The organism is Paenibacillus oryzisoli, assembly GCF_050467285.1.
Lineage (GTDB): Bacteria > Bacillota > Bacilli > Paenibacillales > NBRC-103111 > Paenibacillus_E > Paenibacillus_E oryzisoli_A.
In genome coordinates this window covers 1-57,671 of record NZ_JBCMUN010000021.1, presented here as the reverse complement: position 1 = coordinate 57,671, position 57,671 = coordinate 1, and the positions used below count along the sequence as shown (strand labels likewise).

Annotated in this window: 48 protein-coding genes (1 of these 48 running past the window's edge); 31 read left to right on the top strand and 17 right to left on the bottom strand. The window is 54.3% G+C overall.

Going from position 1 to position 57,671, the window contains the following annotated elements:
* The 4 genes from ABE504_RS28930 to ABE504_RS28915 all read left to right on the top strand — a co-directional run.
* A protein-coding gene (locus tag ABE504_RS28930) for an AraC family transcriptional regulator (RefSeq protein ID WP_430095543.1) crosses the window boundary here: on the top strand, positions 1 to 441 show its 3' portion. 360 nt of this gene lie to the left of the window's left edge; the window shows 441 of its 801 coding nt (coding positions 361–801); the start codon falls outside the window, past its left edge; its stop codon occupies positions 439 to 441.
* Positions 442 to 527: 86 nt separating this feature from the next.
* Complete coding sequence (locus ABE504_RS28925) at positions 528 to 1,424, top strand: GNAT family N-acetyltransferase (RefSeq protein ID WP_430095541.1); 897 nt, start codon at positions 528 to 530, stop codon at positions 1,422 to 1,424.
* Between the two features lie 174 nt (positions 1,425 to 1,598).
* Positions 1,599 to 1,970, top strand: coding sequence for a hypothetical protein (locus ABE504_RS28920; protein WP_430095540.1), 372 nt, complete (start codon positions 1,599 to 1,601; stop codon positions 1,968 to 1,970).
* The gene (locus ABE504_RS28915; protein WP_430095538.1) at positions 1,954 to 2,337 is read left to right on the top strand and encodes a hypothetical protein; all 384 of its coding nucleotides are present in this window, start codon (positions 1,954 to 1,956) and stop codon (positions 2,335 to 2,337) included. Before ABE504_RS28920 ends, ABE504_RS28915 begins: the two co-directional genes overlap by 17 nt.
* Positions 2,338 to 2,429: 92 nt before the next feature.
* Here ABE504_RS28915 and pyrH read toward each other — a convergent pair whose 3' ends face one another.
* The 4 genes from pyrH to ABE504_RS28895 all read right to left on the bottom strand — a co-directional run bounded on the left by pyrH (position 2,430) and on the right by ABE504_RS28895 (position 9,160).
* Entirely contained in the window at positions 2,430 to 3,170 is a 741-nt protein-coding gene (pyrH, locus tag ABE504_RS28910; RefSeq protein ID WP_430095536.1) for a UMP kinase, read from the bottom strand.
* Positions 3,171 to 3,516: 346 nt separating this feature from the next.
* Complete coding sequence (locus ABE504_RS28905; RefSeq protein WP_430095740.1) at positions 3,517 to 4,755, bottom strand: MFS transporter; 1,239 nt, start codon at positions 4,753 to 4,755, stop codon at positions 3,517 to 3,519.
* 294 nt (positions 4,756 to 5,049) lie between these two features.
* The gene (locus ABE504_RS28900) at positions 5,050 to 6,153 is read right to left on the bottom strand and encodes a RelA/SpoT domain-containing protein (RefSeq protein ID WP_430095535.1); all 1,104 of its coding nucleotides are present in this window, start codon (positions 6,151 to 6,153) and stop codon (positions 5,050 to 5,052) included.
* A 115-nt stretch (positions 6,154 to 6,268) separates the two neighbouring features.
* The gene (locus tag ABE504_RS28895) at positions 6,269 to 9,160 is read right to left on the bottom strand and encodes an ATP-binding protein (protein ID WP_430095533.1); all 2,892 of its coding nucleotides are present in this window, start codon (positions 9,158 to 9,160) and stop codon (positions 6,269 to 6,271) included.
* A 214-nt stretch (positions 9,161 to 9,374) separates the two neighbouring features.
* On the opposite strand from ABE504_RS28895, the gene ABE504_RS28890 reads away from it, so the two are divergent.
* On the top strand, positions 9,375 to 10,556 hold the full coding sequence (locus ABE504_RS28890) for an EAL domain-containing protein (RefSeq protein WP_430095531.1): 1,182 nt from the start codon (positions 9,375 to 9,377) through the stop codon (positions 10,554 to 10,556).
* A 484-nt stretch (positions 10,557 to 11,040) separates the two neighbouring features.
* Here ABE504_RS28890 and ABE504_RS28885 read toward each other — a convergent pair whose 3' ends face one another.
* Both ABE504_RS28885 and ABE504_RS28880 read right to left on the bottom strand, forming a co-directional pair.
* Entirely contained in the window at positions 11,041 to 13,914 is a 2,874-nt protein-coding gene (locus ABE504_RS28885) for a DEAD/DEAH box helicase (RefSeq protein WP_430095529.1), read from the bottom strand.
* Positions 13,902 to 15,494 (bottom strand): hypothetical protein, encoded by a 1,593-nt coding sequence (locus ABE504_RS28880; RefSeq protein ID WP_430095528.1) that lies wholly within the window; start codon positions 15,492 to 15,494, stop codon positions 13,902 to 13,904. Before ABE504_RS28880 ends, ABE504_RS28885 begins: the two co-directional genes overlap by 13 nt.
* Positions 15,495 to 15,726: 232 nt before the next feature.
* Between ABE504_RS28880 and ABE504_RS28875 the strand changes: the two genes are divergently transcribed.
* The 3 genes from ABE504_RS28875 (at position 15,727) to ABE504_RS28865 (ending at position 18,593) form a co-directional block, all read left to right on the top strand.
* Positions 15,727 to 16,020 (top strand): hypothetical protein, encoded by a 294-nt coding sequence (locus tag ABE504_RS28875; RefSeq protein ID WP_430095526.1) that lies wholly within the window; start codon positions 15,727 to 15,729, stop codon positions 16,018 to 16,020.
* Positions 16,021 to 16,039: 19 nt separating this feature from the next.
* Positions 16,040 to 17,881, top strand: a complete 1,842-nt coding sequence (gene recQ / locus ABE504_RS28870; protein ID WP_430095525.1) for a DNA helicase RecQ — start codon at positions 16,040 to 16,042, stop codon at positions 17,879 to 17,881.
* A gap of 376 nt (positions 17,882 to 18,257) precedes the next feature.
* On the top strand, positions 18,258 to 18,593 hold the full coding sequence (locus ABE504_RS28865; protein ID WP_430095524.1) for a 4a-hydroxytetrahydrobiopterin dehydratase: 336 nt from the start codon (positions 18,258 to 18,260) through the stop codon (positions 18,591 to 18,593).
* Positions 18,594 to 18,747: 154 nt separating this feature from the next.
* Here the strand turns inward: ABE504_RS28865 and ABE504_RS28860 are convergent, their stop codons facing one another.
* Entirely contained in the window at positions 18,748 to 19,404 is a 657-nt protein-coding gene (locus ABE504_RS28860) for a GNAT family N-acetyltransferase (protein ID WP_430095522.1), read from the bottom strand.
* Positions 19,405 to 19,460: 56 nt separating this feature from the next.
* On the opposite strand from ABE504_RS28860, the gene ABE504_RS28855 reads away from it, so the two are divergent.
* The 4 genes from ABE504_RS28855 (at position 19,461) to ABE504_RS28840 (ending at position 22,054) form a co-directional block, all read left to right on the top strand.
* Positions 19,461 to 19,931 carry an N-acetyltransferase family protein gene (locus tag ABE504_RS28855; RefSeq protein ID WP_430095520.1) on the top strand — a complete coding sequence of 157 codons (471 nt, stop codon included), beginning with the start codon at positions 19,461 to 19,463 and terminating at the stop codon, positions 19,929 to 19,931.
* Positions 19,932 to 20,088: 157 nt separating this feature from the next.
* On the top strand, positions 20,089 to 20,568 hold the full coding sequence (locus ABE504_RS28850; RefSeq protein ID WP_430095518.1) for a hypothetical protein: 480 nt from the start codon (positions 20,089 to 20,091) through the stop codon (positions 20,566 to 20,568).
* Positions 20,544 to 21,086 carry a hypothetical protein gene (locus ABE504_RS28845; protein WP_430095517.1) on the top strand — a complete coding sequence of 181 codons (543 nt, stop codon included), beginning with the start codon at positions 20,544 to 20,546 and terminating at the stop codon, positions 21,084 to 21,086. Before ABE504_RS28850 ends, ABE504_RS28845 begins: the two co-directional genes overlap by 25 nt.
* Before the next feature lie 128 nt (positions 21,087 to 21,214).
* The gene (locus ABE504_RS28840; RefSeq protein WP_430095515.1) at positions 21,215 to 22,054 is read left to right on the top strand and encodes a sulfurtransferase; all 840 of its coding nucleotides are present in this window, start codon (positions 21,215 to 21,217) and stop codon (positions 22,052 to 22,054) included.
* Between the two features lie 288 nt (positions 22,055 to 22,342).
* Here ABE504_RS28840 and ABE504_RS28835 read toward each other — a convergent pair whose 3' ends face one another.
* On the bottom strand, positions 22,343 to 23,026 hold the full coding sequence (locus ABE504_RS28835) for a hypothetical protein (protein ID WP_430095513.1): 684 nt from the start codon (positions 23,024 to 23,026) through the stop codon (positions 22,343 to 22,345).
* Between the two features lie 318 nt (positions 23,027 to 23,344).
* Between ABE504_RS28835 and ABE504_RS28830 the strand changes: the two genes are divergently transcribed.
* The 5 genes from ABE504_RS28830 to ABE504_RS28810 all read left to right on the top strand — a co-directional run bounded on the left by ABE504_RS28830 (position 23,345) and on the right by ABE504_RS28810 (position 34,680).
* Entirely contained in the window at positions 23,345 to 23,845 is a 501-nt protein-coding gene (locus tag ABE504_RS28830; protein WP_430095512.1) for a DinB family protein, read from the top strand.
* A 321-nt stretch (positions 23,846 to 24,166) separates the two neighbouring features.
* Positions 24,167 to 24,988: a formate/nitrite transporter family protein gene (locus tag ABE504_RS28825; RefSeq protein WP_430095510.1), complete on the top strand. Its 822-nt coding sequence runs from the start codon at positions 24,167 to 24,169 to the stop codon at positions 24,986 to 24,988.
* Positions 24,981 to 25,895, top strand: a complete 915-nt coding sequence (locus tag ABE504_RS28820; protein ID WP_430095508.1) for an L-lactate dehydrogenase — start codon at positions 24,981 to 24,983, stop codon at positions 25,893 to 25,895. The genes ABE504_RS28825 and ABE504_RS28820 overlap by 8 nt, the downstream gene beginning before the upstream one ends.
* A gap of 671 nt (positions 25,896 to 26,566) precedes the next feature.
* Positions 26,567 to 34,048, top strand: a complete 7,482-nt coding sequence (locus ABE504_RS28815; protein WP_430095506.1) for an Ig-like domain-containing protein — start codon at positions 26,567 to 26,569, stop codon at positions 34,046 to 34,048.
* A gap of 146 nt (positions 34,049 to 34,194) precedes the next feature.
* A complete protein-coding gene (locus ABE504_RS28810; RefSeq protein WP_430095504.1) occupies positions 34,195 to 34,680 on the top strand; it encodes a DinB family protein in 486 nt (161 codons plus the stop codon).
* Here ABE504_RS28810 and ABE504_RS28805 read toward each other — a convergent pair.
* The 3 genes from ABE504_RS28805 to ABE504_RS28795 all read right to left on the bottom strand — a co-directional run bounded on the left by ABE504_RS28805 (position 34,669) and on the right by ABE504_RS28795 (position 36,398).
* Positions 34,669 to 35,259, bottom strand: coding sequence for an NAD(P)H-dependent oxidoreductase (locus tag ABE504_RS28805; RefSeq protein WP_430095502.1), 591 nt, complete (start codon positions 35,257 to 35,259; stop codon positions 34,669 to 34,671). The two genes, ABE504_RS28810 and ABE504_RS28805, sit on opposite strands and share 12 nt — an antisense overlap.
* On the bottom strand, positions 35,256 to 35,675 hold the full coding sequence (locus ABE504_RS28800; RefSeq protein WP_430095500.1) for an SRPBCC family protein: 420 nt from the start codon (positions 35,673 to 35,675) through the stop codon (positions 35,256 to 35,258). Before ABE504_RS28800 ends, ABE504_RS28805 begins: the two co-directional genes overlap by 4 nt.
* 69 nt (positions 35,676 to 35,744) lie before the next feature.
* Positions 35,745 to 36,398 carry a TetR/AcrR family transcriptional regulator gene (locus tag ABE504_RS28795; RefSeq protein WP_430095498.1) on the bottom strand — a complete coding sequence of 218 codons (654 nt, stop codon included), beginning with the start codon at positions 36,396 to 36,398 and terminating at the stop codon, positions 35,745 to 35,747.
* A gap of 222 nt (positions 36,399 to 36,620) precedes the next feature.
* On the opposite strand from ABE504_RS28795, the gene ABE504_RS28790 reads away from it, so the two are divergent.
* The gene (locus tag ABE504_RS28790) at positions 36,621 to 37,010 is read left to right on the top strand and encodes a MerR family transcriptional regulator (protein ID WP_430095496.1); all 390 of its coding nucleotides are present in this window, start codon (positions 36,621 to 36,623) and stop codon (positions 37,008 to 37,010) included.
* Positions 37,011 to 37,069: 59 nt separating this feature from the next.
* On the opposite strand, the gene ABE504_RS28785 is transcribed toward ABE504_RS28790, so the two are convergent.
* Entirely contained in the window at positions 37,070 to 37,957 is an 888-nt protein-coding gene (locus ABE504_RS28785; protein WP_430095494.1) for a LysR family transcriptional regulator, read from the bottom strand.
* A 116-nt stretch (positions 37,958 to 38,073) separates the two neighbouring features.
* On the opposite strand from ABE504_RS28785, the gene ABE504_RS28780 reads away from it, so the two are divergent.
* The 6 genes from ABE504_RS28780 (at position 38,074) to ABE504_RS28755 (ending at position 44,836) form a co-directional block, all read left to right on the top strand.
* Entirely contained in the window at positions 38,074 to 39,468 is a 1,395-nt protein-coding gene (locus ABE504_RS28780; RefSeq protein WP_430095492.1) for an MFS transporter, read from the top strand.
* Positions 39,469 to 39,693: 225 nt separating this feature from the next.
* Positions 39,694 to 40,914, top strand: a complete 1,221-nt coding sequence (locus ABE504_RS28775; RefSeq protein ID WP_430095490.1) for an MFS transporter — start codon at positions 39,694 to 39,696, stop codon at positions 40,912 to 40,914.
* A gap of 68 nt (positions 40,915 to 40,982) precedes the next feature.
* A complete protein-coding gene (locus tag ABE504_RS28770) occupies positions 40,983 to 41,474 on the top strand; it encodes a GNAT family N-acetyltransferase (RefSeq protein WP_430095488.1) in 492 nt (163 codons plus the stop codon).
* A gap of 57 nt (positions 41,475 to 41,531) precedes the next feature.
* Positions 41,532 to 41,744 (top strand): helix-turn-helix domain-containing protein, encoded by a 213-nt coding sequence (locus ABE504_RS28765; protein WP_430095487.1) that lies wholly within the window; start codon positions 41,532 to 41,534, stop codon positions 41,742 to 41,744.
* A 694-nt stretch (positions 41,745 to 42,438) separates the two neighbouring features.
* Positions 42,439 to 43,647 (top strand): lysylphosphatidylglycerol synthase domain-containing protein, encoded by a 1,209-nt coding sequence (locus ABE504_RS28760; protein WP_430095486.1) that lies wholly within the window; start codon positions 42,439 to 42,441, stop codon positions 43,645 to 43,647.
* The gene (locus tag ABE504_RS28755) at positions 43,637 to 44,836 is read left to right on the top strand and encodes a glycosyltransferase family 4 protein (RefSeq protein WP_430095485.1); all 1,200 of its coding nucleotides are present in this window, start codon (positions 43,637 to 43,639) and stop codon (positions 44,834 to 44,836) included. The genes ABE504_RS28760 and ABE504_RS28755 overlap by 11 nt, the downstream gene beginning before the upstream one ends.
* On the opposite strand, the gene ABE504_RS28750 is transcribed toward ABE504_RS28755, so the two are convergent.
* Positions 44,837 to 46,201, bottom strand: coding sequence for a TrkH family potassium uptake protein (locus ABE504_RS28750; protein WP_430095484.1), 1,365 nt, complete (start codon positions 46,199 to 46,201; stop codon positions 44,837 to 44,839).
* A 187-nt stretch (positions 46,202 to 46,388) separates the two neighbouring features.
* On the opposite strand from ABE504_RS28750, the gene ABE504_RS28745 reads away from it, so the two are divergent.
* Together ABE504_RS28745 and ABE504_RS28740 are read left to right on the top strand one after the other, a co-directional pair.
* Positions 46,389 to 47,264 carry an AraC family transcriptional regulator gene (locus ABE504_RS28745; RefSeq protein WP_430095482.1) on the top strand — a complete coding sequence of 292 codons (876 nt, stop codon included), beginning with the start codon at positions 46,389 to 46,391 and terminating at the stop codon, positions 47,262 to 47,264.
* Between the two features lie 61 nt (positions 47,265 to 47,325).
* Positions 47,326 to 48,180 carry a CPBP family glutamic-type intramembrane protease gene (locus ABE504_RS28740; protein WP_430095480.1) on the top strand — a complete coding sequence of 285 codons (855 nt, stop codon included), beginning with the start codon at positions 47,326 to 47,328 and terminating at the stop codon, positions 48,178 to 48,180.
* A 29-nt stretch (positions 48,181 to 48,209) separates the two neighbouring features.
* Here the strand turns inward: ABE504_RS28740 and ABE504_RS28735 are convergent, their stop codons facing one another.
* A complete protein-coding gene (locus ABE504_RS28735) occupies positions 48,210 to 48,494 on the bottom strand; it encodes a transporter suffix domain-containing protein (RefSeq protein ID WP_430095478.1) in 285 nt (94 codons plus the stop codon).
* Between the two features lie 150 nt (positions 48,495 to 48,644).
* On the opposite strand from ABE504_RS28735, the gene ABE504_RS28730 reads away from it, so the two are divergent.
* A complete protein-coding gene (locus tag ABE504_RS28730) occupies positions 48,645 to 49,241 on the top strand; it encodes a TMEM175 family protein (protein ID WP_430095476.1) in 597 nt (198 codons plus the stop codon).
* 99 nt (positions 49,242 to 49,340) lie between these two features.
* Here ABE504_RS28730 and ABE504_RS28725 read toward each other — a convergent pair whose 3' ends face one another.
* Both ABE504_RS28725 and ABE504_RS28720 read right to left on the bottom strand, forming a co-directional pair.
* Positions 49,341 to 50,015: a DUF2306 domain-containing protein gene (locus ABE504_RS28725; RefSeq protein ID WP_430095474.1), complete on the bottom strand. Its 675-nt coding sequence runs from the start codon at positions 50,013 to 50,015 to the stop codon at positions 49,341 to 49,343.
* Between the two features lie 154 nt (positions 50,016 to 50,169).
* The gene (locus ABE504_RS28720; RefSeq protein ID WP_430095472.1) at positions 50,170 to 50,937 is read right to left on the bottom strand and encodes an exodeoxyribonuclease III; all 768 of its coding nucleotides are present in this window, start codon (positions 50,935 to 50,937) and stop codon (positions 50,170 to 50,172) included.
* Between the two features lie 209 nt (positions 50,938 to 51,146).
* On the opposite strand from ABE504_RS28720, the gene cysK reads away from it, so the two are divergent.
* Positions 51,147 to 52,088, top strand: a complete 942-nt coding sequence (gene cysK, locus ABE504_RS28715; RefSeq protein ID WP_430095470.1) for a cysteine synthase A — start codon at positions 51,147 to 51,149, stop codon at positions 52,086 to 52,088.
* Between the two features lie 55 nt (positions 52,089 to 52,143).
* Here the strand turns inward: cysK and ABE504_RS28710 are convergent, their stop codons facing one another.
* Positions 52,144 to 52,926: a lipase family protein gene (locus ABE504_RS28710; RefSeq protein WP_430095468.1), complete on the bottom strand. Its 783-nt coding sequence runs from the start codon at positions 52,924 to 52,926 to the stop codon at positions 52,144 to 52,146.
* A 126-nt stretch (positions 52,927 to 53,052) separates the two neighbouring features.
* On the opposite strand from ABE504_RS28710, the gene ABE504_RS28705 reads away from it, so the two are divergent.
* The 3 genes from ABE504_RS28705 to ABE504_RS28695 all read left to right on the top strand — a co-directional run bounded on the left by ABE504_RS28705 (position 53,053) and on the right by ABE504_RS28695 (position 57,441).
* The gene (locus tag ABE504_RS28705; protein ID WP_430095466.1) at positions 53,053 to 54,768 is read left to right on the top strand and encodes an ABC transporter ATP-binding protein; all 1,716 of its coding nucleotides are present in this window, start codon (positions 53,053 to 53,055) and stop codon (positions 54,766 to 54,768) included.
* A gap of 649 nt (positions 54,769 to 55,417) precedes the next feature.
* Positions 55,418 to 56,485: an ABC transporter permease subunit gene (locus tag ABE504_RS28700; protein WP_430095738.1), complete on the top strand. Its 1,068-nt coding sequence runs from the start codon at positions 55,418 to 55,420 to the stop codon at positions 56,483 to 56,485.
* Positions 56,482 to 57,441: an ABC transporter permease subunit gene (locus ABE504_RS28695; RefSeq protein ID WP_430095464.1), complete on the top strand. Its 960-nt coding sequence runs from the start codon at positions 56,482 to 56,484 to the stop codon at positions 57,439 to 57,441. The genes ABE504_RS28700 and ABE504_RS28695 overlap by 4 nt, the downstream gene beginning before the upstream one ends.
* Positions 57,442 to 57,671 lie beyond the last annotated feature (230 nt).

Here is a 57,671-nt window from a genome sequence, read left to right as displayed (position 1 = left end):
GATGAAGTGTTTCACATCGACGCCAGGGTGCTGGAGCGCGAGGTATGGGAGGCTGGAGATACGGCGGAGCAAATCGCGATTGTGGAGCGAATGATCCGTGCAAAGCTGCCGGCCGAGGATGAACAGGTTGCGCTGGTGAACGAAATGGTCGAGCGGATCGGCGAGGATCACGAGATCACGAAGGTGGAGATGCTGTGCGAGCGCTATGGGATTCATATTCGGTCGCTGCAGCGGCTTTTTGATCAGTATGTCGGAGTAAGTCCCAAGTGGGCGATTAAAATTGCCCGCATCCAACATGCCGCCGAAACGGCAGACCTGAGCCAGGCGCACGATTGGTCGAAGCTGTCGATGGATCTGGGCTACCATGACCAGGCGCATTTTATCAAAGACTTTAAGTCGATTGTCGGCCAGACGCCGGAAGCGTACGCGAAGAAAATTTAGTTAAAAAGATATAGTCCCTACTCCCGCACGCTTCCGCGCAGTATGATGAAGTCGCATGGACAAGTTCGTCATCAGGAGGTTGAACGATGAAACAAGGCATACACCCTAGAGCAGGCTTATCTTCGCAAGAGCTGGAAGGCGTCCGAACATTATGGGATACGTGCAATGAGCACGATGGGATTGATATTAAATTAAACTGGGGGACGCTCAGCAGCCGCTCTCCCGGTATTACGAACGATTTTCTCTATTACGAAAATGATGTGATCGTCGGCTTCCTCGCCATCTACAGCTTCCTCTCCACGGAGGTGGAGATCAGCGGTATGGTGCATCCGGCGGCGCGCCGGAAGGGGATTTTCAGCGCGCTGGCGCAGGCGGCTGTGGCGGAATGCCGGCGGCGGCAGGTGCCGAAGCTCATCTGGATCAATGAGCGGGGCTCCGCCGCGGGCAAAGGATTCGTCACGCAGCTGGGTGCAGCGTACGCGTACTCGGAATACGTCATGGAGCTGCGCGATGACGTACAAGCTGCTTCTGCCGCTGCTGCGCCGGCGGCCGTCGCGATTGCGCTGCGCCCGGCCGTGCAGGCCGACGCGGAGCTGCTGGTCGCGCTGAATGCGGCCGGCTTCGGCATGCCGGAAGCGGATGCGCGCGAGTATGTGCTGCAGACGCTCGAGGGCGACCGCGAGCGTACCTGGATCGCCGAGCTCGGCGAGGCGCAGACGCCGATCGGCAAAATCGGCGCCATGCTCGACCCGGCCGAGCGCAGGGGCTTCATCTACGGCTTTTGCGTAGCGCCGCCGTTCCGGGGCCAGGGCTACGGGCGCCAGATTCTCGGCGCCACGATTGCGCTGCTCCAGGGACAGGAGCAGGCGAAGCACGTGAAGCTCGAGGTGTCCGTCGAGAACGAGGGAGCGCTGGGCTTGTACGAGTCGTGCGGGTTCCGGACGACGAGCGCGAACGATTATTATGTGTGGATGATCGGGTAGGAAGAGGACTTCATGTTTCGAGGCAGGCAGTTGCTGTCTTCGGAATGTGAGGTTCTTTTTTGTATTTAAATACACAATTAAGTACATAATTGAATGCATAACTAAGTATATAATTGAATACTTATTATGCTATAATGGAGGTGTTATCAAATGAAGGCAAGGGGGAGAATCGCAATGTCAAAGGAAATGCTTGCAACAGTTGAAAAAGTGCGCGGCGGTTTTCAGTTGGGCAGTCAAATTCCGGTCACTCAGTTAGCCAGATCGACGGCGTGGAAGGATAGTTTGGCTAAATTCTCCATGCTTCAAATACTTGATCGCAATCAGACGGCAGCCGTTGTGCTTACACCGGAAGCGTTCCGGGCCGTTTTGACTTATATTGACGAAATCGAAGAAGAACTGGAATCGGCGCAAGTGGAAATGTTGCTGAAGGCACGCGAAGGGATGGAGAACTGGGAGAGCGGCGAAGAACTTGCGAGAAAGGCAAAGGAAAGCTTTCTGGAGCGCCAGGAGCTTCTGAGAGGAGTACTGGATGGCGATCAGCAATGATCTGATTTTAGAATGGATTGACCGAATCGCGAATCTTCAGGGGCTTCAGATGGATCCGACGGCGCTTGCCGACGATGTCCTGCTGATGGCTTTTGTCTATAAGAAAGAAGAGGAATTTGTGCTCGCCATGAGTCAGGTTGTAAGAGCGATTGGACAGCTTGTGGCTAATAAAGTTGAAGTCTCGCAATTAGAGCGCAACTATAGCGGGTGGGATTCTTATCATTTTCAAAGTAGACGTGTCCAGGGGCAGGGGGCGGATCTGCGCATTGTATTCCAAAGCACGTCAGCCAACACCATTAAGATTAAAGGATTTAGCAATCGCCACATCCCCTCCGACATCTACAAACGCTTGGGATCACGTCGATGAAAAATCGGTGAAGAGCCGCCTCTTGGACAACAAAGTTCCTCGGATGGCGGCTGTTGATCGTTCTCGTAGTCAGTCACATTTCTCTGGTCTAATCAATGATACACCAACTCCGACGCTCCGCTAATGATCGTCCCTGTGTTCTGCCCGGCGCAAATCTCTCTCATCGACCCCGGCTTGTCGAAATTGAACACATGAATCGGGATGTGATAATCCCGCGCGAGAATGAACGCCGACTGATCCATCACTTTGAGGTTATGGTGGATGACGTCGTTGTAGTGGAGCGACTTATACTGTTGCGCATCCGTATGCAGCTTCGGATCGCGGTCATACACGCCGTCCACACCTTGCTTCGCGACGAGAATGGCGTCGCAGTTCACCTCAATTGCCCGCTGCACGGATGGGTAATCCGTCGTGACGAACGGCTGCCCGTTGCCGCCGGCGAAGATGACGATGTAGCCTTTTTCGAGGTGGTGGATGGCCCTCAGCCGGATAAAAGGCTCCGCTACCGATGCGATCGGAATCGCGGTCATGACGCGCACCTCGGCGTCGGTTTTGGCTTTGAGCACGCCGCGCAGCATGAGGCTGTTGATGACCGTGGCCAGCGTGCCGATGTTGTCGGCTTCGGCTTTTTCAATGCCCCAGCTTTCGCCCATGTTTCCCCGGAAAATATTGCCCCCGCCGATCACCAGACACACCTCGACGCCTAGATGGACGACGGTCATAATCTCATTCGCAATATGATCGAGCTGCAGGGGATCAAAGCCGAAGGAACTGCTTCCCGCGACTGCACCCCCACTTAATTTGATGAGAACCCGTTTATACCGCAATGCCATGCTCCTCGCTCCTCTCTGATTCGTATCTGCCCTAGGGCGTGTCTGAACACCCGCTCAGGGGCATCTTTCACCGCCTTTTCGCCCCCTGCTGCGTCACTGTTGCTTGACGTACCCCCGGTACGCCTTCACAAAAGTTCCTTGCATGGAACGAAAATTCGGCCCAATCTGCGACCCTCGGCGTATTCAGACACGCCCAAAAGGCACAAAAAAACACTAAAGCCCTTAATAGGCCCTAGTGTTCCGTATAAGAAAAAGGGGAAGCCCATGTGCTGTTTATCCAGATCATGCCAAGTTTCATCGGCTTCACACCTTTCTTGTGACTGTGTTCGCCCTTATTGTACATGAATCAGGAAGCGTTTGGCAATTTTTTCGGCACGCGCACATGCACGAGGAGTCCGATCACGACGAGCACGAGCAGCGAGCCGAGCGCGAGGCGGGAGGCCAGGTTGCCGTGTGAGGCGAACGCCAAGGTGATCGTGCCGTATAGGGCTGGACCGATGATGGAGGATACCTTCCCCGAGAAGGCGAAAAGCCCGAAAAACTGCCCTCGCTTTTCCTCAGGTGTCAGTTGCACGATCAGCGTGCGGGACGTGACCCACATGGCGCCCATGGAGACGCCGTAGAGGCTGCCGGCCGCCCAGAACATGCTTTGCTGTGTCGCCAGGGAAGCCAATGCGATCGCGACGATGAGCACGCAGGCGACGATCGTGACGGCACGCTTGGCACCGAGGCTGCGCGTGACGTAGCCGAACAGGAACGAACCGATGATGCTCGAAATGGTGGAGACGAGATAGAGCAGAATGAACTGGCCGGTCGAGAAGCCCATGACCGTGTTCGCATAGACCGCCATGACGGCAATGGCCGTGGCAATCGCGTCGTTGAAGAAGAAGTAGGCGATCATGAATGTAAAAGCTGCCTGATACTGGCGCGCCTCCTTGAAGGTGGCCCAGATTTCTTTGTAGCCGCTGAGGAGCGATTTGCTGCGGTCGGCGGTTTTGGCCGGCTTTTCTTTGAACAGGAACATGATCGGCAGCGAGAATAGCAGGAACATGGCTGCGCTCGGAATGAACGTATTTTCGAAGTGGTTGCCTGTGACCAGCGGGTACACGACCAGACCGACCAGCGTTCCGATGTAGCCGACGGCCACGCCGAAGCCGGAAATCAGCGGGATTTCACGCTCGTTCCCGAGATCGGAAATCATGGAATCGTAGAAGATCAGGCTGGAATTATAGAAAAATTTCGCGATCATGAAAAAGAACAGCACGCCGAGAATCGACATGTTCAGCCCAAGCCAGGCGGAATCCGTCTGCCAAAGTGCGGACAGTCCCATGAGAAGCGTCGCAGCAATGGCCACGAGGGTGAAGGGGACGAGGTAGGCTTTCTTTTTGCCTGTCCGGTCGATCCAGACGCCGAAGAGCGGCGACAGCAGCACGAGAAACAGGCTGGAAACCGCGTTGGAATACGTGATGAACGTGCTGGCGATCTGATTCATTTCTTCGCTGCTGCCGAGCACTTCTTTTAAATAGAACGGGTAAAACACGGTCACGATGTTCGATGAGAAGATCGTATTCGCAAAGTCATACATCGCCCAGGAGAAAATCGGTATGGAAAAAAACAGGGCCCACACACTGCGCCCTTGCAGTTTCGTGGAAGCGTTTTCTAGCTTTGCCAATCGGGTCACGCCCTTTCTGAAGTGGAAGCCTCTTACCCCTAATATATTGGCGATATGGAGGGGAAATCCCTCTCGTTTACAAGAAATACATAGGGGGGAATAACATCTGCAAATGTATGTGTGAATGAATAGAAAGAGCCGCTTTTTCAGGCGGCTAAAAGTATGAACGTTTTTATGTATAAACGATTCTAACGTTGATGACCTAATTTATTTTTTTAGTGCTTGTTGAGGGAGAATACTTTTAAGAACATCGTACTTAACCGGGGATTCATTCCTTACGGTGAGGCTTGAAGGCAGTCCGGGCGTTCCTAATTGTTGAGCACCACCAATCCATTTTCCTAGTCCAGGATGAGAAACAGTTGATTGTACATCAAAGGATATTCCTTGCTGAGGGTTAATAGTAATCCCTAAGGGAGAGAAAACGGATGTTCCGGAATAAGACCAAGTAGGTGATGTATTTACTTTTTGTTTCAGTGTGTTTATTTCCGCCAAAAGTGTATTTTTCTCTTTCGCACTCAATGCGCTGATTTTTGATACAGTGCTTTCTAGACTTTCAATTAAATTGTTTTTTTCCTCAAGTTCATCTTTGTGCCGCTTATCTTTTAAGTCTAATTCATTCTTGAGAAAATTAATGTACGTTCCCATTTCATCAGCGCTGCCGGCTAATCTATTAAATATTTGCAAAAATGAATTGAAGGTTTGGTTATCGAGGTCGTAAGGATAACGGATGGTATGATCAATTTCACTCCATCCCTCTTCAAATATCGTTCTAACTTGAACTTCCATAATTAGCTGATCTTTATATGGTTTATTTTTTATAAGATAGTGAACCGATCGATATCCGAATTCATGTGGTTCCACGTTAGTATGCTGACGATAAATATCGGGGACAATGTCACCTTCTCTGATAAATGTTTTAGGAGGTTCATTCAACTCCCATGTGTTCAATATGTACTGATGGATGGGGAACCAATCATCTTTAAATAGGTGGAGCGCACGAATCCCAATTAAGTCGGTTATTTCGGAAAAATACGTCTCGCTATTTATCTCTCGTGAAGGATCTTTAATTTTTTTTCTTATGATTTTTTCAATGAGGTGCTCGGGATCTTTTACCCTATATCTTATGGAATGCACTCCAGGTGCAGTTCTGATACCTTCTGCAGCCATTCTTGCTGCCTGAGACAGTTGTTCATATTTACCTATAAAATCGTCAAATATTTTTTGTAGCTCAGCCCAATCTAAATCTGTCTTCTCGAAACTAGATGCATCAATTTTATATTTCAAGAAAAAATGTTCTCTGTCTAGAGTCATAATGAAATCCTCCAAAATGAGTTTTCTTACTTTTATTGTAGTATATCATTGCAATTGGAGTAGCACTATAACCCCCGCCTCCATCCGGAAGCGGGGGGGTTCTTACATACGCCGCCTATTCCACCTGCGGCTTCTTGATATTCACTTCGATCATGTCCTGATTCTCCTGAACGCCCAGCACTTCGATGCCGTTGCGCTGCAGCTCGTCGGTCAACGCTTCCTTGTCCTGCGCCGGGAACACGTACGCGTGGCAGCGGCCGCCCTCGATGAGACGTTTGGCGACCTGTACAAGGCGTTCCATTGTGAAAGGTTTTTTCAAATACTTCTCGATTTCCTTCTCATGGTAATCATGCGGCGGATCGAGCGCGGTGGAAACGATTACCGGTGTCTGCGCGTGCAGCGGGTGCTTGTAGAGGCCTGCGATGAAGTCCCAGCCGGATCGCTCCCCTTCCAGCAAAATATCCACGATAAACAGGATCGGCCCTTCCTCTCGGCAGCGTTCCAGCGCAATCAGGCCTTCCTCGGCGGAGCGAAGTTGGACGGAGGGCAGCGCCAATTTGTTCAGTGCAATCTGAATCAATTTGGCAAGGTTGTCGTCATCTTCGAGAATGACGATGCGGCCGTCCATATCCGCAATTTCAAACTGTGCAAGCTCGAGCAGGAACGTCGTGCCATGCCCCATTTCGGACGTGTACGTAATCAGGCCGTGATGCCCCTCGATGATCTCTTTGACGATGGCGAGGCCGAGGCCGGTGCCGCCGATCTGCCGGCGGTCCGAGTTGTCCACCCGGAAAAACTTGGAGAACATGTTCCCGCGGGCTTCCTCCGGAATGCCGAGCCCGTAGTCCTGAATGGCGACGGTTACGCGGCCTCGGTCGGCGGATAAATAAATATCGATGTGATCCCCGCCCGGCGAGTACTTGATCGCATTGCTGATCAGATTATCGAACACCTGGCGAATCCGGTCGACGTCTGCCCGCACCCACAGTTCCTTTCCGGCTTCATGGTGAATATTCACGCGATGACGTTGCTTATCCTGCCACTGCTCGGCGATGTCCCTTAGCATATCCGGCAAGTGCACCGGGGCAAAATGGTACGACTGCCGGCCCGACTCCATCCGCTGGAGGTCCAGGAAATCGTTAATCAGGTTGGACAGGCGCTGTGCTTCACTGTAAATTGTTTCCATATATTTTTTCTGTTTATCCTTCGGCAGCTCGCGATGCAGCAGGATCTCGATAAATCCGAGTACGCTTGCCAGCGGTGTCCGTAACTCGTGGGAGACAATGGAGATGAACTCATTCTTGATTTCATCAATGCGCTCCTCTTCCGTTCGGTCACGGAAAACGAACAGATATCCTTGCTGCTCGGTGCCCTCACTCACAAGGGTGGCGTACAGCTCGGCATGCTGCATATGCTCGCCCTGCATAAAGCTGAAGCGCTGCGTCAGGTGCGGCAGCGAGCGGTCGATCAGCGCCTCGATCGAGGCGGCGACGCCATAGAAGCTCGTCACCTCCGAACCGATCTCGTGCGCGCAGGCGACCAAATTCTCTCCGATGCGCTCGTGAAGTCCGAAATACATGTTCATCCGCTGATTGGAGAACAGAATCGTCCCCTGTGCATCGCACATCATCATGCCTTCGTGGGCCGATTCCAAAATATTTTGAATGAGATCCCGCTGTCCCTCCAGCAACTGCTTCTCCAGTAAAAGCTGCTCGTTCAGCTCGGCCAGGTCGACCGCCTGCTGAAGTTTCTGGTCGTTCATCACCTGTGCGTAGAATGCCAGTCCGAACTGACGTACGAGGCCTTTGGCTAGCCGTTGGTTCTCTTCCTGGAAGAACGAGCTTTGGTAGCTCGTCAACAGCAGAAAGCCGATGACCGTCTGCGTATCGTCCATAAGCGGGATATATTGCTCGACGGCGCGGGTCATCCCGCGATGGATGCCCTGCTCGCGCTCCGTCACTTCGCGCGTGTGCGTCAGCGGCACGCCCTCTTCAAAGACGCGCTTCGCCGGGCCGTACAGTTCCTGCACGGCAGGCTGCACCTGCCCTTTCGGGTAGCCGATCGCATGCACGACTTCATAGTGCGCAGTCTCGGAATCCAGGTTGCCGCGGCGTTCCAGAACCACGAGCGCGGCATCTTGAGAGAGCGAGTTGAGAAGCGCAGGCAGCGTATTTTTCAAAAACTCCGATAACTTGATATAGCCTGTCAACTTCTCTTGGTAGGAAGAGAGAAGCTCCAACTCGCGCTCGCGCTCGGACGGCTTGGCCAATGTGGCTTGCTGTTCTTCTTGTTGGGCGATGATTTCTTCATTTTGAATCTCGAGACTCTCCGCCATGTAGCGGTACGTCTCTTCGCTCTTGCGCAGCTCCAGTTCCGCCTGAAAGGCGCGATAAAAGACAACAATCGACATGCCGCCGGCCATTAACGCGATTAGACCACCGACAAGCGTGATGATGCGTGAAGTGCGTCCAGCCTTGTGAGTGGCATTGTATGCGTCGGTCGTAAGCTGATTAATCGTTTTTTCCATAGAAGCGTGAATGACACGATAGCGATCCATCATCGTTTTGCCGGTGGAGATGCGCGCATTAGCTTCGTCTAGCTTACCTGCTCGAATAAGTTCCAACTGCGAATCGTAGTAGCGCTGCAAGTTCGTAATCGCGGGCTTCGCCTGCGTATCCAGGATGATTTGCAGGGTTGGATATTTGGCATCGAAGCTCGACATCGTCTCCAGATCCAGGGCAATCTGCTCCTTGCCACTGTTGTACGGTTCGAGGAACTGTTCGTTGCCGGAGATTTCAAAGCCCCGGATGCCCGTTTCCTGATTAATCAGATTTGTGAGCAAGCGGTTTGTTGTCGTCAGCAGCGGCAGGACGTCGCCAACGATCGCATCGCTTTCGTTTTCCATATTGCGGGATGCGATAAAGCTGGAGACGCTGACTAAGGCCAGCAAGATGACGATAAGCACGACATACAGCATGGAAATGCGTGATTTTGTGAAGGATTTCATAAGAAAGCGCACCTGAATTCTTTATAGAATGGCTGGTAGTATCTTTATAGAAATTTCGACAAACGGCTACAAAATCCTGCAAAAACCGTTAATGTCATGTTTTCTTACATAATGGATTGCAAGAAGTGGAAATGTCGTTTACAATATGGTCAAATACATCGTCCGATAACCATGTTCACATGGATTTGAACGCAACAGGAGGCGCACAGTGCAGGTGAAAAACATCAGGATTCCGCCACGGCATGAGGTACAACCGTTTTTTCAGCCTATTCTTTCCTTGCAAAGTCAAGAAATCATCGGGTATGAAACGCTGGGCCGGCATGTTCAGGAGAGCGGTGTGGAGAGTTTAGGGCCTTTCTTCCATAACCCTGACATCCCGGAAGAGATGCATCTTATGATTGACCGGCATCTCAGGGAACAAGCCATCCAGCTTTTGGCGTCCACGGCGGATGACTGTAAGTTGTTCATTAATCTTAAACCTTCTTGGATTTATCGGACGTTTAAACGAACGGGCAAGCTGCCGACGATTGAACTTCTCAAAAAGCACGGCATCGCTCCCTCCCGCATTGTTATTGAGATTACGGAGGAAGAGTTCACCGGCGGCTTGCAGGAGCTGACCTGGATTGTCGAGCAATATCGCGAATTCGGATGTACGATTGCTATTGACGATGTCGGGAGCGGATTTAGCAATTTTGACCGGATTGCCAGTCTGCAGCCGAAGATTCTGAAAATGGATCTGAACATTTCGAAAAAAAGTCTTTTCCACGACGGGTACAAAGCTTTAATGCAGTCGTTTTCGATCTTGGCGGGGCAGATGGGCGCATCGCTGCTGGTCGAGGGCATCGAGACGAAGAAGGAGCTGCAAAGCGCGCTGCAAGTTGGTGCCCGGTATGTACAGGGCTATTTGTTTGCCAAGGCGGAGCCCGGGCTGCTGCCAAAGGATGCGTTCAAGCCGATGCTCAAAGAAGAAATGAAGCTGTTCGGGCGGCAGGAATTCGAGCGCTATAACAGTCTGTTGACGGTCCCGCAGAGTCTGGACGAACTGGTGCATGCCTCCTCTACGATCACTTCGGCGGGAGAAGCGGACGCGCTGATTGAGCAGGCGATCCGTAACGTGTCGGAGCAATGCATCCGCATTTATATCTGCCGGGCAGACGGCTATCAGACCTCGTCAAATTACACCCGCCGAGAGGAAGGGTGGGTTAAGGACGAAAGCTACCGCGGGGCGAACTGGACGTGGCGGCCTTATTTTATCTCGAACATTCTGATGATGGACATGCAAAAGCAAGGGATTCTATCGCAGCCGTACACCGACCTGGATACCTCGCAGCAGATTCAGACGTACTCTTGTGCGCTGAGCGAGGGCTATTATTTGTTTTTGGATTTGTTGATGTGACAGGGCGAACAAAAGAGGTTATCTCAGTGGGATAACCTCTTTTGTTTGCCTGCCGGTGGGAGCTGAGGCGCGCGAAATGTCGAAAGGGAGGGCGACCGCCTGGAGTGTGGGCGTCTGACCAATGACGTTCGGACTGCTCCAAAGATCCCGCTATAGTACCTGTGCCAGCTTCGGCTCCTCTTGGCGGCAGTTTACTGTAAAACCTACAACTTTTTCGCCTAAATCGCTTAAAGTTAGGGAAAACCTGCAAATCCTACAGCAAATTTGCTGCTGACTGGCCATTTTGCCCCCTTTGAAGGGGGACTGGGCAAATTTACATGTACAAAATGCAGGATCTCCCGTCGGATTAGGCCCAATCGCGCAAATTTGATGTACAAAATGCAGGTGGGCGGGTGTGCGATTGGTGGGATAGCGCGAGAATGAGTGATCAGTATCACGACCATGCCCAGTCACGCCGCCGCGCCCGGCACTACTTTCCTCCGCGCTAAGCCTCCACCCACTCGCGCCGCAGCGAGAACAGGTCGCGCAGCTCGTCGGTCGACAGCTCGGTGATCCAGTTCTCGCCGGAGCCGACGATCTGCTGGCTCAGGCCGAGCTTCCGCTCAATCATCTCGTCGATGCGCTCCTCGAGCGTGCCGAGCGTCACGAACTTGTGCACCTGCACGTGCCGCGTCTGCCCGATCCGGAAGGCGCGGTCCGTCGCCTGGTTCTCGACGGCGGGATTCCACCAGCGATCGTAGTGGAACACATGGTTCGCCGCCGTCAGGTTCAGCCCGATGCCCCCGGCCTTCAGCGAAAGCACAAACACATTGCGCTGCTCTCCCGGCGGGCGGTCCGCGTCCTGGAACGTCGCGATCATCTCGTCGCGCGACGCCTTGGGCGTGCCCCCGTGCAGGAATAGCACGGGCTCGCCAAGCTCCTGCTGAAGCACATGCTGCAGTAGGGTGCCCGTCTCGACAAATTGCGTGAAAATCAAGCATTTGTCGCCTTCCTGGCGCAGCTCGAGCACCATCTCGAGCAGGCGCTCGAGTTTGTTGGAGCGTCCGCTCCACGGGGCGCCAAGCCCTTCCTTCAAAAGCAGGGAAGGGTGGTTGCACACCTGCTTGAGCTTCGTTAGTGCGGCGAGGATGAGCCCGCGCCGCTCCATGGTCGAGAGCTTATCCAGCCGCTCGAACATGTCTTGAATATAGTTCTCGTACAGCGAGCCCTGCTCGGCTGTCAACGAGATAAAGGTTTTGGATTCGTTCTTTTCCGGCAAATCGAGCTGAATCGCCGGATCCTTCTTCTCCCGCCGCAGCAAGAACGGTCGGATCAGCTTTTGCACCTTGCCGATCGTCTCGCTGTCCTGTGTCCGCTCGATCGCATTCACGTAGCGATGCGTGAACTCGCGCACCGTCCCCAGATAGCCGGGATTCGCGAAGTCAAAAATCGACCACAGCTCCGTCAAGCGATTCTCGATCGGCGTCCCCGTCAGCGCAATGCGATGATACCCGTTCAGCCTGCGGATGGCGGAGGCTTGTTTGGTGTAGGCGTTTTTGATGTTTTGCGCCTCGTCGAGACAGATCGAGTTCCAGACGATATCGCTGAGCTCGCTTTCATCCAAATGAGACAACGTATAAGAAGTCAGGACGAGGTCGCAGCCGCCCACGAGCTTTTCCTTAAAGGCTGGGCCTTTCAACCGGCCGGGCCCATAGTGCAGATGCACCTTCAGAGAAGGGGCAAAACGCTTGAGCTCCATCTGCCAGTTGCCCAGTACGGAGGTTGGACAGATCAGCAGGGAAGGCGTCTCCGGTGCTTCCGATTCTTTGACCGTCAGCAGATAGGTGATCCATTGGATCGTTTTGCCGAGACCCATGTCGTCGGCCAGACAGCCGCCAAGCCCGAAACGGCGTAGGAACAGCAGCCACGAAATGCCGTCGACCTGATAATGCCGCAGCGAGCCATGGAAGCTCGGCGGCGGCTCAGCTTTCGGGATCGACGACGTCTGCGTTAGCTGCTCGATCATCTGGGTGAGCTGCTCATTCAGCTCCACCTCCATGTCGAGGTAACGCTGCGCCTCGGGATCGTCATCAACCGGCAGTAAATCGCCAGCCTCCCCTGCAAAATGCAGCTCCAACACATCGCGGAACGATAGCCCCTGCTTCTTCTGCACCTTTTTCATGATCAGCTCGACCTGCGCCATAAAGCGCGGATCGAGCTGAATCCAGTTGCCGCGAATCTGCACGAGCTTGCGCTTCTCTTCCAGCAACTGATAGAACTCTTCCTCAGTGAGTTCCAAATCACCCACCGCCAGCTTCCAGTCGAACTGCATAAGCTGGGTCAGACCGAACATCGTCTCGCGGGCGGAGCCCACGGACGACTTGATCTTTGCGCGCAGCTTGGGCCGCTGCTTGCGGATGCGCTCCCACCAGGCCGGGAGGAACACGCTCGTGCCGGCCTCAACTAATCTTACGCTTCCCTCGGCGAGGAAGCGCCAAGCCTCCTCCTCCGTCAGCGTCTGACGGAGGGCGCCGTCGCCTGCATCCAGCCAAGGCAGGATGCGCACCCATTTCGCCGCGTCCCGGGAGACGCGGCCGACTTCCTCCAGCCACGCCTCCGGCAGCGGCTGTTCGCCCGCGACCGGCTCGCCGCCGGTCGTGACGGTGCGCAGCACCTCCGGCGCCAGCCGGTCCTGCAGCAGCACGCGCAGCCGCCAGCCTGCGCCGTGCGCGAGGTCCGGCTCGGCGAGCTGCAGGCACGTGCGCATCGGCGTGCGGTCCTGGCGCCAGCCGATCGCGACGAGCCAGTCTTCCTCGTCGAGCCACAGCGAGCTGTCGAGCTCGCCGCGGCTCATGAGCGGATGCGCCGCTTCCAGCTTGCGCAGCGTATCTTTCATGACGCCGTCGCGGTCGACCCATTCGGGCACGAGCGCGTGAATCCAGCGCAGCATCGTCGGCGATTCCAGCGCTTGCAGCTCTTCCGAGAGTTGGAGCTTCCAGCCGATTTCGCCGGCTTTCCATTTTTCATAATCGGGCATGAAGCTGCCGGTCGCGAGCGCCTCGCGCAGCGCAGGGGCCAGCTTCAGCAGATCCTGACACGTCGGGTCCCAGATCAGCTTGAGATGCTGCACGGGCTCCGGCGAACTGAAATAATCAAGCGCTTCCAGAGGCAGCAGCTCGATGCCTTCCCGGTTCTGCCATTCGCTCGGCTCGTAGAAGGTGCCGAAGAACGATTCGCGATGCCAGGCGAACAGCATATTTTTCAAATCAAGAGCGTCCCATATGCCGCCGTTTGCGCGGGAGCCCCACAAGAACAGATTGCCATTCGGCAAAGAGCCGGCATGGACGGTCAGCGCGCTGGTCTCGATCATCGAATCCATTTTCCTTTCTTCAGCTCTTCTTGAAAAGCACGCAAGCGGGAGAATTTATCCGCCAAGCGGTAAATGTAGTGCTCCCAGCGGTCGTCTTGGCCAATTGATTTATAGAGGCTGTGCAGCCTTTTCAGCAGGCGGACAGCGGTTTTGTAAGAAGCGCGGTTTTTCTCCAGTACGGCACGCTCCGCGGCTTGATGGTAGAGCGGTAGGAGCAGCGCGGGGTCGTGATCCTCGATCGCTTTGAGCTCAAGTCCATACAAGTTGAGTGGCGAAATCCGGTTGGCCAGCTGCAAATCCACCCATTGCCGGTAGCGATTCGTTTGCAAGAGGTAGGCCGTATAGTAATAGTAGGAACGCGGCAAGAGGGCCTCCATCACCCCGACCCATTCGCTGTCGGAAGCGAGATGCTTCGTCGTGTCCAGCCAATATTGGCAAAAGGTGCGGAAATCGTCCTGCCCCGCCGCCGCAATCGAGTTGAACAGCCAACGCAGCCACACGAGCACTTGCTCCCACTGGCCTTCGTGATAATAAGCGTTCACGTATAAAAAGAATTCCTTCGCATGCGGGTGCGTAAGCTGTTCCAAACGCTCGAACGCCCGATCCGTTTCGCCCTGCATAATATGAAAATGCGCCCTGGCGGCCAGCAATACGTCCCTTTTCTTCGCCAGCATCTCCTTCTTGGCCAGCAGCGTCTCCAGACGCGAAACTTCCTCCTGCTGCGCCTGCACCTGCTTGGTCAGCTTCCACCAGACGAAGCGGTACACGAACAGCCAGTCAATCGGGCTGTCTTTGCCTTGCAGGGCCGATTCACCGAGCATCCGCATTGTCGCGTGCCAATGCTTCGTTTCGGCGCTGTAAGCCCGGTTCAGGTCCATACGTTCTACATATTCGACAAGCTTATCTTCACAATGTTTGGCGGTGATGCGGCATCCGTTTTCGTGATAATACGACAAATAGGAGCTTTTCGTCTCCTGATAAAACTGCTCGATCTTGCGCATCATGAACAGCACGATATGAAACTGGTAGAGCTCGCGCAGGTCCTGCTTCCAATTCGCTGCAAAAGGGGGCAGCGATTCCAAAGCCGAGTCATAAAACGTCTCGATGGAATGCTGATGCGAAATGGAGAAGCCGTGGAACTTCCCTTCAAAAAAGCGGTGCCAATCGACGGGCATCGCATTCTCCTGCGGCACATTGGCGGCCGGGGCGGGCTTGCGCTCCGGCATGGGGACTGCGCTGCGCGTCGTTTTGCGCCGAGTATGAATCTGCTGCTTGAGCTGTTGGAGCAAAAGCTCCGGCCGTCCGTACGGGGCGAACAGCGAGAAGAAAACCGCCCCAAGGTGCGGACAATTGCTGCCTAGCTCGCACGTGCACGTGCTCTCTGTATAATTTTCCAAATTCAGCTCAGCCGTCTGTATCGCCTGATCGGCGACGGTGGCGACCACGCTGAGGCCCTTGAGATCGATTTCCGTGACGCGGCCTTTATGGAAAGCCTCCCAGCCCTGCTCGAGACGGGCGGCTTCGAAATGAAGCGGGATCTGTTTGATCAGGTAGTTCATTCGATTTTTGGGAATCTGCAGTTTCAGCATGTGTGCGCTCCTACCCTCCGAACGGTTCATTCCTTCTACCATAGTAACAGTTTTTTCCGAAATTGCCCATTTCCTTAGTGTATGCCAAACGGGATTTTTTTAAAATAGCAAACAGTCATTTATTTCCTCTCGAAATTGTAGCAGGCGGCGTTAACCCTGCATTCTCCTCCATAATATGATAAAGTGAAACTATATCAACAGGCTTTGCAAAGCGAAGGGAGCTGTCAGACGCATGGGTATCAAATATGGCAGAGAATATAAGGATATTGTGACGGATTTTGTGAAGGGCATTGAGCTGGTGAACGGTTTCTACGAGCTGCTGGACATGGAGGCGAACGACTGGAGTGCGCTGGAGCCGGAGGAGCAGGAAGAGTGCTTGCGTACGTTGGCGGACGATATTTTCTACGGCTTGGGGAGTGCGCCGGTGATGCAGGTGGGAGCGGGAAGTGTGCGCCACGATGCGGCCAACCACGTGCTGAAAGTGCATGACGGCGAGAAGCTGGTTTCGATTGTGTATCTGGTATAGAAGGTAGGGGAACGAGGAGATGCTGGATCAAGCTAGAAAAGTCTTACAGCAGGTCTACGGCTACCCCGAATTCCGTGTCGGGCAGGTCGGGATCATTTCCAATCTGCTCGAGGGCCGGGATACGCTGGGGATTATGCCGACAGGCGGCGGAAAATCAATCTGCTACCAGGTGCCGGCGCTGCTGATGGACGGGGTGACGCTCGTCATTTCGCCGCTGATCTCGTTGATGAAGGATCAGGTGGATGCGCTGGGCACGCTCGGCGTGCCTGCGACGTACATCAACTCGACGCTGGAAGCGCGCGAGGTGGAGCAGCGGATGCAGGGGGCGATGCAGGGCAAGTATAAGCTGCTCTACATCGCGCCGGAACGGCTGGAGTCCGAGCGGTTTCGCGCGCGCATGGCGGCGCTGAAGCTGCCGCTCGTGGCGATCGACGAGGCGCACTGCGTGTCCCAGTGGGGTCACGACTTCCGCCCGAGCTACGTCGGGATTGCGCCGTTTATCCGGTCGCTGCCTGAGCGGCCGATTGTGGCTGCTTTTACGGCGACGGCGACGGAGGAGGTTACGGCGGATATTGCAAGGCTGCTGGAGCTGGATGGCGCCGGTATTTTCGTCAACGGCTTCTCCCGGGACAATCTGGAGCTGACGATTTTGCGGGGCGAGAATAAGCGGGATTATATAGGTAAGTATGTCGCCGGGCACACGCACCAACCGGGCATTATTTATGCAGCGACACGCAAGGACGTGGAAGAATTGTACGAGCTTCTACGCAAAAAAGGATTCGCCGCCGGCAAGTACCACGCCGGTCTGACGGACGACGAGCGCTCCTATATGCAGGAGGCGTTCCTGTACGACGACATTCGCGTCATGATCGCGACGAATGCGTTCGGCATGGGCATCGACAAGTCCAACGTGCGCTATGTCATCCACTACAATATGCCGAAAAATATGGAGGCGTATTACCAGGAGGCGGGTCGCGCCGGGCGTGACGGAGAGCCGAGCGAATGTATCCTGCTGTTCAGCGCGCAGGACATTATGACGCAGAAGTTCCTCATCGAGCAGAACCAGCTCACCCCGGAGCGCAAGGCGAACGAGTACAAAAAGCTGCAAACGATGATCGACTACTGCTATTCTCCGCGCTGCTTGCGGAATGTTATTTTGCACTACTTCGGGGAAGTGGAAGTGAAGGATACGTGCGGCAACTGCTCGTCCTGCAAGGATGATCGGGACTCTGTGGACATTACGGTCGAGGCGCAAAAGATTTTCTCCTGCATTCGCCGCATGAACGAACGCTTCGGGATCTCGATGGTCGCTTCGGTGCTGAAGGGCTCGAAGGCCAAAAAGATTCTGGATTATCGGTTCGACCGCCTGCCGACACACGGGATCATGAGCCAGCTGCCGGAGAAGGAGATTACCGAGATCATCAATGTGCTCATCTCGGATGGCTTCCTGCAGCTGTCGGAAGGGCAGTACCCGGTAGTGCGGCTGCTGCAGCCTGCGGCGGAGGTGCTGCAGGGGCGCCTGCCCGTGTTCCAGAAGGTGCGCAGACAGCCCGTCCGCACGGCGGCAGCGGTGGACAACACGCTGTTCGAGCAGCTGCGGCTGCTGCGGCGTGAGATGGCGGCGCGCGAGAAGGTGCCGCCGTACATTATTTTCGCGGACTCGACGTTGCGCGAGATGAGCGAGCAGTGCCCGACGACGGAGGACGCGATGCGGCGCATTAAGGGCGTCGGCGAGGTCAAGTTCCGCAACTACGGGCAGCCGTTCCTGGAACTGCTCCGTACGTACGCGGGTGAGAGCGACGCAGGTGCGGGCGCTGATGCGGGTGTGGACGCGGACGAATTGGCTTTTGGATTTGAGTAGCGGCTGCGGGCGGCGGGTCACCGGGGCTTCGAGCCACCGAGTTCCTGAGCTCCTGAGCCCCTGCGCTATCTGGCGAATAAGCCCTCATGGTGGTCTTATCTAAGTGAACCCGTGGGAATTAAAGGGAATAAGCACTTTCCAAGTGCTTATTCGCAGCAAATATGTCCTGTTTGCAGAAAAAACTGGCAAATAAGCCCATGCTGAGGTCTTATGTTGGCAATCTGGCGCGAATTAGAGGGAATAAGCACTTTCCAAGTGCTTATGAAGGTATGATGGATAACCGAAGGCAGTATCGCTTGTAGGAGACTTGTCGTGACATAGGCCTCCTGCATGCTTAACCTGATACGATGGGGGCGAGGGGTGTGGGGGAAGCAGGATGAAACTAGATCAGGCTGAAGTAGAAGCGGGGCTCGCATCGTTGCCGGGCTGGAGTCTGGAAGCAGACGACAAATGGATCGCGCGCAAATACCGGTTCGGTACGTTCCTGGACGCGATAGCGTTCGTGAACGAGGTCGCCCGGCTGTCCGAGGCGGCGAACCACCATCCGATGATCGCGATCGATTATCGGATGGTGACGCTGCGGCTCACGACGTGGAACGCCGGCGGGCTGACGCCGCTGGATCTGGCGACCGCCGCCGAGTTCAATGAGGCGTTCGAGCGCGTGAAGGCCCAGAGGGCTAGCGGTAGCCAAGACGCGGACGGTCAGGCGTGATCGCAGTTCCGCGATAGAGCCGATATACTGCGATTCCAGGGGTTACAGCAGTCGTGACCCAGTCAGCCGGGCGCGGGGTACCTGCGAGCCCCGGATGCGCATCGCGGCCCAGCGGCTACGCAGCTCTCGGCGCGAAGCAGCAGCAAGCGCAGCCTTAGCCTAGCGGCGGGCGCAGCCCGGTGTAGACCATGCAGTGGACGGGCTCGCTGCCCGCGGGCGTCCATTTGTCGTACGTGTCGGTGATCGTGAAACCGGCACGTTCGTAAGTGCGAATCGCGCGTTCGTTCCAGACGAACACTTCGAGGTCGATCTCGTGCGCCGGATCGGGCGCACGCCGCAGCGCTTCGGCGATGAGCAGCCGCACGAAGCGGGTGCCAAGGCCGGCCTGAGCGCTGACATCGCCGCTAGGCATGGGCGGCGCGGCGTGCAGCCTGAGGCCTCCGGCATCCTGCTCGCCGCTTGGCGCTTCACCGCTGGCGGTTCTCGCTCCGTTGCTGCCAGCCTCGCGCACGCCGCCCCTGCGGCCCCGCCCGCACAGGTCCGGCCGCAGGCCGAGGCCGAGGCGCGTGACGCCCGTCAGCGGAAAAAACTGCGCGAACCCGACCAACCCGCCGCCCTCGTTGATGGCGCCCCAGTACTGGGCGGCGCGGATGACCGGGTCGGCGAACTCCTGCTGCTCCGCTAGCATGGCGACCCAATCTGGCCAGTTGTAGCGATGGTACGGCTCGGGATAGCGCCAGGCGCAGAGTTCTTGACAATGGGCGTCCGTCAACGGGACGAGGCGCCAGGGTAAGCTTAGCTGCTCAGACATAGCGAGCGCTCCTTCCGATTTCTTTTTATATCTACTATTTAAGGAGGCATGGGCACATGAGTCAAGTCATCGTTCGCGAAGCCGTTCCCCATGATGTTCCGGCGTTGCGAGAATTAATGCTTGCTTATATTGTTGATTTTTATAAATATCCGGCGCCGGAGGAGGACAAGCTGAACGCGCTGATCCATAAGCTACTCGATCAGATTGTCGGCATTCAGTTCGTCGCTGTCGCGGAGGACGGCGGGCTGGTGGGCTTTGCGACGCTGTACTTCACCTACAGCACGCTGCGTGCGACACAGGTCACGGTCATGAATGATCTGTTTGTTGTGGAGGCCGAGCGGGGCAAAGATGTGGCCGCCAAGCTGTTTCTAGCATGCAAAGCCTACTCGGCGAAGCACGGCTACGGGAACATGAGCTGGGTGACGGCACGGGATAATGCGCGCGCGCAGGCGTTTTACGATAAAATGGGCGGCCAGCGCAGCGATTGGCAGGACTACGCCATCGATCCTGCCGGCACTCCCGAGTAGTATCGCAGGGTATTTAAACCCGAAGGACCTGAGGCAAGAGCCTCAGGTTTTTTTCTATAGTAGCGCGCATGCTCCTTTACGCTGCTGGGAACTCTAAGATTTAGGCCCAATTTTTAGAGAAATTGTATGGCCATACGAATGAGGCGAGGTGCAGACCATGACACTTCCTCTGATTACATTGAGTGCTCTAGCGGCTGCAGGCCTGTACTCCCTGAGGTTTCTCCGAATCAGCTTTCGAACCGTTGAAATTGCCGCTGCCTTTATGATCCTATGCTCCCTGATTATCGAAGTCTACGGCATGATTACCCTAAATCTCGATCTGCTTAAGCATTCGTCGATGTTTACTGGGTATTGGTACATCAACCTATACCTTCTGATTCTCGTTCCCTGTGTTACGTTGTGGTTGATCGCCGCGCTGTTCTCTCCTGCTGTGCCTTTTTTCGCCAAAGCATTGCTTATCGTATCGTGGCTATGCGGCAATTATGGTGGCGAGCTTCTGATGAACGCTTGGGGCATACTGACGTTTGATCATTGGAATATAGCCTATTCTTGTTTGGATTGGCTCATTCTACTGACGCTATCCGTCTGTTTTATTTATGGATTCCGCAAAATGTGGAGAAAGCAGGTAAGCCGATGATCCTCGCCGCGCCTGCGAATTTCGATAGCAATGAATGGTTCATTATTGGTGCCGTCGTAGTCGTGCTCACCATTTCTTGGTTGCTGCCTCGGCGGTGGTTGCCTGTGCAGACGATCTTTCTTGTCTTGTTCAATCTCTATTTGGGGAAGGTAGGAGATTATCTGCTGGCGATTCCGCCTGTTGACCTTTATGATGCGAATGATACGGAGAAGTACGAAATCTTCGATTTCGTGCTGTATGTGGCTGCCTATCCCCCCGTCGTCTATATTATGCTGAACTTCTACGATAAATGGAGACTGAAAGGCGCGCGCCGGGTGTTGTATATCTGTTTTTTTGCCCTCTTGACGATGGGGCTGGAGTGGCTTGCGCACTTGGCTGGTGTTTTCACCTATAGAGGGTGGCATATCGGTTATTCCTTCTTTGTATATTGCGTGGTGTATACGCTCAACGTGTTCGTATTCCATTGGGTTCGGCGTACAATTATACGGGAAAAGGGGAACATAGACTCGCAGTGGTGACACCCCTTTAGAGGCAGAGGATCTCCACCCAATCGATTGGGCATCGTCACTTTCGTCCCCCGGCATTTTGCGTTAAAATGGATGGTGATGGAAAATGCTCGATTACTCGTGGGGAAGGTGGCCATACCGTGGAAAATATCGTAAGTCAATCGTGGCTCTTAGGTCAATTGGGCGACGCCAATATCGTCATTGCGGATTGCCGCTTTGCGCTGGGGCAGCCGAACTCCGGGCGTACCCTGTATGAACAAGACCATATTCCAGGCGCGGTTTACGTTGATCTGGAAAAAGATATGTCCGGTGCCCTCATGGCGCACGGCGGGCGTCATCCACTGCCGGATCTCGGCGGGTTCTCCATCCTGGTCGGCAACCTCGGCATCGACGGTACCAAAACCGTCGTCGCCTACGACGATCAAGGCGGCGCGATGGCCTCGCGCTTGTGGTGGATGCTGAAGTTCCTCGGGCATTCCGAGGTCTATGTGTTGGATCAGGGCTACACGGCGTGGAAAGCGGCCGGATACCCCGTCACGGCAGAAGTGTCGCAGCCTTATCCGTGCACATTCTCGCCGAAGGTGAACCGCCGCATGCTGGCGTCCATGGACGAAGTGAAGGACAAGCTCGGCAGCCCAGGCACGGTGCTGGTCGATTCGCGCGAAGAGCGGCGCTACCTCGGGCTCGAGGAGCCGATCGACAAGGCGGCAGGGCATATCCCGGGCGCACGCAACTTTTTCTGGAAAGGCGTTCTCGGTGAGAACGGCGCCTGGAAGACGGCTGCGGAGCAGGAGCAGCATTTTGCTTCGCTGCGGGATGCGGAGGAAATCATCGTCTACTGCGGCTCTGGCGTGACGGCGTGCCCGAACGTGCTCGCGCTGAGCGAAGCGGGGTTCGACAATGTGAAGCTGTATAGCGGCAGCTGGAGCGACTGGATCTCGTGGGAAGATAACCCGATTGCAACGGGTGAGGAGAAGTAAACTGTAAGCCGCGTCGGATGCGGGTTTGAGGGCTGTGACAGTTTGCCGAGAGGCGGGCTGCTGCAGCCCTTTGCGCCTTTTTGCACTAGCTTGCAGGGTCGCTACTCGCACACGCTATTTAAATTCCTGTTAATCTGTATGATTTTTCATATACGAATCGTCACAGTACACGCAAATTGACAGATTCTATATGATTTTTCATACAGGGTCGTCAAAGTTGCCTTCTTCTCGTAAATTCTATACGATTTTTCATATACATTTACGTAAGCATAAGGTTATAGAGACACGTCACACTAAATCCGGACTTTGAATGGAACCCACGTATTCATAGTAAATGACCCGCTCAGACACGCCCCTGGCTACAGATCGAAATTTTCCTTTTTCCTCTAGTATGCGACAGTACTTAATGACGGTCATTGGATGCAATTCCAGTTCTCGCGCTGCCGCGGTTGGACGAAGAACACGATTGTGGCGAATGGCTGCTCGCATTAAGTCTCGTTCTATTTTTGAAAAGGGTCTTCGCACTGCTCTTGCAACTCCTAGCTCCGCGGTCAAATAAGGAGACAGGATGTTCCGCAAGGCGGAAAGAATGAACGTGGGATTTTCTTTTAGCTCATCCAGAGAGATGTAGTAGATCGCACAGTCTTGAGCCTGCAGAAATAGTCCCCGGTTCAAATCCATGCGATACTTCGTCCGGTCCTGTCCGTGGGACCCAAAGTCCATGATTTCCAATCCAATCTGCAAGGCACCAACCCTCCACATGAAGTCAACGAAGTAGGATCTGCCTCGCCAGTCCATTACTTCATATTCAGGATGCAGTCCGTGAAAATGTCCGACAAGGGGCCACCAAATTTTTTCTATGAATAATCTGTTTCCATAGCCATGACCGCGTTTCAGGGCATCGAGTCGCTCCCCTTTTCTTCGTTTTAGATGGTTAATCATCCATTTCTCGTGTTCAATTTGAAATCCCATCCCCAGTCCTCCTCGCTTTTTCTAAAAGCAAAAAGCCCCGTCCTTTCCGGTCTGGAAAGGAAGCGGAGCATGCTTTGCCACTTGGTTGTAAATATATTGATATCCCAAGTGTGTCATAAAATTTGAAGGAGCGCAACCGGGAGGCTGGTTCGCTACGGCTGAACGAAAACGGAGTAGATGAAACGTCGACAACTACAAGACCTTTTCAATGCTATTATATGAAATATTGAGTTAGTGGAAAATGTGTGAAAAAATAGGGGGACAGCGTCTAAAATATAAGATAAACAGTATTCGCACCATGTAGAGGAGTGATTAGGGTTGTTGGAAATCGTGCAGCAACAATACGGCTGGATCCGATCGGCAAGACAAAATATGTTTGCGTTCTTGGAAGAACTCCCTCTTCATGTGTTACACCAAACCATACCTGAATTTGGACGTGGAACGATCCTGCGAACCCATGTTCATGTCGTTGACTCGTACAGGTTCTGGTTGGAATCTTTCGCGTTTAGGAAGATAAACGAACATCGTGATAGTCCTGTGCACGAGATTGAACGCGCTGATGTAAAGTACGTTCGTAAAAGATTTGCGGAAGTGGACGAGCTCGTACAACGGTACTTAAACGCATATTGCGATCGTTTATCGGAACCTATTGAACAAGACGAGAGCTGGCAGGGTTATCCGAAGTCAGCAACGCCTTTATTTCTATTAACTCATGTTGAGACACATGAATTTCATCACAAAGGCCAAATCGTATCGATGGCCAGGCATCTGGGCTACCCGCCTCCAGCCGATGATCGGTTAGGCGGACTTTTCACCTGACGGCTGGCGGAGCCAATTCTACGCTGGGGGCGACTGGATTTCATGGGAAGACAACCCGATTGCGACGGGGGGGGAAATAAGCTAATACCCGCGTCGGATGCGGGCTTGAGGGCTGTAGCAGGTATGAGTATGCGACCTGTTTCAGCCCTCTTTTTGTATTTTGTAAATTTTCTAGGCACGGGCCTACGATGTGATAACCATCACAGAAAAGTCTGACATATTCCGATAAGATCTGTTCATAGGAAGCCTTACCGGAGCCATGGTAAACCAATCTTTATATAATCGTTGCTCTGCATGACAGGAATTTGGAGGTGAGCGTAAATGGAAATTGCTGCACTCGATAAGGTTGAACAGCTTGCCTTGAAGAAGCTCAAGGTATTCAAGATGAGCCGTCTACGGTATATCGCGCGCTCTGCACTCGCGAGCATGTTCATCGGGTTTGGCGTCATTGTTGCGTTCAAGACAGGCAGCTTTTTTTACGGGGAACATTCACCTCTTACGTATCCAATGGCGGCCATTACTTTTGGAGCGGCCATCATTCTCATCGCTTACGGGGGAGGGGATCTGTTCACGGGCAACACCTTTTACTACACGTATACGGCCTTACGACGGAAAATGAGTTGGCGTACCGTGCTGAAGCTATGGCTGTGCACCTACATCGGCAATATCATCGGCGCAGCCTTTTTCGCGTTCATGATCTACACGACCGGGCTCTTCGCGGAGTCGTCTGTCAACGAGTTCTTGCTCAGTGTCGTGGATAAAAAAATGAATCTGCCGATTGGGGAACTGTTCTTTCGCGCCATCCTCTGTAACTGGCTCGTCTGTCTTGCCTTTTTCATCCCCTTGTCCCTTAAGGGAGACGGAGCGAAGATGTTCGCCATGGTTCTCTTCGTGTTCTGCTTCTTTATCTCCGGCTACGAACATAGCATTGCCAATATGTGCACGTTCGCGATCGCGTTGGTGCTGCACCATCCTGGGACGATATCCATCGGCGGGGTGTTTCATAATCTCATTCCCGTCACCCTGGGCAATATCATTGGCGGCGCGGTGCTGATGGGCGTGATGTACCACTATGTGAACAAACCTTATTTGGAAGATCTCCATTCAACTACTACATTAACGGAGGGCGATTTGGATGAGTAAAACGAAGATTGTAATCATTGGCGTAGGAGCCGTAGGCGCAACGACTGCGTACACACTGCTGCTCCGTGAGCGAGCGGAAGAGCTGGTGCTCATTGACGCCAACAAAGGCAAGGCGAAAGGCGACGCGATCGATATGAACCATGGCCTTCCTTTTTTAGGGAAAACGAAGGTGTGGGCCGGTGAATACGAGGACTGCCGCGATGCCAGCATTATCATCATTACAGCAGGCGCTGCCCAAAGGCCGGGCGAGACGAGGGTCGATCTGTTGAAAAGGAATGTCGGCATATTCGAGAGCATTATGACCGAAGTGCTCAAGTACAATCAGGACGGCATTCTGCTGATCGCCTCCAACCCTGTGGACATCATGAGTTACTTTTCGTGGCGGAAGTCGCAGTGGCCTGTTCAGCGGATCATCGGTTCGGGCACGCTGCTCGACAGCTCGCGCTTCCGTTACCTGATCGGAGAAGAGCTGGGCATCGACCCGCGTAGCGTGCATGCTCATATTATTGGCGAGCATGGCGATTCCGAGCTCCCGGTGTGGAGCCTGGCCAATATTGCCGGAACCCGCATTCCATTCGACGAGGAGACGAAGGAGAGAATTTTTACGAATACGAGGGATGCGGCATACGAGATCATCTCGGCAAAGGGGGCTACCTACTACGCGATCGCCCTCGCGCTCGACCGCATCTGTACAGCAATTCTTCGCGATGAAGGTGCCGTGCTGAATGTCTCGACACTGCTTCAGGATTATCACGGGGTATCGAATGTCTATCTCGGCGTCCCTTGCGTCGTGGACCGCAGCGGCGTTCGCGAAGTGCTCAAACTAGAGATCTCGGAGTTGGAGCGCGAGCAGCTTCAGCGGTCGGCGCAGAAGATGAAGGACCTTATTCAATCCATCGATGCATGACCAGGAATGAGCCTGAGGGGATTGCTTCCCTTGGCTTACCACTGAGGTAGACCGCGTTGGTCGCGGGTCTGGGGGCTGTGACAGGTTGCCGATGGGCAGGCTGTTGCGGCCTCTTTTTATTTTTCGTTCAGCAGCTCCACTTTCCATGAAGCAAGTCTGTTGATAGTTAATTGGGACATTTTGCCTATTTTATTTTCCCAAGCATAGGTTTTTTATTATTTTTTAAAAAAATTAACATGAAAATTTGTCGAATTTTTGGTGATTTCTTTCGATTTATTTGATATATTTTAGGTCTAAGGTCCTAAATGTGCGAAAAATATTGTTTTTGTCCAGAAATTGTTCAGAATGGTGTGTTATATTGTTTATCACTATAGGTACTCTGGCTCAAAGTTACATAAAATGATGGAGCGAAATAGCGATATTTGGCGAATAATGTCAAACTCAGAGAGGTGGAGTGATGAGCGAAAGTCAGGTCACATCCGTGATAACTCGGTAACCCTGAGATTGTGTCAATAAAATCGCTTGTTCTACCGTAGGGCGATGCCTTTGTTGGTTCGCCTCCTTGTGATTTGTAGTGTACGGGTACCCTTGTACTCAAGAATACAAAAAATTGCCCATGGCTAACGGATTTCATTCCGTTTAGTGCCGTGAGCGAAGCGAAAGGAATAAATATGAAAAACAACGGCATTAAAAGATTGATTTCAGCTGCGCTGTCTGTGTTCTTGATGCTGGGGGTTATTGGTTTTTCCCCATTCGGCAGCGTAGCGGCTGCGGCGGCACCTACGGCGAACTACAATCAGTTCCAAGTCAAGTTGACGGCCGATCCGGTGACGGATGCGGCACCTGTCGGTTCGCCTAACGGCTTCGGCACAACAGGTTCAGCCGGACGCATATGGACCGACAAGAGCGTTACGGTCGAGAGTGACGGCAGTTTTGGTGTCAAGTTGTCTACATTGGCGCAGGAATATGTAACTGTAAACTCGCAAAACCCGGGCGTTGGTGGCAGCAGTGGCAACACGCCGGCGGCGGATGTGACGTTTGTTCTGGATATGAGTACGTCTATGAATGGACAGGATGTCAATCAAACACCAGGGTCATCTACCAAATATCGTCGCGTAGAAGCTATGGCGATGGCGGCAAATGATGCGATCCGCACCGTCATGGATGCAAACCCTAATAATCGTGTGGCGGTTTATTGGTTTGGAGGGGCCGCTACGAGTAACCATCTGGGTACGATGATGCCCCTGAATCACTATGATCTTTCTTCAGGTCAAAAATATTTAATTTATGGAACAGGGGATTATTCCATCACGCCAAACAGCAATTTGGGTGTTTCAGCAACGAAGGTATCGCTAGCGGGAGGAACGCCGACTCAGGATGGAATCATGTACGGCATCTCTAGCACTTTAAACGCTTTAGGAACAAGGAGCACTGGACCTAAGCGCCAACCTTATGTATTTATCCTGTCAGACGGAGCGGCGATAAATGCTAAAAAAGCTTGGTATACATCGCCCAAGGACAATAAATCCTTTGACAATGATTATCTAGGAGCATTAAGCGACGCTACCACAATTTCAAATTATAACCGACCAAGTAATTCGAACGATTATGTGCCTCCCAGCGGGACGGCGTCGATAACTGCGGGAGATCCTGAGGTGGCAGCGCTGACAATTCTCACCGGTGCGTATATGAAAAAGATTGTAGGGGGTGCATACACGACTTACAACGGAGAATCAACGGAAGCTAAATTCTATACGGTAGGGCTAGGTACGGAATCCGCCATAAATGGTACCAGCAGCGCCGTTTACGCATGGGCGGGGCTTGACCCGAAAACACTCAATGATAATAAAACTACCAGTAGTTTTAGAAATGGTACGGCGGTCGCTACGTATGGAAAACTAGCGCCATATGCAACCTCAGGGCCGGGTGGCATAGACTATACAAATGCTTTTGTCTACAGCAATTATTATACATTTGCTTCAAGTTATGACTTGCTCAGCGGAGCCTTCAACGGGATGGCCAGTGATGTAGAGGCTTCCACGACCATCCTACCGCTGCTCGATATACCCGCAGGCGGGGGGCTTGGCGGCTCGGAAACGGCCGAGATCGCGAGCGCCATCGTCTTCGTTGACGAAATCGGCGATGGTTTCGCTGTGGATACGTCCACGCTGAAAATAGGGGACGCTGTTGCGACGGTCGATACGAGCCTGAGCATAACCGGCGGTACGGCGTATAAATTCGCCGGATACGGAAGCAAGGCTGTCATTCAGACAGTTGACGGCGTTACTAGTCTCACCTGGTATATCGATTCGGCAGATATGCAGCCGCACATTTATCGCTTTACAAACCGGACTAGCCCGGTGGCGGGGGAATATACCGCGCCTACAAATGGTTCTTTTGCACTCAACTATAAAGTAAAACCTGCATTTACAGCATCGCCAGCCGACAGTGCGCTGAATCTTGCCTACTATCTCAATTCCGGCAGTGCCGGCGGAGGGGCAAAAACGGCGGCTTACTTTACGCCGCCCGCTGACAGCCCGTATTATGCTGGTTTAACCAGCACGCGGACGATTACCAAGACAGGCGGCATCGGGGCGAATTATGTCACTGAGGAGTCGCTTTCCGGTAATAAAGTGACGATGAAACTTGGCAACAACGGCAAGCTGGGGTTGGAAATGGGGATTATTAAGACCGGCCCAGCGACTGCTCCGCTCAACGGCACTATCAATTATACGGTTAAGGTTTATAACTACACAGATACAGACAAAACAGGTCTTAGCGTCATCAGCGAAGCACAAACGCAATCAGGTATTACGGTTCCCGCAAATGGCAGTAAGGAGCTGACCTTTAGTACAACCGCGCCAGGTACGACAGGACCGATAACCAGTGGCACTGCTGTCATTTCGGGTATCAATCTTGCATCCAATACGGTGATAACGGATGTAACGAATGTGAATGCACCGCCAACCGCAGCGGCTCAATCGGTTGATGTGAATCAAAACACGGCGAAGGCCATCACCTTGGGTGTCGCGGACGATCTGACCGCCGTGAATGATTTGATCTACGTGGTGCCGGCGTCAACCGCACCGGCACACGGGACATTGTCGCAGGACACGGTGGACAAGAACAAATGGAACTACACGCCGACTACGGGATACGCAGGCCCAGACAGCTTCACGTACAAAGTGACCGACGCTGGAGGTTTATCGAGCAGCGAAGCTACGATCACGATCACGGTGAACGGAGCGCCGACGGCGGCGGATCAGACGGTGCAAGTGGGTAAAAATACGGCGAAGGCCATCACTTTGAGCGTTACAGACGATCTGACGGCTGTGAATAATCTGATCTATGTGGTGCCGGCGACAACCGCGCCAGCGCATGGGTCATTGACGCAGGATGCGACGGACAAAAATAAGTGGACGTATACGCCGACTGCGGAGTATACAGGTTCCGACAGCTTCACGTACAAAGTGACTGATGCAGGAGGTTTGTCGAGCAGCGAAGCCACGATCACGATCACGGTGAACGGAGCGCCGACAGCAGCGGATCAATCGATTGCTGTGAACCAGGGGACATCGAAGGAGATCACCTTGGGCGTCACAGACGATCTGACTGCTGTAAATAGTCTGATCTACACGGTGCCGGCGACAACCGCGCCATCGCACGGAACCTTGGCGCAGGACGAGACAGATAAAAACAAGTGGACGTATACGCCAACTACGGGATATGCAGGCCCGGACAGCTTCACGTACAAAGTAACGGATGCGGGAGGTTTGTCGAGCAGCGAAGCTACGATCACCATCACGGTGAACGGAGTGCCAACGGCAGCGGCCCAATCCGTTGTTGTGAATAAAAATACGGCGAAGACGATCACCTTGGGCGTCACGGACGATCTGACCGCTGTGAATAATCTAATATACACCGTGCCGGCGACAACCGCGCCAGCGCATGGAACTTTAACGCAGGATGAGACAGATAAAAACAAGTGGATATATACGCCGACTGCGGGGTATACAGGTCCGGACAGCTTCACATACAAAGTGACCGACGCTGGAGGTTTAGCGAGCAGTGAAGCTACGATCACGATCACAGTGAACGGAGTGCCGACAGCGGCGGATCAGACCGTGCAGGTAGTTAAAGATACGGCGAAGGTCATCACCTTGGACGTTACCGACGATCTGACTGCTGTGAATAATCTGATCTACACGGTGCCGGCGACAACCGCGCCAGCGCATGGGACATTGACACAGGATGCGACGGACAAAAACAAGTGGACGTATACGCCGAGCGCGGGATATGTAGGTCCGGACAGCTTCACGTATAAAGTGACCGACGCAGGAGGTTTGTCGAGCAGCGAAGCTACCGTAACGATTGCAATGAACGGAGCGCCAACGGCAGCAGGACAATCGGTTGATGTGAATCAAAACACGCCGAAAGCCATCACCTTAGGCGTCACGGACGATCTGACGGCTGTGAATGCTCTGATCTACACGGTGCCGGCGACAACAGCGCCAGCGCACGGAACATTAACGCAGGACGCGACAGTCAAGAACAAGTGGACGTATACGCCAAGTGCGGGGTATACAGGTTCAGACAGCTTTACGTACAAAGTGACCGATGAAGGGAACTTGTCGAGCAGCGAAGCCACTGTGACGATTATCGTGAACGGACCGCCTGTGGCAGTCGGTCAGGATGTAAAGACAAACAAAGGTGTGGCCAAACCGATCATGTTAATCGGAATGGACGATCTTTCCTCCGTGACGGGTGTAGTTTATCACCTGCCTGGTACAACGCAGCAGGGCGGCACGTTAACACAGGTTGGTACGAGTGGGGCGGTGATTTATACGCCGGCACCCGGCTATATCGGGCCGGACAGCTTCACATTTACAATTACGGATGAAGGTGGCTTGGAAAGTAACCCAGCTGTAGTTAACCTTACGGTGAACGGCAGCCCGACGGCTTCAGGAAACACGTTCGAAACATCGGAGAATGTGATTTTGAGTAATCAGGTAGCGGGAACTGACCCGAACGGGGATAGCTTGTCTTACCACCTCCTAACGCAGGCCGGGCATGGGACGGTGACGATGGATACGTATGGAGGCGGCGCCTTTACCTATGTACCGGATGTCGATTACACAGGTGAAGATAGCTTCACGTTTAAGGTGATGGACGAAGATGGCCTGGAAAGCGAACCGGTGACAGTGACGATTACCATCTTGAAGTCGCTTGACGGATGGGTCGGCAATAACGGCCTCGGAGTCACTAATCCTCCTGTTATTGTTGGGGCGGGAGATCCGCTTAAACTATCAGCGATCAGTTCCATTTTTGCGACGACAGCAAAGGCAACGATTACGTACAAAATTTTAAATGCAACCAATATGTTGGTGGATCAAATCGATACGGTAGACCTGGCGGTGAACCCAGCTGGAACAACATTGGTCAGCACGCAGTGGACGAACGTCAACTATCGATTGAACGACAAGGCCGTAACAGGCTCCTATACCGTTACTTATGCGACGTACAAGCAAGGTAATCTGTTCCAGACAGAGCCAGGCGACCGTTTGGCGGATAATCACTTCAGTGTTGTGACGAACATCAATTTGGTAGGTACGGTACAAAGGGATGAAGAAACAGGTCCGGACCTCCCTCTTGCAGGTGCCAAAGTAACACTGTACGATCCAACCGGTTTAAATAAGGTTGCTGAAACGACAACGGATGCAAATGGCGGCTATCGCTTTGAGGGCATTGCCACCAAGAAATATTTGATTGAGGTGGGCAAGCAAGGATACACATCGAAGAAACGGGTATTCAATGCTTTGCCGACAACAACGGGTCAAACGGAGATCAGGCAGGATTTCCTGCTGGTCAACTTCGGGCTAGGCTTGACGGCAACCCCTACCGCCATCGTTGGTGATGGTAACACCACGTCGGTGCTTAAGGCTGTTATAACCGATCGCAACGGGAATCCGATTCCCAATATCGAGGTCGTATTTGACGCGCAGGACGGTACTTTCCCTAGCGGAACAACAGCAATGACCAATGCGAATGGCGTTGCTTCGGTCGTGTTCAAATCGGCGAAGATTGAAGGCATACTTTCTCAGCTTGTTCCGGTGACAGCTACTGTGAATGATGATGCAAACGGGCTGCACGATACAGCGCAAATTCTGATTACGTTTGAGCCAGCTTCCGTTGTCGGACAAGTCACGAATACGACGACAACTAACGGTCATGCCAGCAGCAGTGTGCTTGCAGGCGTTCCGATTAAGCTGACCGCCGATTTTGACGGAGACGGCATCATCGACTTCTCGGCGGAGACGGTGACGGATAGCGATGGCAAGTACAGCATTGCCGTACCAAGAGGAGATAAACCGTACCATCTGGAGGTTATCCGTACAGAAAATATCGGTGGAGTCGCTACACCGGTTTCTTACCAGCAGACAGCCAATGTAGGAATCGTAACCGGTGCAGGTAACGAAAACTTCAAGTCCGAGAAAACAGCGACGGGCATCGTGCTTTTCAAACAGCAGGACGGTACGGAAGAAGGCAAATCCAGCTTGCCTAGTTCGGATTTGAAGAATAGTATGAAAGTTTATGTGAAAAAGTCGGACGGCACTTATATCGAGGATAGCCCCGGTCATCCGAAGTCATTCGCTCTTTTGAACCAAGGTGTCTTCAATGTCGAAGGACTGGCTGTAAATGAAGCCTATACGCTGGATTTCGCCTACGAGGTATCGCCGGGCAAGGAAATCGTGCTATCACACAGAACTGTGCAGGTTGCGGCAGACGGTGAAATGAACATTACGCAAGAGCTGATCGACCCATATGGTAAGGTAACGGATGCTGTTGCTAATAATCCGATTGCAGGCGCGCATGTGGTTCTCTACTATGCTGGCACAACGACCGGTGTTGTATTGCCGGGCATTGCAGGCTTTGCGCCTAATAACAATGCAAGCCCTGATCAATACACCGATGCGTCAGGTGACTATGCCTACATGGTATTCCCGGATACCGACTATAAGTTGGTTGTTTCCAAAGATGGCTATTACACGAAAACAATCGATAATATCCATGTCGGTAAAGACATCGTTAAACAAGACTTTACCCTGGATCCGATCCCGCCTTCGGATGGAACGCCAAGCGTACCGGCACCAACAAATGTAACCTTGAACCTGTCCGTGGATAAGAACCTCGTGCAGGAGGGCGAAAATTCCACGATTGCCGTGGATTATACGAATCCGACTGCGACAACCATTAAGGACGGTAAGATTACGGTTACCGTGCCAGACGGCGCCAACATTGTAGACGCTGACGGCGGTACTGTTGACGGCAACACAATTACATGGCCGGTGACAGACTTGCCTGTCGGGCAAGCTAGCAGCCACCACATTGTTGTGAAGTGGCCGCAGCTTTCCACAAAGGATGCTGATTTTGATTTGCAAGGCAAGTTCACGGTTGGCGGAAATGGTGTAAATGCCGTGAAGGCGAGTTCGACCGTGAGAGTCAAAGTATTCTCGGATCGTTTCAACCATCTGCAGCATCAACGTTATATTCTGGGGTATCCGGATGGAACCTTCAAAACGAATAACGCCTTGACACGAGCCGAGCTTGCAGCCATTGTTGCCAGACTGACGGAAAATGTGAAAATCGATGCACCGTTGACCTTCCGTGACGTATCAGAAACGCACTGGGCAGCGAACTACATCAAGATCGTAACCAAACATGGCTTCTTCAATGGGTTTGAAGACGGCACCTTCCATCCGGAAGCGCCGGTAACAAGAGCTGAATTGGCATCGGTTATGGTGCGGTTCTTGAAGCTGAATGTCGGTGTGACCGGTGACTACCACTTCACAGATGTTCAGGGTCATTGGGCAGCCCAAGCGATTGAAGAATTGTATCGTGAAAAATTCCTTGCCGGCTATCCGGACGGAACATTCAAACCGGCAGCGAACATTACCCGCGTTGAAGCTGTTACATTGATCAACCGGATGTTGTACCGCGGCCCATTGACCGGCATCTCACCATTATTCCCGGATGTGTCTTCTACGTATTGGGGCTTCGGAGATATCATGGAAGCAAGCATCTCACATGAATCCACCCGCAATGCGGACGGAAGCGAAGCTTGGTTGAACAAGATTGCGGATGACGTGCAATAATCAATAAAGAAGAGACCTTAGCCTGATATTGGTTAAGGTCTTTTCTGCTTTGTGCATGAGGCAGCCTTGAAGACATCATGATTTACAAGCATGCAAAACATACGTTCGTATGATATAGTGTTGTCAAACAGAAAGGAGAAACAGACATGTCAGACACTCAACGTATACTTGAGGATTTTAAAGCGATTATTCCCTGGGTTAACCAACTTGTGGAACTGGATGACGCTGCTTGGTTCAAGCCGATTGCGGAAGGAAAAGCCTCTATAGCCGAAATCATCTCCCATCTCGAGAATTGGGATCGATATCTGATAACGAAGGCTATTCCTTCAGCGCAGAAAGGGGAGGGCATTGTTTTCCCAGACTTTGATCCGTTTAATACGGCGGCGTACGAATATGCGAGATCCGGCATAAGTAAAAGCCAGCTAGTGGGCAAGTTCTGCGCAACACGCATGGAGTTGTATGACTTGCTGCTCGAAATCGGGGAGGAAGCGCTCAGAAAACATGTGGCCGCCAATGGGGTTGCGCTATGCCCCCACACGGGAACGCCGTATTCGGTATTGTATATCATTCAGGAATTTATTGAGCATGACCTTCATCATAAAAAGCAAATTGACCATGCGCTATTGCGCTGAACTCGCCTTCATCATTGCGTCCAGCATCCGTTTGCGAACGATCTGCGGGTTCAGATCAGGGGAGGTAATATGCGCCAGATAGCCTCGGGCGCTATTGTCGATTTGCTCATCCGTCGCTTTGATTGCGCCATAGAATTTATAATGAGGCAGGAAAATCATGCCGGTCTGATTGGCAAACACTTGCAGGGGACGGACCAGTTCACTGATGGTATAGCCAATGAGGCCGCCTGATTGATAGGAAGATTCATCGCCGCCAATCGATAGGGCAAGCACAAGCTCGGTTCCCGCGATGGCCTTGCCGCCGGTGCCGAACAACCAGGATGTCGTCACGACGTCATCCAGCCACTGCTTTAGCAAAGCCGGCATGCTGTACCACTGGATGGGAAACTGCAAAACGACGCGGTCATGCTCGGCGAGAAGGTTCTGTTCATTTTCCACGTCAATGGCATGATCGGGGTAGGTTGCGTACAGTTCTTGAACGGTGATTTGGTCGGGGTGCTTACGAAGTTCCGCTAACCAGCGTTTGTTGACGCGCGACTGTTCGATACTCGGGTGGGCTGCAAGGACAAGAATTCTCATCGGCGGCCTCCTCTGGCTTCGGCCTCGATGGTCGCTTTCATAACCTCCGCGCCGCGATGGATACGCGCTTGAATCTCGGGAGCGAGATGCTCCGGCAGGAAATCGGTGATCCAGACGAGGTTAGTGCTGCTGTTACCGTGAGGGAAAACTTGAAACGATGCATGATGATGTAGCAATGGCATGCGTCCTTCAACGACGGCGTACGCCATTCTGCGTTCCTGATCATCAATGGACACAATGTACTCGCGCGTCATGCCGCCATTTGGCAGCAAAAGCGTCCTTTCGTGACCGTCGATGAGGGTGTTCTCGGTATAGCCGGGAACCAGTCGATAATGGACAGCACCGACGTCGCTGACGGCGTCCCATACCTGCTCGGCTGAAGCATCAATCCAAATTTCCTTGCGAATCGTTGGCATAAGAATCACGCTCCTTGAGCTCATTATATTTTTGATTGAGTTATCAGTCAACCAAAAAAAGAAAAAAGCCTAATCCGGCTTGAAAAATGAAGTAGCGGATTCGGCGATCTGATCGAACTTTTCGCTCATCGTGAGGTTCACTTCTGTCTCTGTCACACCTTGAGCGGTAAGGTCCAGAAACAGCTGATCCAGATAATTCACGCCTTGGGAGACGGCGCCCCAGAACTGCATAGCCATTAAATTAGCGTCGCCCTGACGAATCATGCCCTGCTGAATACCTCTGTCGATCGCCTTCACCATCGGCTGGATGAAACTCTTCATCCAATCGAAGGGTGACAACTCTCCGGGCTCATAGAGATGGTGCAGATCAAGACTGATACGCATATAGAAGCGCTGGGTCTGGGAATCGGTGATGACTCGCTCGCAGATGAGTTTGGCGTAAGTTTGGAATTGGGTAAGCACCGGCCTATCTTGTTCAAAATAGGTCGTCGTAAACCGGAGGGATTGCTCCGTCATGTATTCGTACAGCTCACGGAAGAGCTGTTTTTTATTTTTGAAATAATAATAGACCAGTCCATGCGCAAGACCCGCCTGAATAGCGATGTCGCCTAAAGTGGCCGCAGCGTAACCTTTTTCAACATAGACACGGATGGCCGCCTGCAAAATTTCTTGCTTGCGCTGCTCGCGGATCAGCTCGTTCTGTTTCTTTGTACGGGGGGACATGTGATCACACCTTGGTTTGATTTTATTACCAGTATACGTCATCGCGAGCAAGATGAAAAACGCTCGGGCCCCGCGCATCGTCAATAATTCCAACTCCAAGGTTCCCGAATCATAGTTCGTTATGCTACACTTGCGGAAGACGGGCCTACAGGCGATTTCTTCAATGAACAAGGGATTATCCCCTGGTAATACGATTCTACTAAAAAATATGGAGGTCTTCAGATGAGCGGCGGCGACACGACGTTTTCCATTAAGGGCATGTCTCGAAAAACGGGATTAACGGAGGATGCGCTCCGCTATTACGAGAAGATCGGACTGCTTCCCCGGGCAAAAAGAAAAGAGAACGGGCGGCGCGTCTACCACGAGGAAGATATGCAGTTGATGGAGCTCATCATTTGTTTGAAGAAGATGGGGGTTCCGCTGAAAAATATTAAAGAGTTTGCTTCGCTGTCCTATGTCGAAGATATTGTGTCTGTCCCCGAACTGTACGAGAAAGTGCTGATGTACAGGGAGAGGATTCAGACCCAGGTGGATCACTTGCAGAAGATTTTGAGCGTCTTGGATTATAAAATTTCTCATAAGAAAAGCTTGCTGAAGGATACTCAAGAGTAAACGGCTTGAGGCAGAAGGGGCTTGATCAGGGCTGTGTCAGGTTGCCGAGGGGCAGGCTGTCATAGCCCTTTTTGTGCCAAGGAGGAGAAGTAGTCGATGACGAACTCGCGGAATTCCAGCGCAGCTTGCGATATGTATCGGCTCGTATTCCATAGTAGTGCGATTTCCCGTACCAGTGTATGATTGTCGATTTGCAGGTAATGGATCGATTCTCTCGCACTTTTGGCTGTGCCGGGAATGAAGGCGATGCCGATTTCGGCCTCTACCAACGCAGCTAGCCTCGCAGGTTCGTCCCCTTCATACACATAGTGAGGTGAAAATCCGACCGACTGGCACAAAGCGTCCACGAAGTTGCGGGCGCCGTACCCTTTTTGGACGCCGACAAACGATTCATTCCGCAGTTCAGCCAAGGAAACATTGCTGCGCTGGGCCAGCGGGTGCCCCTTGGGAACCGCCACGAAGATGGGATCGATGCACACCACTTGGCAGGCGATGCCTTCTTCCTGAATCGGAGGTGATGATAAGCAGAAATCGACCTCGCCTTTATGAAGAAGCGAAATCAAGCTCTGTTCGTTCATCATTTGCACGTGGAATTGAATGTGGGGACGCTTTTTGCGAAAACCCCGCAGGAGTTGAGGCAGCGGACTCGCCGTCGTCACCGCCAATTCAAGCGTGCCGTGCTCTGGGCTGGATAAATCGCGCAGCTCCTGCCGTCCTTGCTCCAACTCATACAACGCTTTTTCCGCACGGCGAAGAAATCGAGTGCCGAACTCGTTCAAGCGCAGCTTCCTCCCCGTTCGATCGAACAGCGGAACGCCGAGATCTTCCTCTAAACGCTGGATCGTTTTGCTTAATGAGGACTGGGTGACATGCAGACTCCGCGCAGCTTCTGTCATATGTTCCAAGCGAGCGACGGTGAGAAAATAATGCAATTGCAGCAGTTCCATGGGGCAGTCTCCATTCATTCCTTCTAGTCGATGGAATTATAACATAAAATGCCTTGGAGTAAATGGGCGATTTCCAGTACGATAGGGTCAACATCGATTTGGGAGGAAAGTTGGCCATGAATTCAGCACGCAATCAATGGCTCATGAGCGCTGTCGGTTTAGGCATCTTGCTAAATCCACTCAGCTCTTCTATGATTTCAGTTGCGATAGCCAGACTGCAGCACGTATATACGTTAGATTTTACAACAGTGTCCTGGATCGTCTTCTGCTTCTATCTGGCGAGTGCGGTCGCACAGCCTGTGATGGGCAAGGCCAGCGACATGTTCGGCCGCAGAAAAATATTTCTGACCGGTCTTATCGTCTCGTTCGCAGCTTCCTTGCTCGCGCCGTTGTCCCCGAATTTTGGATGGCTGCTGGTGTCCCGTACAGTGCAGTCGATCGGCACGAGCATGATGGTCGCCGTGGGCATGGCGATTGTCAGAATCGAGGTGAAGGAAAAGCAAGCGGTGGCATTGTCCGTGTTGTCCATGTTCATGTCCGGCGCAGCGGCCATTGGGCCTTTTGTTGGCGGTGTTATGCTCCAATGGGGCGATTGGCCGGCAATCTTCATCGTGTGCCTGCCTTTCGCGGCCGTGAGCTTCATCCTCAGCTGGCGAGTGCTTCCTAAGGACGCACCTGCTAAGGCAGCAGGCGCCAGGTCCTTTCGGACATGGCTGCAATGGATGGATGCGCCGGGCATTCTGCTGTTCACGATCGGTTTGATTAGTCTGCTCGTCGGCTTGCTGTCGGCAAAGACAGCCGGTCAGTTCTCATGGACGAGTGGCAGCGTCTGCTTGCTCGGGATCGCAGCGCTGGCCGTTTTCGTACGGCACGAGCTAAGGACGGCTTCACCCTTTATTCCGCTGCGAACATTCGCTCAGCACCCTGCCCTGACAGGGGTCAACGTCCAATATTTGCTCGTCAATTTGCTGTTTTACGCGCTCTTCTTCGGAGTACCTTCTTATTTGCAAATGGTTCGCCATGTCAGCGAATTCCATACAGGACTGCTAATGCTGGCCATGGGCCTCAGTTCGTTGATCGCTTCCCCGATTGCGGGACGCTGGGTGGATCGATCCGGGCCGCGTCCTGTGCTCGTTGTATCTGCAATCCTGATGACACTCGGTTCGGTGTGGCTGGCATTATTGAAAGATTCATCACCGGTGATCAGTGTCTGCTTAGCGTTAGCGGCGTTTGGGTGCAGCAACGGCTTGAACGCCGTGGGGCTGCAATCGGCGCTATTCACAAGCGCGCCTAAAGCGATGATCGGCGTTGCCTCCGGACTGTTCAATACATCGAGATATGTGGGAACGATTCTCTCCTCCTTGTTGACCGGCTTGATGATGGGAGGAAGCTTCAGTTTTATCGGGTTTCGCAGGCTCGCGATGGTGCTTGCCGTAATCGGCGTTGCCTTGGTGTTCATGAGTCTGCGGCACAGGGAGGCCAAGCAGCACGTACAAGGATCGGATGCGTAAAGGGGCGCACTTTTTTTCAGCATCTCAGCAAGTATATCCTCGAAGTGGCTCTATGCCATCAGTAAACGCTCCCGTCCTTGTAAGGACGGCAAAGCCGTTTATCTTTGATGCAGCATTCCAATCCGCCGTAAGGCAGTCGTATAATAAAAATTATCCATTTGCAGGGAAGGGACAAGCCCAACCGCTTGGTGATGTTCACTTCATGATGAAAAGGGCGTGACCGTGTTGTTGAAAGAGAAAGATTCTATTTTGCGGCATCCGTCGTTTAACAAATTCTGGCTCTCGCGGATGTTCTCCTCGACCTCGTTCCAGATGCTCTCCGTCGCGATTGGCTGGCAGATGTACGATCTGACGCACGATGCGTTCAGTCTCGGTTTCGTTGGTCTGGCCCAGTTCATCCCAATGGTGCTGCTGACGTTTGTAGTCGGACAGGTCGCGGACCGCTTTGATCGACGCCGGATCGTGTTCATCTGCCAAGGGATCGAGGCGCTGATCGCTGTCCTGCTCCTGTTCGGCAATGTGAACGGTTGGCTTGGCAAGGAGGGCATTTTTGCAGCGGCTGCGATACTTGGCGCCTGTCGCGCTTTTGAAGGACCGACTTCGTCGGCCTTGCTTCCGCAGCTCGTTCCCAAGTCGATGCTGCAGCAGGCGATTGCCTGGAGCACGTCGGTCGGGCAGACGACGCAAATTTTGGGGCCGTCCTTGGGCGGACTGCTTTTCGCGTTAGGACCTGTTTCTGTGTACGGTACGGCAGCAGTGGCCCTCTTCGTCGCCGCGATCCTAACGTTCCTCATTCGCACAGAGCCAATTGAGCGTAAGTTCGAGCCAGTGACGCTGCGCTCTGTATTCATGGGGCTGTCGTTCATCTACCGGCACCCGATGATTCTGGGCACAATTTCGCTGGACCTGTTTGCGGTGCTTTTGGGCGGAGCGACGGCGCTGCTGCCGATTTTTGCGCAGGATATTCTGCATGCCGGGCCTGTCGGCCTTGGGCTTCTGCGTACGGCGCCGGCGGTTGGCGCGCTGCTGATGTCCATCGTCCTGGCCTACTTCCCGCTGAAAAAAGCAGTGGGCTTCAAGCTGTTCGCCGCGCTGGGCGTGTTTGGGCTCGCCACGATGCTCTTTGCCATTTCGACCAATATCGCGGTGTCGTTATTCGCCCTGTTCCTTGTCGGCGCATCGGATGTCGTCAGTGTCGTGATCCGGTCATCGCTGGTACAGCTCCAGACGCCGGATGATATGCGGGGCCGGGTGAACGCGGTCAACTCGCTGTTTATCGGGACATCGAATCAGTTGGGCGAGTTCGAGTCGGGCATTGTGGCTGGGTTCATCGGCGCGGCGCCTGCGGCACTCGTGGGAGGCATCGGCACACTCGTTGTGGCGGGCTTATGGATGTATCTATTCCCGTCACTGCGGCGGATGCGGTCATTGGCGGAGGAAGGATGAAGTCGTAGCTGCGGAGACTGGCGCATAAGGATGAAACATGCAAGCGATATCCATAGGGGGAGAGAGCGATGACCGTATTTTCCTGTAGAGCTGCTAGGCCCGAGGACTATCCTCTGATTTGTACGTTTCCGCAAAATGCGCAGGAACTCTTCTATATGTATCCGGCGGGGAAGTTTCCGCTGACTCCGGAGCAGCTGGCCGCAGCGGTAAAAGAACGGTGGAAGCCCACCGTTGTACTGGCTGACGGGGAAGTGGCAGGCTACGCGAACCTGTACGGTCTCGTGGAGCAGGCGGAGTGCTATCTCGGCAACGTCATCGTGGCCGCGGCTTACCGGAGCCGCGGGGCTGCGTCCGAGCTGATCGGGCGGATGATCACGCAGGCGAGGGACGAACTGAACGTCCCGAAGCTGAAGCTGGTCTGCCATCATACGAATATGCCTGCCTTGCTCTTTTACAAAAAGCTCGGCTTCCGGCCCTTCGATCTGCGCACGATGAAAGGTTTGGCAGGCGAGACGGTTGTCGGCCTTTTAATGGAAATGGATCTCAGCCGCTCCGAATAAGGTGCGGAACCTCTGGTTACGCTGAAAGTAAATGTGACAAGCGAAGGAGAAGGTCCGATGAAGGTTGCGCTTGGCAGATGCCTGCTACAAGAACGATTGAACGAACACGGCGTGTCGCGCGAGGAGCTGGCTCGGGCACTGCACTATAAGCCGGAACGGCTGGCAGATTATATGGAGAATAAGCGGGTCATGCCGCTGCAAGTGGCAATTTCCATTGCCAATACCGTGGGGTGCGGCGTGCGGGAGTTGTATGAGTTACGGGAATCCTGAGCGTATCGAAAAGGCTGTAACCGGCGCCGAGGGGCGGGGTTGCAGTCTTTTTTAGTATAGGGGGAGCGAGGTGTGCCCTTTATTGTGTTCTGGCGGGTAGGGGGAGACGGGAAAAGTAGCGAAAGAAGGAGATTGGTTGGGAGAGAGCAGCAGTGGAGAAGGCAGCGGAAAGTTTGAGGAGAGGGGAGTAGGGGGTAAGGAGCGGAAAGTTGGTGGGAGAGAGCATTCGTGTGTAAGGAGTGGAAAGTTGGTGGGAGAGGGCAGTCGTGTGAAGGAGCGGAAAGTTGGCAGAGGAGTTAGTTAAAACAATTTATGTAAGCGTATGCAACCCCTCTTATTTCACGCTAGGGCCGAGGAATTGCCTAAATAAGAGGGGTAAAACCCTTCTATTCGCTCTCGTTTGCCCAAAAATGGCGGGTTGGGAGAAGAATAAGAGGGGCTAGCCACCTTTATTTCGTGCCAATCCGCTCCATTAGCAAAAATAAGAGGGTTTTCCCCCTTCTATTCGACGGGATCATACGAGGCGTCCCACTTAGAGCCTGCCCAAACCCACCCAAGCCAGCCAGCTTTCCCCGAAGGGGACAAGCCCGCCGCAAATTAACAAAACCAACATGATTCCCCGCATCCCCTTTTACATTCCTCGGCTACAATGGAGGGACAGCCGGATTGCTGAAAAGGACGGTGAGACGGAACGATGCGCTCCAAATGGTGGCCGGCGGCGCTGAAAATCTTGCTCGCGGCCGGCATTGTGTATGCGGCCCAGCGAAATTTGCCGCTCAAGGCGGCTGATCTTCTTCAATTTATGCTTCATGCGAAGGTTTCTTTTTACATATCCATGGTTGTGTTCGCGATCTTCCTGATGCTGCAGGCGGGCATCTGGGTGCTGATCGTGAACGGCGCGAGCCGCGCAGGCAGTGAGGGCATCATCAGCGCTGGCAGCACAGGCCCCACCAACACCGGTGCCTCGGGCAGCACCCCCGTCACCGCCAGCGTGGACACCACGGGCCCCACCACCGGCAACGCTGGCACCACGGCAGCCGCCGGCAGCGCAAGCGCCACCAGCGCGGGCAGCGACACCGCGGGCCCCGCCGACAGCGCAGCCCCTGAGACCCCAGGCGGGGCCCCACCCCCGCCTCCCAAGCTGGCCATGCTGCAGGGCCTGCGCCTGTTCATCAATTCCCAGTTCGCCAAGTATATCCCCGGCGGCTTCTGGAACTACGCGGGCCGCATCGTGCTGGCCACGCAGGCGGGCATCCCGCTGCCGGCGCAGCTCGCGGCGATCGTCTACGAGAACGTGCTGCTCGTTCTCGCCGCCTGTGCGTACGCGCTGCTCCTCGCGGTCGAGCTCAGCCGCGCGCCGGGGCTGCTCGTCGGCGGCGCGCTAGCTGCCGCACTCGGCCTGTACGCAGGCTACGCCCCGCTGACGGCGCTGCTCAGCCGCGCATTCGCCGCGGCCTCCCGCTGGCCCCGGCTTCAGCCCCTGCTGCGGCGGCTCCACCCCCGGCCGTCGGAGCCCGCAGCCGAGCCCAACTCCAAGTGGGCGCTGCTCAGCCGCAACCAGTTTTTTGCCTGCTGGGGCTACTTCTTGGCCAGTCATTTTGTCATGGGCATCGCCTTCTGGCTGCTGTGCAATTCCTTCGGCGCAGGCCGGATCACGCTGCTCTATGCCGCCGGCACGTTCGCCACATCGTGGCTGCTCGGACTGCTTAGTCCGCTGCCGGGCGGACTCGGGGTGCGGGAGGGCTTTCTGGTTTACTTTTTGTCGCTGAAGCTGGGGACAGAGGCGGCCGTGCACATATCCGTTATCGCGCGAGTATGGAATATCATGGCGGAGCTTACGTTCTGGATGCTCATTCAAATCATCAGCAGACTTGCGGGAAAGGTGAGATGGTATGAAGCCTAATCGAAAAAAAGTCGTCCTGGTTGCCGGCGTATTCCCACCGGGGATCGGCGGCATGCAGAGCTATTACTATAACCTCTCCAAACACACAAAACATGACATTACTGTTCTGGCCCCTGAGTATCCGGGCAGCGAGGCGTTTGATGAGGAGCAATCGTTCCGAACGGTGCGCGGCTCCTTCATGCGAAATGAGCGAGCCCATGTGCTAAGCTGGGGACGGCTGTTTCGCCATGTCAAACGGATGATGACCATGGAAAAGCCGGACGTCACCGTCTACGGCTATGTGCTGATCGGCTTCATCGGGCTGTTGTTCCGCCTGTTCGGCAATCGGCGCTACGTCATCTCTACCCATGGCATGGATATGCTGATGTTTCGCCGCTTTTGGGGCCTCAATCAGATCGTAAGGCTCATCCTCGTCCACGCGGACGGCGTCCTGACGAACAGTTTGTTTACGCAAAAGCTAGTCGAAGACTACGGCGTCGATCCATCCCGCATCTCCCTCGTGCATCCGGGGGTGGAGGCGATTTTTGACAAGAAAGACGTCAATCGGGCGCTGATGCAGAAGAGCAGTCTGGAAAATAAGTACGTTATTCTCTCGGTGGGGCGCTTGGTCACGCGCAAAGGGCAGGATCGGGTCATCGAGGCGATGCCCGACATCTTGCGGCATATCCCCCACGCGATCTATGTCATCATCGGCGACGGCCCGGACCGGGCGCGCCTCGAGAAGCTGGCCGAGTCCACCGGTGTGGCGGATAAAGTGCTTTTTCTGGGCAGTATCCGCGATAACGATCTGTTAAATGAATATTACAACCTGGCCCATCAGTTCATTATGGTGGCACGGGAATTGGACAAAGGGGATGCGGAAGGCTTTGGCATCGTGTATCTGGAAGCGGCTTCGGCGGGATTGCCGGTCATTGCGGGGAGGTCCGGCGGCGCGCTGGAGGCCGTGCTGGACGGAGTAACGGGACTGCTCGTCGATCCGAACGATCATGCGGAGATTGTTGCGAGCATCGTGCGGCTGTCGCAGGATGAAGCGCTGCGGGAACGGCTTGTGCAGGCCGGCTATCTGCGCGCCAAAACACGCTTCCAATACGACGTTCTCGCAGACACATTCGATCATTACGTGGAACAGCTGTGCGCCGATCCGCTGCCGGCCAAACGGCTCGCCGACAAGCGGACGCGCATGAACTAATCAGCCTGTCATGACCCTTTCGACCGGATAGCGGTAGAGAGGGTTCTTTTTGTTGCCGCCCATCAGGTTCAAGACGGAGGTGAGCCCGATTCTTCCAAGGAACATAAGGACCATCAGAATACACTGGGCAAAAGGACTGAGGTCCGGCGTAATGCCGGTCGACAAGCCCACCGTGCCGAAGGCGGAGCACACTTCCAAAAAGATGGCGACAGGCGAATGTTGGCGGTCCGTGAACGAAATCGCCATCACCGAGACACAGCAGAGCACGAGGGCCAGCATCGTGATGGCGAGCGATTTCAGAATGTCGTCCGGGTGTACCTCGCGATTAAAGACCTTGATCTGAGGCTTCCCCTTGGCAAAGCTGTAGAGAAACAGCATGTTCAGCGCAAAAGTCGTCGTCCGGATCCCGCCCCCTACCGAGTTCGGCGAGCCGCCGATGAACATATACACGCTCATTAACAGGAGCGTCGGCAGCGCGAGCTGGTTAATATCCAGTGTCGTCACGCCGGCGCTGCGCGTGGTTGCAGCTTGAAACAAGGCATAGAAGAAGCTCTGGTGCCAGGACATGCCGCTAAAATAGTTGTTATGCTCGAACAGCAGAATCAGCAACGTGCCGGCCGCAAGCAGAATGCCGTACGTAGACACGGTGAGCTTGGTAAAAAGCGAGAACCGATACGGCAGCTTGCCCAAGCCTCTTTCGTGGGATAGGAAGGCTTTAGCCTCAAGCAGAACGGGAAACCCGATCGCGCCGAAAATAATCAGGACAATCGTGACAAGCTGTACGAAATAATCGCCGGCGAACGGCGTCATCGACAAGCCGGTAATGTCCAGACCGGCATTCGTCGTGGCGCTGACGGAGGCGAACAAGCCGTGGAGGAACGCTTCCCGCCAGGTCGGGTAATACTGGATAAACCGAATTCCCAAGATGAGCGCGCCGAGCAGCTCGGTGATCAGAAATATTTTCACAACATCCTTCACGAGCTTCACGAGTCCCGCCAGCGCAAATTGATTGTTGTCCACCATGATGAGCCGGCGTTCGCGCAGGGAGATCTTGCGTCCGAGGAGCAGCCAGAATAGTGTGGAGATCGCCATAATGCCGATACCCCCGAATTGCAGGACAAGCATAATCACAAAATAACCGAACACGCTGTACGTATCCGCGACGTTGAAGATGCTGAGCCCGGTATCGCTGACGATGCTGACCGACATGAAAACCGTATGAAAGAACGAGACGTTGGCCCCCGGTTTATGTACGCCGGGCAAGCTGAACAATATAATAGAAATAATAACGGCCATTACATAGTACCCGCTTACAACCTGTGCGGGGGAGAGGGACTTGAGCCAGACCCATTGTTGACGCAGCATAGGAATAGTAACCCTTTCTATATTGAACCTGAGCAGGGACCCGTTGGTATATCTTGGTTTACCCATCTTAAGAGTATGGTATTCGCCTCGGGAGCGGGCGTCAAGTGCATCCTGCCGGATGGTGCAGGGATTGTCGGGTCTCGGAACGCGGATCTTGCTAAAGTAGGGATAGAAAGGAGGTCGGCTTATGGATTCGTTGAAGCAGATGAATAGCGCACTCGCCTACATTGAGGAGCACCTGGACGGTGACATCGATATGAAAGAAGTAGCCCGGCGCGCGTGCTGTTCGGAGTATCATTTTACGAGAATGTTCTCGTTTCTTGCGGGGGTGACGCTGTCCGAACATATCCGCCGCAGACGGCTGACGCTGGCCGCACTGGAGCTTGCTGGAAGTCAGTCCAAGGTGATCGACGTTGCGGTGAAATACGGATATGCCTCGCCGGATGCGTTTACGAGAGCTTTTCAGGGGATGCATGGCCTTACACCCTCCGAAGCCAGACAGGGAGGACGCCAGCTCAAAGCGTATCCGCCGATGACCTTTCAACTATCGATCCAGGGAGGACACGAGATGAAGTATCGGGTTGTACAGAAAGACGCGTTTCGTATCGTAGGTTTGCATAAAAGAGTGCCGATTCAATTCGAGGGGGTGAACCCCGAAATTGCCGCGATGTGGCAGAGCTTGGATGAAGCCAAGATCAAGCAGCTCAAAAGCCTTTCAAACACCGAGCCCGCCGGCATTCTCAGCGCTTCGGCCAACTTTTCCGAAGGTCGGATGGAGGAGCGGGGCGAACTCGACCACTACATCGGCGTAGCGACGACAGAGGCCTGCCCGGACAATCTGGCGGGGCTGGAAGTGGCGCCCTCTACGTGGGCGGTTTTTGAAGCGGTAGGCCCATTTCCGGAAACGCTGCAGGGGGTGTGGGGGCGGATCTATTCGGAATGGTTCCCGTCCTCCGGTTATGAACTGGCGCCAGGGCCGGAGATCTTGTGGAACGCCGATAAGGATGTTACGTCGCCAATGTTCCGCAGCGAAATTTGGATTCCGGTGACGGCAAAAGGGTAACAAGCGGTGCTCCGGGCCTGCTCGGTCAGATTCTGTCTTCATTCTGGAACACTTTTACAGTATGATGAAGGAGACAGTGTTTAACGAGCGGGGGAGTGATTTGACGGTGGAGAAGTCGATGATTACCAGGCGGGGAATACATGTGGGGATATTTGCGGTTGTAGCATTAAGCTGCGGTTGGATTGGCCGATGGCTTGACACCTATGCCGGCAGAGACGCGAGTGGAAGCCTCGGCCAACTGCTGTGGATTGCGGCGCCGGTGCTGACGATGATCCTGCTGCGGAGCGCAGCGGGGGACGGTTGGAAGGACGCGGGGCTGAGGCTGCGGGGGCATGGCCGGTATTATGCCGGGAGTGTACTCTTCTTTCCAGCACTCATGCTTCTCGTGGTTGGCTTTGGCGTCTGCGTCGGCTGGATGGACTGGACCGGCATATCGCCGCAGACATATGTGAAGGCTTGCGCATTGGCGCTGATTCCGAGCTTTATCAAGAACATTGCGGAAGAATTCGCTTGGCGGGGGTACCTGGCGCCGTCGTTATTTGCGCTCGGCGTTCCGCGTTTGTGGGCGCATGCAGTGACTGGCCTTATCTGGGGAGCATGGCACATTCCCTATCTATTTCTGTTTATCACAACTTCCGAAGGTATGCTAACCTTCCTGCCGCGCATGCTTCTCGGTGTTGTCGCGATGGCCATCGTCTACGGTGAGATTCGGCTGCGCACGGGCAGCGTCTGGCCGGCGGTCTTGATGCATACGGTGGGGAATGCGCTGATGAATCCATTAATCGCGGGGGAATATCTCGCTGTGAAGGAGAAGCTTCAGGCTCTGGCGACGCCGAGTCCAGACGGGTGGGTCGCGATGGGGCTGACAGGGGCTGCCGGCATCTGGCTGATGCGGAAAAAGCAAAGAACGGCATAAGGCTATGCCGCTCAGGGGGGAGAGCTCGATTAAGGGCTCTCTTTTTCTGTTTCTTTTATGGTGGCGCTGGGCTGCTTGCGCCAGTTTTTCGGGTTCAGGTAGCCGCGGATTCTTTTGGCGACTTCTTTGCCGACGAGAAGGACGCCGATCCAGAAGCAAATCTCGGAAACGACCAGCGCGACGGAGATGACGCCTGTCTTGGTCTTCGTATCCAACGGCAGGAACGGAACGATAAACGGCGTAAGCCATAGGGTCAGGGAGACGATGATGAAGGTGAGTCCTGTTCGGTATAGAAGTTTCTGTTTCGGGTTCATGGGTAGACCTCCGTTACGTGCGTTGGTTGCAGTCATTTCGTACGTTTGGAGGCGTTGGAGGTTTCAAAATCTTGATAGCTCCGGCAGGGCAAGATCTGGTAAAGTGGGGATAGCTCTAGTGAGTCTATAAACGCATAGAAGGGGTGCATCATGAAAGCAAATCGTATGGAGGCTTTCAGCGATGGCGTGCTGGCCATCATCATTACCATCATGGTGCTGGAGTTCAAAGTGCCGGAAGGCCATGACTGGCATTCACTGATTGGCCTGATTCCCAAAATTATGTCCTACATCGTGAGCTTCGTATATGTGGGCATCTACTGGAACAACCATCACCATCTCCTGCACACAGTGCGGAGAATCAACGGCAAATTGATGTGGTTGAACATGCTGCTGCTCTTTTGCTTATCCTTGGTGCCGTTTACGACGGCTTGGATGGGGGAGAGCCACTTTGCCCCGACGCCGACGGCACTGTATGGCATCGTGCTGCTGATGGCTGCTGTGGCGTATATGTTCCTGCAGCGGGCCATTATTGGACAACACCCGGCTGACTCGGTCATCGTGTCCGCCATGGGCAAAGACCTCAAGGGCAAATTGTCGCCAATTCTGTATCTGCTGGCAATTATTATGGCGTACGTGGCGCCGTGGGTGTCGTGCTTCTTCTTCGTGCTGGTCGCGGTCGTCTGGTTCGTACCGGACAAGCGGATCGAGCAGGCCCTGTCGAAGCACAATGAGGAGCAGGGGGCGTAGCGGGGGCTGTGAGTTGCCTTGCTTCGCTGGCTCACGCCGGGCAGCCAGGCCCTCCGCGTTCGTAACGTTGCTCAGCGATGCGGCAGACGCGCCGCTGCCCTACCTCCGCATCGCTGAGCGCGTCTGCTGCAACCTGCGCATCAGATTCCGGTTCCGGCTTCGGCGAATCCAGCGCTCCGCGAGCAGCAGATTCGGCAGCCACGCCAGCCAGGCGATGACGACGAAGGACTCGTTCGTCCCCAGGCCGAACAGCACCGCCGCCAGCGGCATATAGATGCGGAGCGTGATCGCCGCGCACGTCAGCGCATAGTTGCGCAGCATCCACGCGCCATGGGCTTGCAGATCGCGGCGTACGATCATGCTTTGCAGACCGCGATACAGCGTGTACAGCCACATCACCGACAGCATGGCGAAGCCGGTTCGTCCGATCCAACCGCCGTCGGCGTAGTAGGACAAGTAGAGACCGGTCACGCCGGCGAGCGTGATGCCCGCGGCGTACGCGCCGCCGATCACGCGGTGCACATTCACTGCGCGCTGCCGCAGGCGCTTGATCCACTGCACCCAGCCGATGCCAAGCGCAAGGCCTGCCGATACGGCATGCACCCAGAGCATGCTGTACCACAGCTCGGGCAGCTCGCCTTTTTCTGTCACAAACATGCTTTCCCGAATATGGTCGGGGTTGCCGTATACCACCAGCGCGTACAAACCGACCCCCACCGCAAATAAGGCTAAAAGTCCAAATGCCCACAGGCTTTTGCGGGTTCTTTTTTGCATCCGTTATTCCTCCCTCGCTATGCTTCAAGAAGTGTCATCTACTTCGAATTATAGCGATAGGATAATTATTCCAGAAGCGACCTGAGTCGGGTTATGCCTACGGCTGGAGACGGAGGGGAATCGGCCTTATTAAAAAGTGAGCAGCAGAGCCGCCCTACACATTCTGCGGCAGATCCAGCTCCAACACGACCGGGCAATGGTCGCTGCCGAGCACTTCACAGGCAATCGAAGCTTCCGTAATCGACGGACCTAACCGTGCGGAAGCGAGAAAATAGTCAATCCGCCACCCGACATTCCGATCGCGGACGCCCGGCATATTCGACCACCATGAGTACACATCGGCACGGTCGGGATACAGATGACGGAACGTGTCAAGGAAGCCGGCGCCGAGCAGGTCGGTCATTTTGCCGCGTTCTTCCGCCGTAAAGCCGGAGTTGCCGTGGTTGCCCTTGCTGTTCTTGATGTCGATCTCCTGATGCGCCACATTCAGATCCCCGCAGACCAGGACAGGTTTACGCTCGTCCAGCTCCTTGAGATAGGTGCGGAACCGATCTTCCCATTCCATCCGGTAGTCCAGCCGGGACAGGTCGCGCTTCGCGTTCGGCGTATACACCGTCACCAGATAAAAATCCTCAAATTCCAGCGTCACAATCCGGCCCTCGGGCTCGCTGTCCTCCTCCATGCCGTACCGCACCGAAAGCGGCGCAAGCCGGGTAAAGACGGCTGTGCCTGAGTATCCTTTTTTCTCCGCGTAGTTCCAATACTGTCGGTATTCTTCGCCTAGCGGGAGCTCAATTTGCCCCTCCTGCAGCTTCGTTTCCTGCACGCAGAAGATATCCGCATCCACCTCCCGGAAATAGTCCAAAAACCCTTTATTCACACAGGCTCGCAGCCCGTTAACGTTCCAAGACACCAATTTCATAATCAACAACGCCCCCTACCGATCTAAAATGTCGAACCTCCCCTAGTGTACCACAGTCAACCGAGCCCTGCGTGTACAAGGCAGCCAAATATAACCCATGTGCCGCTTGTTTATCAGGAATATTGATTTCATTTCTGACGGCGGAGTCGCTATACTTTATTTATCCTACTGAATAACTCGGAATAGAAGTGGAATGGGAGGCTGCTCATATGACCAAAATCTACAACAACTTAACCGAACTCATCGGCAATACGCCGCTTTTGGAGCTGTGGAACTTTCATAAAAAGCACAACCTGTCCGCCAGAGTCGTGGCGAAGCTGGAATATTTCAACCCGGCCGGCAGCGTGAAGGATCGGATCGGGTATGCGATGCTGAAGGAAGCGGAAGCGAAGGGGCTGATCAATAAAGAGACAGTCGTTATCGAGCCGACCAGCGGCAATACGGGGATTGGGCTTGCTTTTGCAGCGGCGGCGATGGGGTACAAGCTGATCATCGTCATGCCGGATTCATTTAGTGTTGAGCGGCGCAAACTGCTGGGTGCACTAGGCGCGGAGCTCGTCCTGACCCCGGCGGCGGAAGGGATGAAGGGGGCGATTGCCAAAGCGGAGGAGCTCGCAGCGCAGCTCCCGAACGCCTACGTGCCGCAGCAGTTCAGCAACCCGGCGAACCCGGACGTGCATCGCGCGACAACGGCGGAAGAAATATGGCGGGATACGAACGGGTACGTCGATATTTTTGTGGCTGGCGTCGGATCGGGCGGTACGATTAGCGGCGTAGGCAGCTTGTTAAAAGAGCGCAATTCCGACGTGCAGATCGTCGCCGTCGAGCCGACCGACTCGCCGGTGCTGTCCGGCGGCAAACGCGGCGCCCACCAGATCCAGGGGATCGGCGCAGGCTTTGTGCCCGACAACTTCCAGCGGGATGTTGTCGATATGATTATGACCGTGAGCAGCGACGACGCGATCGTCACCGCCCGCGAGCTGGCCCGTACGGAGGGGCTGCTCGTCGGCATCTCTTCGGGAGCGGCGGTGTACGCCGCAGCCCAGCTGGCCAAACGGCCGGAGAACAAGGCCAAGACGATCGTTGTCCTTTTGCCGGACACCGGGGAGCGGTATTTGTCGTCCTCGCTGTATCCGGATCAGACGATGTAACGCAGGCTGTTAACCAAAGAAAGAGACTAAGGGCTCCCTACGTCCTTGGTCTCTTTTAGCTTGGGCAAAACCCGGGCGTTTTGCCGCAGAGAAGCTTTGCATATTTGGGATCGAGCTTCGCCAGCTCCTGAAAGTACTCGCTCACCGCATGGTTGCTGGACAGAGAACCTGTGGGGAAGTCGAGCTCGACGGCTTTTTTTACATGGATGTAATGGTAGAGGTCACCGGTGCGCAGCGACTTGTAGACGAGCGGCGGCAGGGCGGGCACCATATCGTTGCGATTGTATACGCGATAGTGCGGGCCTGTTGCCAGGTTAAAATGCTTGGCAAACCCGGGATTGCCAACACGCGGGGAGCCGAATGTGTAGACGGCGGGGGAGCGGAATTTTGTATTCGTGGCGAGGTCCGCCGCACATAAAGCGGCAAGAGCGCCGCCGAGGCTGTGGCCGGTCAAGTACAATTGCTTTTGCGCGGGAAGCTTGCGCATGGCGGTCAAAATTTGCTTGCGCGCTGACTCGTAAATATCGAGGAAGCCCTGGTGCACGAGCCCTCCGTCCTTGGCATACGGATACGCGGTTTGCCGGGCGATCGCATCCGAGATCCAGTCCGACGTGGTCGTGGTGCCCCGGAAGACGATGTTGATCTGACTGTCGGATTCGGCGATGAAACCGAACAGCTCCCGTCCGCTGAGGAAGGAGGAGGCGGTGAATGGCGCGACGATGCGGTAAGCGGTGGGCAGAATCACATTTTCCGTACCTTGGGCAAGCTGTGTGTAGCTTTGACTGCACATGGCAGACAGTCGGATGGCTGTTCGCGTATCGAGCGAGTTGCTGAACATGGTGTCATTCCCCCACAATGATATATGATGTATGCATATGAAAATGAAGGACACCTGTCCTCAGATAAAAGCCTATTTGTGTAAGCAATCAGGTATAATAGGCAGGGGAAAGGTGGAGAAAGGCGTATGTTAAAACGTTTTTTTAGTTATTACCGGCCTTATAAACGTCTGTTTTTACTGGATTTTACCTGTGCCGTCATTGCCGGTATGCTGGAGCTCGGGTTCCCGCTGGCGGTCAATCAGGTGATTGATAAATTGCTTCCAGCTGGAAACTGGACGTGGATTTTGTGGGCATGCGCGGGCTTGCTTGCGGTGTATGGAATCAATACGCTGCTGAATTTCGTGGTGACCTACTGGGGGCATATGCTGGGGATCAACATCGAAACCGATATGCGGAAAAAAATGTTCGATCACCTGCAAAAGCTGTCTTTTCGCTTCTATGATAACAACAAGACGGGGCAGCTCATGTCCCGCATGTCGAACGACCTGCTGGAGATTGGCGAAGTTGCGCATCACGGGCCGGAGGATTTGTTCATCGCTGTGATGACCTTGATCGGGGCGCTCGTGCTGATGCTGAGCATCAATGTGAAGCTGGCGCTGCTGACGTTTGTCATCGTGCCGCTGCTGCTGTGGGTTGCCGTGTACTTTAACACGAAAATGACCAAAACGTTCCGCCGCATGATGGGCGACCTCGCTGACATCAATGCCCGCGTGGAGGACAATATCGGCGGGATTCGCGTGGTGCAGGCGTTTGCCAACGAGTCCTACGAGAAAAAGCTGTTCGCGGACAACAACGGCCGTTTCCGTCTGACGAAGCTGCTGTCGTATAAAATCATGGCGTGGAACATTTCCTTGAGCTATATTCTGATGCGGCTCGTGACCGTGTTCGTGCTCATCTGCGGCACCTGGTTCGTTATCGATAAGCAGATTACATATGGGGAGTTTATCGCTTTTGTTCTTTTGACGAACGTTTTTCTGGGCCCGATTCAGAAAATCAACAACGTTATCGAGAGCTATCCGAAAGGGATCGCCGGCTTCAAACGGTACGTGGAAGTCATCGATACGGAGCCGGAGGTCGCGGATCGGCCGAATGCCGTGAAGGTGGACCATTTGCAAGGCCACATTGTGTTCGACCGCGTCTCCTTCGGCTACGGTGAAGAGGAGCGGGTGCTCAACAACATTTCGCTGAAAATTCGCGCCGGCGAAACCGTCGCTTTCGTCGGGCCGTCGGGCGCCGGCAAGACGACGATCTGTTCCTTGCTCCCTCGCTTCTATGATGTCAGCGAGGGCGGCATCTCCATCGATGGGCGCGATATTCGCGACATCGAGCTGGAATCGCTGCGTCGCCAGATCGGCATCGTGCAGCAGGATGTGTTCCTGTTCTCCGGGACGATCCGGGAGAACATCGGCTACGGCAAGCTCGGCGCGACGGACGAGCAGATCTGGGACGCTGCGCGCAGGGCGCAGCTTACGAGCTATATCCAGTCCCAGCCGAAGGGACTGGACACCGTCATCGGAGAGCGCGGGGTCAAGCTCTCCGGCGGGCAGAAACAGCGCCTCGCAATCGCGCGCATGTTCCTGAAAAATCCGCCGATCCTCATCCTCGATGAGGCGACATCGGCGCTCGACACCGAGACCGAGGCGGCGATCCAGCAATCGCTGGCCGAGCTGTCGCAAGGCCGCACGACGCTGGTTATCGCGCACCGCCTCGCGACGATCAAGAACGCCGACCGCATCGTCGTCGTGACGGATCAAGGCATCACCGAGCAGGGCGCTCACGATGAGCTGCTCGCTGTCGGCGGCGTTTACAGCCGCCTGCATGCGATGCAGTTCAGCTCGTAGCGCGCTGGCGAGCTGTCAGGGCTGGGCGAGGCAAGGGAGGGAATCCCTTGCCTCGCTTTTTTGCGTCTGCCTGCCTGCGCGCATCGGCGCTGACTTTTCTTGCGGATGCGTGGCCGATCTGGCCCGGTAAGTAGACATCCTGCATTTTCTACATTAAAAATGGGTGAAATCGGCGTCATTTGCCAAAGATCCTGCACAATGTACAGTAAAATTTGAGCGAATACGATGTGGAAACGATTACATGTACGGAATGGTGAAATTTTACTGCAGTTTTTGCAGGATTTTAGCCATTTGCCTCCTTTTCGGACGAATTTACTGTACATTTTGCAGCTTCCACTGAAATTGGCTATTGTGCGCCGGTCACTCCTCATCAATTCCCCACACTAGCTCACAGCCCACCAATCACAGAACAGCTAACTACTCCAGACCAGACGAATAAAGCGCACCAGCATACTACGCCAATTCCCTGCTTAAGCTCTCAGCACCCCAACCACTCCCCGCGAGTCTCCCGCATCAGCCCCTTCATACCCACGCTGTCGCGCGCACAACTTTCCCTCTATGCTCGTCCAAGCCTTCATGCTACACTATTCGCATAGCAACTATTTTACCTATGGTAAATAATGAATGGGGTGGCACGGCAGTGAAAGCAATGGGACGTTGGTTGCTGCTGGGGGCGATCACTGTGATCGGGATTTTCCTCCTAAGCAACATTCGGCAAATGTTCTTATCCGTACAGCCGGATCAGCTTAAGGTAACGGTGAGCGCGAATACCAGCTTGTCGAAAATGATGGAAGCGCTGCCGGGCAGTCAGGTCATCGATGAAAAAAGCGGCCTGCTCCGCGTACCTTACGGCAAAGCGTGGGAGTACCAGGGAACCGCGATGACGACGCGCGGGGTGCTGAGGGCGACGACGGTTCCGCTGGATGCGCCGGTGATCTCATGGCGGTATTACGGCTACTCCGTCAAGGAGCAGGTCAAGGGTTACCTGCACGGCGATTTCGGCACCTACCGCGATCCCTATACGCGCAAAGAAGTGACGATCGCTCACGGTATCCCGCAGATGCTGCTCAAAACATGCAAGTACTTCATCCCCGGTCTGCTGCTTGCGATCGTGCTTAGCATGCTGGCCGCGATGTGGGCGGCCTTGTCCAGACGCACAGGCAAGCTGCTCGATGGATTGCAGGCGCTGCTCGTCGGCTTGCCGGACTTTTTTCTCATCGTGCTGATTCAATTAGGCGCCGTCTACGCCACCAAGCTGCTCGGGCACTACGTGCTGCTCGTCGTGCAGGTTGGGAACCGGACGCCGTTTCTCATCCCTTTTCTCACCATCGCCCTGATTCCTTCGGTGACGATCTACGGGATGCTGCGCCTCGCGATCCTGCGCGAGATGGGGCAAGACTACGTCGTGACGGCGTTGGCGAAGGGGCTCACCCGCGGTGAAGTGCTCGTCAAGCATGTGCTGCGCAACGTGATGGAAGATGTGCTGGCGATTTTGCCCAAAGCGACGACGCTCGCGCTGGCCAGTATGGCGGTAGCCGAAGCGATCTGCGGCATTACGGGGCTGGGTGGATTTATCGTGTCGCCGCTGTACCAGGGTATTTCGTCCATGTCGTCGATTTGCGTGGCGCTCGGCTTGATCGCGATGGCGTTTCACATCTTGTATGCGCTGCTGCGCAAGCTATTCATCGTACGGACAGAGGAGGTGGCTGAATCGTGAAAAAGCCATCCAACGGAGCCTTCTACCTCTCGATCGGCATGCTGTCCGTGTTCCTGCTGGTGATGATCTTCGGCACTTGGCTGAAGCCCCACGGCATCTCGCCCGAGGACAAGATCAACATGCTTCAATACCAAGACATCGATGGCAAAACGAGATACCGCATCCCGCCCTTCGCGCCAAACGGCACGTTCCTCCTGGGAACCGACCACCGGGGCTTCGACATCCTGAGCCTTCTTCTCAATGGGCTAAAATACACCCTCGGCACCGCACTCGGTCTCACGCTGGTGCGTTTTGCGGCAGCGCTGCCTTGGGGGCTGTGGAGCGGGATGACCGGCCGCACGCGCAAGCTGCTGAGCTCCTTGCAATGGGCGACTGCGGCTGTGCCGACTTTCGTCTTCTTGTATCCGCCGCTGGCGGGCATGTACTATGGCTTGCGATTGGATCAGGTGGCCCAAGCAGACCCGCACAATAAGCTGCTGTTCAGCGTCACCTTCGTCATTCTGGTCACCGTGATCGGCGTCTTCCCGCTCGCGCACCAAATTGCAGACCGCACCCGTTACTACAGCGGCAAAATGTTCATCGAAGCCTCCCGCCTCATGGGCGGCTCGTTTCTGCACCGGACGCTGAGACACATCGTGCCGTCCATGCGGAGCGAAATGCTGTTCCTCTTTCTCAGCGAGTTCATGCAGGTGCTGTTCCTGCTGGGTCAGCTCGCGGTGTTTCACATTGTGCTGGGCGGCACGGAAACGATCGGCGACGATGATGCGGGCTACAGAATCACGCTCACGACTTCGGGCGAGTGGCTGTCGATGATTGCCTACGGTTCGCGGTATATCCGGCTGCACCCGTGGATTATCCTGAGTGCGGGCGCGTGTTTTGCGGCGTTGTTCCTGTCGCTGCAGTTTTTCCTGAGCCAGCTCAAGCGCCGATACGGCGAGGAGCGGCAGCTGATGTAAAAGAAAGTCGACTCACCTCCCGGAAGGGAGGGGGGCGGCTTTTTGCGGCTTTTGATGGTTTTTGCAGTGTCCCCTGCAGCTTGTCTAGCCGTTCAATCACTCTAATCAGGAGGCGCCTCGCGCAAGCTTAGCCAAGGTCCGCCAAAGGCTGCAAAGAGGGGGACGACTTATCTCTCTACCTTGGTGATCGCCAGTCTAACGGTTGTAGGGAGACTGTCGATTAATTGTTT

Excerpts from the sequence above, each read along its gene's own strand:
- ABE504_RS28700 (WP_430095738.1), top strand. The coding sequence starts at position 55,418 with ATGGGACGTTGGTTGCTGCTGGGGGCGATCACTGTGATCGGGATTTTC.
- ABE504_RS28735 (WP_430095478.1), bottom strand. The coding sequence starts at position 48,494 with ATGAACCCGAAACAGAAACTTCTATACCGAACAGGACTCACCTTCATC.
- ABE504_RS28920 (WP_430095540.1), top strand. The coding sequence starts at position 1,599 with ATGTCAAAGGAAATGCTTGCAACAGTTGAAAAAGTGCGCGGCGGTTTT.
- ABE504_RS28835 (WP_430095513.1), bottom strand. The coding sequence starts at position 23,026 with ATGGGATTTCAAATTGAACACGAGAAATGGATGATTAACCATCTAAAA.
- ABE504_RS28785 (WP_430095494.1), bottom strand. The coding sequence starts at position 37,957 with ATGGAACTGCTGCAATTGCATTATTTTCTCACCGTCGCTCGCTTGGAA.
- ABE504_RS28925 (WP_430095541.1), top strand. The coding sequence starts at position 528 with ATGAAACAAGGCATACACCCTAGAGCAGGCTTATCTTCGCAAGAGCTG.
- ABE504_RS28705 (WP_430095466.1), top strand. The coding sequence starts at position 53,053 with ATGTTAAAACGTTTTTTTAGTTATTACCGGCCTTATAAACGTCTGTTT.
- ABE504_RS28780 (WP_430095492.1), top strand. The coding sequence starts at position 38,074 with ATGAATTCAGCACGCAATCAATGGCTCATGAGCGCTGTCGGTTTAGGC.
- ABE504_RS28730 (WP_430095476.1), top strand. The coding sequence starts at position 48,645 with ATGAAAGCAAATCGTATGGAGGCTTTCAGCGATGGCGTGCTGGCCATC.
- ABE504_RS28850 (WP_430095518.1), top strand. The coding sequence starts at position 20,089 with ATGACACTTCCTCTGATTACATTGAGTGCTCTAGCGGCTGCAGGCCTG.
- ABE504_RS28800 (WP_430095500.1), bottom strand. The coding sequence starts at position 35,675 with ATGCCAACGATTCGCAAGGAAATTTGGATTGATGCTTCAGCCGAGCAG.
- ABE504_RS28865 (WP_430095524.1), top strand. The coding sequence starts at position 18,258 with ATGAAACTAGATCAGGCTGAAGTAGAAGCGGGGCTCGCATCGTTGCCG.
- ABE504_RS28710 (WP_430095468.1), bottom strand. The coding sequence starts at position 52,926 with ATGTTCAGCAACTCGCTCGATACGCGAACAGCCATCCGACTGTCTGCC.
- ABE504_RS28815 (WP_430095506.1), top strand. The coding sequence starts at position 26,567 with ATGAAAAACAACGGCATTAAAAGATTGATTTCAGCTGCGCTGTCTGTG.
- ABE504_RS28770 (WP_430095488.1), top strand. The coding sequence starts at position 40,983 with ATGACCGTATTTTCCTGTAGAGCTGCTAGGCCCGAGGACTATCCTCTG.
- pyrH (WP_430095536.1), bottom strand. The coding sequence starts at position 3,170 with ATGGCATTGCGGTATAAACGGGTTCTCATCAAATTAAGTGGGGGTGCA.
- ABE504_RS28810 (WP_430095504.1), top strand. The coding sequence starts at position 34,195 with ATGTCAGACACTCAACGTATACTTGAGGATTTTAAAGCGATTATTCCC.
- ABE504_RS28825 (WP_430095510.1), top strand. The coding sequence starts at position 24,167 with ATGGAAATTGCTGCACTCGATAAGGTTGAACAGCTTGCCTTGAAGAAG.
- ABE504_RS28895 (WP_430095533.1), bottom strand. The coding sequence starts at position 9,160 with ATGAAATCCTTCACAAAATCACGCATTTCCATGCTGTATGTCGTGCTT.
- ABE504_RS28745 (WP_430095482.1), top strand. The coding sequence starts at position 46,389 with ATGGATTCGTTGAAGCAGATGAATAGCGCACTCGCCTACATTGAGGAG.
- ABE504_RS28760 (WP_430095486.1), top strand. The coding sequence starts at position 42,439 with ATGCGCTCCAAATGGTGGCCGGCGGCGCTGAAAATCTTGCTCGCGGCC.
- ABE504_RS28765 (WP_430095487.1), top strand. The coding sequence starts at position 41,532 with ATGAAGGTTGCGCTTGGCAGATGCCTGCTACAAGAACGATTGAACGAA.
- ABE504_RS28915 (WP_430095538.1), top strand. The coding sequence starts at position 1,954 with ATGGCGATCAGCAATGATCTGATTTTAGAATGGATTGACCGAATCGCG.
- ABE504_RS28755 (WP_430095485.1), top strand. The coding sequence starts at position 43,637 with ATGAAGCCTAATCGAAAAAAAGTCGTCCTGGTTGCCGGCGTATTCCCA.
- ABE504_RS28875 (WP_430095526.1), top strand. The coding sequence starts at position 15,727 with ATGGGTATCAAATATGGCAGAGAATATAAGGATATTGTGACGGATTTT.
- ABE504_RS28820 (WP_430095508.1), top strand. The coding sequence starts at position 24,981 with ATGAGTAAAACGAAGATTGTAATCATTGGCGTAGGAGCCGTAGGCGCA.
- ABE504_RS28880 (WP_430095528.1), bottom strand. The coding sequence starts at position 15,494 with ATGCTGAAACTGCAGATTCCCAAAAATCGAATGAACTACCTGATCAAA.
- ABE504_RS28795 (WP_430095498.1), bottom strand. The coding sequence starts at position 36,398 with ATGTCCCCCCGTACAAAGAAACAGAACGAGCTGATCCGCGAGCAGCGC.
- ABE504_RS28860 (WP_430095522.1), bottom strand. The coding sequence starts at position 19,404 with ATGTCTGAGCAGCTAAGCTTACCCTGGCGCCTCGTCCCGTTGACGGAC.
- ABE504_RS28905 (WP_430095740.1), bottom strand. The coding sequence starts at position 4,755 with ATGTATGACTTTGCGAATACGATCTTCTCATCGAACATCGTGACCGTG.
- ABE504_RS28790 (WP_430095496.1), top strand. The coding sequence starts at position 36,621 with ATGAGCGGCGGCGACACGACGTTTTCCATTAAGGGCATGTCTCGAAAA.
- ABE504_RS28805 (WP_430095502.1), bottom strand. The coding sequence starts at position 35,259 with ATGAGAATTCTTGTCCTTGCAGCCCACCCGAGTATCGAACAGTCGCGC.
- ABE504_RS28855 (WP_430095520.1), top strand. The coding sequence starts at position 19,461 with ATGAGTCAAGTCATCGTTCGCGAAGCCGTTCCCCATGATGTTCCGGCG.
- ABE504_RS28740 (WP_430095480.1), top strand. The coding sequence starts at position 47,326 with ATGATGAAGGAGACAGTGTTTAACGAGCGGGGGAGTGATTTGACGGTG.
- ABE504_RS28885 (WP_430095529.1), bottom strand. The coding sequence starts at position 13,914 with ATGGATTCGATGATCGAGACCAGCGCGCTGACCGTCCATGCCGGCTCT.
- ABE504_RS28725 (WP_430095474.1), bottom strand. The coding sequence starts at position 50,015 with ATGCAAAAAAGAACCCGCAAAAGCCTGTGGGCATTTGGACTTTTAGCC.
- ABE504_RS28720 (WP_430095472.1), bottom strand. The coding sequence starts at position 50,937 with ATGAAATTGGTGTCTTGGAACGTTAACGGGCTGCGAGCCTGTGTGAAT.
- cysK (WP_430095470.1), top strand. The coding sequence starts at position 51,147 with ATGACCAAAATCTACAACAACTTAACCGAACTCATCGGCAATACGCCG.
- ABE504_RS28900 (WP_430095535.1), bottom strand. The coding sequence starts at position 6,153 with ATGACTCTAGACAGAGAACATTTTTTCTTGAAATATAAAATTGATGCA.
- recQ (WP_430095525.1), top strand. The coding sequence starts at position 16,040 with ATGCTGGATCAAGCTAGAAAAGTCTTACAGCAGGTCTACGGCTACCCC.
- ABE504_RS28750 (WP_430095484.1), bottom strand. The coding sequence starts at position 46,201 with ATGCTGCGTCAACAATGGGTCTGGCTCAAGTCCCTCTCCCCCGCACAG.